Annotated in this window: 45 protein-coding genes, 2 tRNA genes and 1 pseudogene (1 of these 48 running past the window's edge); 35 read left to right on the top strand and 13 right to left on the bottom strand. The window is 61.9% G+C overall.

Features of this window, described 5'->3' with window-relative positions:
• Positions 1-1,115, bottom strand: partial view of a class II fumarate hydratase gene (gene fumC / locus CFR78_RS11130; protein ID WP_034931041.1) — the 5' portion only. Its footprint begins 340 nt before the window's first position; only the first 1,115 of its 1,455 coding nucleotides appear in the window; the start codon lies at positions 1,113-1,115; its stop codon lies beyond the left edge, outside the window.
• 119 nt (positions 1,116-1,234) lie between these two features.
• Positions 1,235-1,864, bottom strand: a complete 630-nt coding sequence (locus tag CFR78_RS11125) for a LysE family translocator (RefSeq protein ID WP_034931043.1) — start codon at positions 1,862-1,864, stop codon at positions 1,235-1,237.
• Positions 1,865-2,041: 177 nt separating this feature from the next.
• Here CFR78_RS11125 and CFR78_RS16295 point away from each other — a divergent pair, with 177 nt between their 5' ends.
• The 4 genes from CFR78_RS16295 to CFR78_RS11110 are packed head-to-tail and all read left to right on the top strand — an operon-like array spanning position 2,042 to position 4,694.
• Positions 2,042-2,182: a hypothetical protein gene (locus CFR78_RS16295; RefSeq protein WP_007397450.1), complete on the top strand. Its 141-nt coding sequence runs from the start codon at positions 2,042-2,044 to the stop codon at positions 2,180-2,182.
• A gap of 10 nt (positions 2,183-2,192) precedes the next feature.
• Positions 2,193-2,921, top strand: a complete 729-nt coding sequence (locus tag CFR78_RS11120; RefSeq protein ID WP_007397449.1) for a metal ABC transporter ATP-binding protein — start codon at positions 2,193-2,195, stop codon at positions 2,919-2,921.
• Positions 2,918-3,781 (top strand): metal ABC transporter permease, encoded by an 864-nt coding sequence (locus CFR78_RS11115; protein WP_007397448.1) that lies wholly within the window; start codon positions 2,918-2,920, stop codon positions 3,779-3,781. Before CFR78_RS11120 ends, CFR78_RS11115 begins: the two co-directional genes overlap by 4 nt.
• A 16-nt stretch (positions 3,782-3,797) precedes the next feature.
• Positions 3,798-4,694, top strand: coding sequence for a metal ABC transporter solute-binding protein, Zn/Mn family (locus CFR78_RS11110; RefSeq protein WP_034931081.1), 897 nt, complete (start codon positions 3,798-3,800; stop codon positions 4,692-4,694).
• On the opposite strand, the gene CFR78_RS11105 is transcribed toward CFR78_RS11110, so the two are convergent.
• The gene (locus tag CFR78_RS11105) at positions 4,666-6,513 is read right to left on the bottom strand and encodes an ABC transporter ATP-binding protein/permease (RefSeq protein WP_240471406.1); all 1,848 of its coding nucleotides are present in this window, start codon (positions 6,511-6,513) and stop codon (positions 4,666-4,668) included. The two genes, CFR78_RS11110 and CFR78_RS11105, sit on opposite strands and share 29 nt — an antisense overlap.
• A 309-nt stretch (positions 6,514-6,822) precedes the next feature.
• Here CFR78_RS11105 and CFR78_RS11100 point away from each other — a divergent pair, with 309 nt between their 5' ends.
• From CFR78_RS11100 to CFR78_RS11015, 18 genes are all read left to right on the top strand, one after another.
• Positions 6,823-7,272 carry a DUF2501 domain-containing protein gene (locus CFR78_RS11100; protein ID WP_034931049.1) on the top strand — a complete coding sequence of 150 codons (450 nt, stop codon included), beginning with the start codon at positions 6,823-6,825 and terminating at the stop codon, positions 7,270-7,272.
• Positions 7,273-7,764: 492 nt separating this feature from the next.
• Positions 7,765-8,247: a flavin reductase family protein gene (locus CFR78_RS11095; protein WP_051672070.1), complete on the top strand. Its 483-nt coding sequence runs from the start codon at positions 7,765-7,767 to the stop codon at positions 8,245-8,247.
• 31 nt (positions 8,248-8,278) lie between these two features.
• Positions 8,279-9,598, top strand: a complete 1,320-nt coding sequence (locus CFR78_RS11090) for an NtaA/DmoA family FMN-dependent monooxygenase (protein WP_034931052.1) — start codon at positions 8,279-8,281, stop codon at positions 9,596-9,598.
• An 84-nt stretch (positions 9,599-9,682) separates the two neighbouring features.
• On the top strand, positions 9,683-10,975 hold the full coding sequence (locus CFR78_RS11085) for an MFS transporter (protein ID WP_167331786.1): 1,293 nt from the start codon (positions 9,683-9,685) through the stop codon (positions 10,973-10,975).
• Positions 10,976-11,216: 241 nt separating this feature from the next.
• A complete protein-coding gene (locus tag CFR78_RS11080) occupies positions 11,217-11,654 on the top strand; it encodes a MarR family winged helix-turn-helix transcriptional regulator (protein WP_007397439.1) in 438 nt (145 codons plus the stop codon).
• 176 nt (positions 11,655-11,830) lie between these two features.
• On the top strand, positions 11,831-12,958 hold the full coding sequence (locus tag CFR78_RS11075) for an FAD-dependent monooxygenase (RefSeq protein ID WP_007397438.1): 1,128 nt from the start codon (positions 11,831-11,833) through the stop codon (positions 12,956-12,958).
• 19 nt (positions 12,959-12,977) lie between these two features.
• Positions 12,978-13,454, top strand: coding sequence for a (2Fe-2S)-binding protein (locus tag CFR78_RS11070; protein WP_034931089.1), 477 nt, complete (start codon positions 12,978-12,980; stop codon positions 13,452-13,454).
• Positions 13,451-17,047 carry a molybdopterin cofactor-binding domain-containing protein gene (locus CFR78_RS11065; RefSeq protein ID WP_240471407.1) on the top strand — a complete coding sequence of 1,199 codons (3,597 nt, stop codon included), beginning with the start codon at positions 13,451-13,453 and terminating at the stop codon, positions 17,045-17,047. Before CFR78_RS11070 ends, CFR78_RS11065 begins: the two co-directional genes overlap by 4 nt.
• A gap of 2 nt (positions 17,048-17,049) precedes the next feature.
• Positions 17,050-18,357, top strand: a complete 1,308-nt coding sequence (locus CFR78_RS11060) for a solute carrier family 23 protein (RefSeq protein WP_051672071.1) — start codon at positions 17,050-17,052, stop codon at positions 18,355-18,357.
• Complete coding sequence (locus CFR78_RS11055; RefSeq protein ID WP_034931060.1) at positions 18,348-19,385, top strand: hypothetical protein; 1,038 nt, start codon at positions 18,348-18,350, stop codon at positions 19,383-19,385. The genes CFR78_RS11060 and CFR78_RS11055 overlap by 10 nt, the downstream gene beginning before the upstream one ends.
• Positions 19,385-20,020 carry an isochorismatase family protein gene (locus CFR78_RS11050; protein WP_034931063.1) on the top strand — a complete coding sequence of 212 codons (636 nt, stop codon included), beginning with the start codon at positions 19,385-19,387 and terminating at the stop codon, positions 20,018-20,020. Before CFR78_RS11055 ends, CFR78_RS11050 begins: the two co-directional genes overlap by 1 nt.
• Before the next feature lie 3 nt (positions 20,021-20,023).
• Positions 20,024-20,794 (top strand): maleate cis-trans isomerase family protein, encoded by a 771-nt coding sequence (locus CFR78_RS11045; protein WP_456305884.1) that lies wholly within the window; start codon positions 20,024-20,026, stop codon positions 20,792-20,794.
• A gap of 18 nt (positions 20,795-20,812) precedes the next feature.
• Positions 20,813-21,607, top strand: coding sequence for an alpha/beta fold hydrolase (locus tag CFR78_RS11040; RefSeq protein ID WP_034931069.1), 795 nt, complete (start codon positions 20,813-20,815; stop codon positions 21,605-21,607).
• A 953-nt stretch (positions 21,608-22,560) separates the two neighbouring features.
• Entirely contained in the window at positions 22,561-24,780 is a 2,220-nt protein-coding gene (locus CFR78_RS11035; protein ID WP_167331787.1) for a TonB-dependent receptor, read from the top strand.
• Between the two features lie 79 nt (positions 24,781-24,859).
• On the top strand, positions 24,860-26,203 hold the full coding sequence (locus CFR78_RS11030; protein ID WP_146221280.1) for an MFS transporter: 1,344 nt from the start codon (positions 24,860-24,862) through the stop codon (positions 26,201-26,203).
• Positions 26,200-28,596, top strand: a complete 2,397-nt coding sequence (locus CFR78_RS11025) for a beta-glucosidase (protein WP_051672140.1) — start codon at positions 26,200-26,202, stop codon at positions 28,594-28,596. The genes CFR78_RS11030 and CFR78_RS11025 overlap by 4 nt, the downstream gene beginning before the upstream one ends.
• 21 nt (positions 28,597-28,617) lie before the next feature.
• The gene (locus CFR78_RS11020; RefSeq protein ID WP_110581126.1) at positions 28,618-30,837 is read left to right on the top strand and encodes an MGH1-like glycoside hydrolase domain-containing protein; all 2,220 of its coding nucleotides are present in this window, start codon (positions 28,618-28,620) and stop codon (positions 30,835-30,837) included.
• Between the two features lies 1 nt (position 30,838).
• Complete coding sequence (locus tag CFR78_RS11015; protein WP_034930049.1) at positions 30,839-33,529, top strand: hypothetical protein; 2,691 nt, start codon at positions 30,839-30,841, stop codon at positions 33,527-33,529.
• Positions 33,530-33,550: 21 nt separating this feature from the next.
• On the opposite strand, the gene CFR78_RS11010 is transcribed toward CFR78_RS11015, so the two are convergent.
• The 4 genes from CFR78_RS11010 to CFR78_RS10995 are packed head-to-tail and all read right to left on the bottom strand — an operon-like array spanning position 33,551 to position 38,875.
• Complete coding sequence (locus CFR78_RS11010) at positions 33,551-35,227, bottom strand: ABC transporter substrate-binding protein (RefSeq protein ID WP_034930046.1); 1,677 nt, start codon at positions 35,225-35,227, stop codon at positions 33,551-33,553.
• A 14-nt stretch (positions 35,228-35,241) separates the two neighbouring features.
• Positions 35,242-35,871 (bottom strand): SCO family protein, encoded by a 630-nt coding sequence (locus CFR78_RS11005; protein WP_034930043.1) that lies wholly within the window; start codon positions 35,869-35,871, stop codon positions 35,242-35,244.
• Positions 35,871-38,645 (bottom strand): DNA polymerase I, encoded by a 2,775-nt coding sequence (polA, locus tag CFR78_RS11000; protein ID WP_034930040.1) that lies wholly within the window; start codon positions 38,643-38,645, stop codon positions 35,871-35,873. Before polA ends, CFR78_RS11005 begins: the two co-directional genes overlap by 1 nt.
• 14 nt (positions 38,646-38,659) lie before the next feature.
• Positions 38,660-38,875, bottom strand: coding sequence for a zinc-finger domain-containing protein (locus CFR78_RS10995; protein WP_007397416.1), 216 nt, complete (start codon positions 38,873-38,875; stop codon positions 38,660-38,662).
• Positions 38,876-38,937: 62 nt separating this feature from the next.
• On the opposite strand from CFR78_RS10995, the gene CFR78_RS10990 reads away from it, so the two are divergent.
• Both CFR78_RS10990 and CFR78_RS10985 read left to right on the top strand, forming a co-directional pair.
• Positions 38,938-40,035, top strand: coding sequence for an alpha/beta fold hydrolase (locus CFR78_RS10990; protein WP_034930036.1), 1,098 nt, complete (start codon positions 38,938-38,940; stop codon positions 40,033-40,035).
• A 57-nt stretch (positions 40,036-40,092) separates the two neighbouring features.
• Positions 40,093-40,169: transfer RNA gene (locus tag CFR78_RS10985), tRNA-Arg, on the top strand.
• 134 nt (positions 40,170-40,303) lie between these two features.
• Here the strand turns inward: CFR78_RS10985 and CFR78_RS10980 are convergent.
• Positions 40,304-41,314 carry a hypothetical protein gene (locus tag CFR78_RS10980; RefSeq protein WP_146221279.1) on the bottom strand — a complete coding sequence of 337 codons (1,011 nt, stop codon included), beginning with the start codon at positions 41,312-41,314 and terminating at the stop codon, positions 40,304-40,306.
• Positions 41,315-42,097: 783 nt separating this feature from the next.
• Here CFR78_RS10980 and CFR78_RS10970 point away from each other — a divergent pair.
• The 4 genes from CFR78_RS10970 to CFR78_RS10955 all read left to right on the top strand — a co-directional run bounded on the left by CFR78_RS10970 (position 42,098) and on the right by CFR78_RS10955 (position 46,422).
• Positions 42,098-42,646, top strand: a complete 549-nt coding sequence (locus CFR78_RS10970; protein WP_034930068.1) for a hypothetical protein — start codon at positions 42,098-42,100, stop codon at positions 42,644-42,646.
• 152 nt (positions 42,647-42,798) lie between these two features.
• Positions 42,799-44,526, top strand: coding sequence for a SulP family inorganic anion transporter (locus CFR78_RS10965; RefSeq protein ID WP_051672052.1), 1,728 nt, complete (start codon positions 42,799-42,801; stop codon positions 44,524-44,526).
• Between the two features lie 91 nt (positions 44,527-44,617).
• Positions 44,618-46,063: a cardiolipin synthase gene (gene cls / locus CFR78_RS10960; RefSeq protein WP_034930061.1), complete on the top strand. Its 1,446-nt coding sequence runs from the start codon at positions 44,618-44,620 to the stop codon at positions 46,061-46,063.
• A 107-nt stretch (positions 46,064-46,170) separates the two neighbouring features.
• Positions 46,171-46,422 (top strand): hypothetical protein, encoded by a 252-nt coding sequence (locus CFR78_RS10955; RefSeq protein ID WP_034930030.1) that lies wholly within the window; start codon positions 46,171-46,173, stop codon positions 46,420-46,422.
• A gap of 120 nt (positions 46,423-46,542) precedes the next feature.
• On the opposite strand, the gene CFR78_RS10950 is transcribed toward CFR78_RS10955, so the two are convergent.
• Together CFR78_RS10950 and CFR78_RS16290 are read right to left on the bottom strand one after the other, a co-directional pair.
• Entirely contained in the window at positions 46,543-47,109 is a 567-nt protein-coding gene (locus tag CFR78_RS10950; RefSeq protein WP_223846554.1) for a hypothetical protein, read from the bottom strand.
• Positions 47,110-47,418: 309 nt separating this feature from the next.
• A complete protein-coding gene (locus CFR78_RS16290) occupies positions 47,419-47,583 on the bottom strand; it encodes a hypothetical protein (protein ID WP_166498161.1) in 165 nt (54 codons plus the stop codon).
• A gap of 567 nt (positions 47,584-48,150) precedes the next feature.
• Here CFR78_RS16290 and CFR78_RS10940 point away from each other — a divergent pair.
• The 4 genes from CFR78_RS10940 (at position 48,151) to CFR78_RS10925 (ending at position 51,605) form a co-directional block, all read left to right on the top strand.
• Complete coding sequence (locus CFR78_RS10940) at positions 48,151-48,954, top strand: hypothetical protein (RefSeq protein ID WP_034930023.1); 804 nt, start codon at positions 48,151-48,153, stop codon at positions 48,952-48,954.
• Positions 48,955-49,054: 100 nt separating this feature from the next.
• The gene (locus CFR78_RS10935) at positions 49,055-49,672 is read left to right on the top strand and encodes a hypothetical protein (RefSeq protein ID WP_034930020.1); all 618 of its coding nucleotides are present in this window, start codon (positions 49,055-49,057) and stop codon (positions 49,670-49,672) included.
• A gap of 215 nt (positions 49,673-49,887) precedes the next feature.
• The gene (locus CFR78_RS10930) at positions 49,888-50,139 is read left to right on the top strand and encodes a DUF3311 domain-containing protein (RefSeq protein ID WP_051672050.1); all 252 of its coding nucleotides are present in this window, start codon (positions 49,888-49,890) and stop codon (positions 50,137-50,139) included.
• Positions 50,136-51,605 (top strand): sodium:solute symporter family protein, encoded by a 1,470-nt coding sequence (locus CFR78_RS10925; protein WP_034930017.1) that lies wholly within the window; start codon positions 50,136-50,138, stop codon positions 51,603-51,605. Before CFR78_RS10930 ends, CFR78_RS10925 begins: the two co-directional genes overlap by 4 nt.
• 8 nt (positions 51,606-51,613) lie before the next feature.
• Here CFR78_RS10925 and CFR78_RS10920 read toward each other — a convergent pair whose 3' ends face one another.
• Positions 51,614-52,138: a MarR family winged helix-turn-helix transcriptional regulator gene (locus tag CFR78_RS10920; protein WP_240471378.1), complete on the bottom strand. Its 525-nt coding sequence runs from the start codon at positions 52,136-52,138 to the stop codon at positions 51,614-51,616.
• 170 nt (positions 52,139-52,308) lie between these two features.
• Here CFR78_RS10920 and CFR78_RS10915 point away from each other — a divergent pair, with 170 nt between their 5' ends.
• The 3 genes from CFR78_RS10915 to CFR78_RS10905 all read left to right on the top strand — a co-directional run bounded on the left by CFR78_RS10915 (position 52,309) and on the right by CFR78_RS10905 (position 56,741).
• On the top strand, positions 52,309-53,565 hold the full coding sequence (locus tag CFR78_RS10915; protein WP_034930055.1) for an amidohydrolase/deacetylase family metallohydrolase: 1,257 nt from the start codon (positions 52,309-52,311) through the stop codon (positions 53,563-53,565).
• A complete protein-coding gene (locus CFR78_RS10910; protein ID WP_110581125.1) occupies positions 53,562-54,407 on the top strand; it encodes an alpha/beta hydrolase in 846 nt (281 codons plus the stop codon). Before CFR78_RS10915 ends, CFR78_RS10910 begins: the two co-directional genes overlap by 4 nt.
• A 231-nt stretch (positions 54,408-54,638) precedes the next feature.
• Positions 54,639-56,741 carry a phospholipase D family protein gene (locus tag CFR78_RS10905; RefSeq protein WP_110581124.1) on the top strand — a complete coding sequence of 701 codons (2,103 nt, stop codon included), beginning with the start codon at positions 54,639-54,641 and terminating at the stop codon, positions 56,739-56,741.
• Positions 56,742-56,787: 46 nt separating this feature from the next.
• Here the strand turns inward: CFR78_RS10905 and CFR78_RS10900 are convergent.
• Positions 56,788-57,128 (bottom strand): annotated as a pseudogene (locus CFR78_RS10900) (IS5 family transposase); the annotation flags it as partial.
• A 444-nt stretch (positions 57,129-57,572) separates the two neighbouring features.
• A tRNA-Met gene (locus CFR78_RS10895) sits at positions 57,573-57,649 on the bottom strand.
• Positions 57,650-57,671 lie beyond the last annotated feature (22 nt).

The following is a 57,671-nucleotide window of genomic DNA, read 5'->3' as shown; positions in this document are numbered from 1 at the left end:
TGCCCCTGGCTGCCCGCAAACGCCACCGTCGTATCATTGCCCAGTACCTGCGTGCAGATCATCACCATGGCCTCGCACTGGGTCGGGTTGACCTTGCCGGGCATGATGGAGGAACCGGGTTCGTTTTCAGGCAGGTGCAACTCGCCCAGCCCGCAGCGGGGACCACAGCCAAGCAGGCGCATGTCATTGGCGATCTTGAGCAGGCTGACCGCCACCCCGCGCAGCCCGGCAGAAGCGCGGACCATGGCATCCAGCCCGCCAAGGGCCGCGAATTTGTTGGGTGCCGTCACGAATGGCCTGTCGGTCAGTTCGGCAATACGCCTTGCAATGGCACGGCTGAAACCCGGCGGCGCGTTCAGCCCGGTGCCCACCGCCGTGCCACCGGCGGCCAGTTGCAACAGGCCGGGGCGCGCGGCCTCCACCGCTTCCAGCGCATCTTCAAGCTGCTGCGCCCAGCCTGACCATTCCTGCCCCACGGTCAGCGGCACCGCATCCTGCAGGTGGGTACGGCCGATCTTGACCACCTGCATCCATTCCTCCGCCTTGCTGCGCAGGCTTTCGATCAGTTCGCGCACGCGCGGCAGCAGGCGACCATCAATTTCCAGTAATGTTGCGACATGCATGGCAGTAGGGAACGAGTCATTGCTGGACTGGCCCATGTTCACGTCATCATTGGGATGGACCGGGCTTTTGGACCCGATCACGCCACCCAGAAGCTGGATGGCACGGTTGGCGATCACCTCGTTCACGTTCATGTTCGTCTGGGTGCCTGATCCGGTCTGCCAGACAAAAAGCGGGAATTCGGAATCCAGCCTGCCCGCAATCACCTCGTCCGCCACGCGGCTTATCGCGTCGGCCTTCCATTGCGGCAGGCGGCCATCGGCCGCGTTGACCTGGGCCGCCGCCTTTTTCACGATACCGTAGGCATGGCAGACCTCGATGGGCATATGGTCGCGGCCAATGGAAAAATGCACAAGGCTGCGCTGCGTCTGGGCCCCCCAGTAATGACTGGCGGGGACATCGATCTCCCCCATCGAATCCTTCTCGCGCCGCGTACCCGTGGCATCAAGGCCGATGGGGCAGTCCTTCAGGGTGGGGGTGGCCGGTTCGGTCATGGTGGCGTTCCTTCCTTTTGTATCAAGGGGAATATGGGAACACCACCGGGCTTTCGCGCCCCCGGCCGCCATCACAAGCGGGTGCGCGGGGCGCGTGAAGCGGGGACCAGCGGCAGCCGCTATACACGCGCCATCAGCAGCATGCCGCCAAATCCCATGAACACGGCGCCGCTCACCAGTGCGAATATCTTCTGGACGCGCGGGGTGCGCAGCCAGGTGGACAGGACCCGGCCCCCGGTGGCGTAAAGCGCGTACCAGAACGCCTCCACCCCCGCAAAGGTACCGATCAGCAGCCCGTATTGCGGCATGCGCGCCGCCATGGGGTTGACGAACTGCGGGATGAAGGCCGCCGCGAACAGCAGCAGCTTGGGATTGCTGATCCCGGTCAGGAATCCGTCACGGAACAGATCGCGCGTGCTGGCACCCGGCAGTCCGGGCGTATTGTCCGTGCCCGCATGCCCGGCATTGCGCGCCATCCAGACCCGTACCCCCAGAAACACCAGATAGGCCGCCCCGACCACGCGCAGCATGGCAAACAGCCCGGGCGACGCAGCCAGCACCCCCGCCATGCCCCCCAGCGACGCGGCAACCACCAACACGATGGCCAGCATGCACCCGGCCATAACCGCCACGCTGCATGTCACCCCATGGCGCACGCTGACCGACATGACATGCATCATGTTCGGCCCCGGCATGGCCGAGAGCACGAACGCGGTTGCCGCGAACAAAAACCATGTATGAAACGCCACTGGCCTGCCGTGCCCCTGTTTTCCGTAATGCCTGCCGTCACCGCCATGCGTGGCTGGCCATGCCGTCCTCACTTGACGGTAGGCAGGCCGTTGGTATACACGAGTGTTATATTATAACATTTTGAGCAACCCATGCCCCCGCCCGCCCACGCCCCGGCCCATGGCCCACGGACAGACATGCACGCGCCGACATCCCATGCCACCGCGCCCCTGCCACTGACATGGATGGCGCGCGCGTGGTGGCAGCGGCTGGCGTGCATCGCCCTGCCCTGTGCCCTGATGTGGGGGCTGGTGGGCTGGGCGGTGGCACTGCCATGACCATCCGTTCGTGATACAGGGCACGATCGGGCTGGACAATGCCGGCGTGGTGCTGAATGGCGCACCCGTCTGGCAGCATGTAACGGGGCATTTTGCCGCAGGCAGCATGACAGCCATAGCGGGCGCCAACGGGGCGGGCAAGTCCACGCTGCTGCGCGCCATACTGGGTGAAGTGCCACTGGCCGCGGGCACGATCACGCTTGATGGCCTGCACCCGCGGGATTTTGGCTACCTGCCACAGGCACGCAAGATCGACCGCGCCTTCCCCATCAGCGTGGCGGACATGGTGCTGGGGGGCGCATGGCACCGCATGGGCGCCTTTGGCGGGGCGACGCGCGCGCTGCGCCAGCGCGCGGCCGACGCGCTGGACCGTGTCAAGCTGGGCCAGCAGGCCGGCCGCATGATCGATGCCCTTTCGGCGGGGCAGTTCCAGCGCCTGCTCTTCGCCCGCCTGCTCATGACCGATGCCCGCGTCATGATGCTGGATGAACCGTTTACCGCCCTTGATGCCCCCACCACCCAGGACCTGCTGGGGCTGGTATGCGAATGGCATGAACAGGGGCGCACCATCATTGCCGTACTGCATGACATGCACCAGATCCGCCGCTGCTTCCCCCATGTCGTCCTGCTCTCCGGCGGGCGGGCGGTCTGGGGCGAGACCGCCCGCATCCTGACCCCCGCCACCCTGCGGCAGGCCTATGACGGCATGCAGCCCCGCTGGCCGGATACGGATGCATGAGCGGCCTGTTTTCAGTCCTGTGGGGCCCGTTCGCCGATTTCGGCTTCATGCGCCGGGCCCTTGTGGCCTGCGTGACCCTGGGCATGGGGGCGGGGCCGGTTGGCGTGATGCTGCAGCTGCGCCGCATGAGCCTGATCGGCGATGCGATGAGCCATGCCATCCTGCCCGGCGCCGCGATCGGCTTCCTGCTGGCCGGTGGCCTGTCGCTGACCGCCATGGGGCTGGGTGGCATCGGGGCGGGGCTGGGGGTGGCGCTGCTGGCGGGACTGGTCAGCAGGCGCACCCATCTGGCGGAGGACGCCAGCTTTGCCAGCTTCTACCTGACCTCACTGGCGCTGGGGGTACTGATCGTCTCGGCACGGGGGTCGAACATCGACCTTTTGCATGTGCTGTTCGGCACCATCCTGGCCATTGATGGCCCGGCACTGTACCTGATGGGAGGCATCACCACGCTCAGCCTGGGCCTGCTGGCCGTGATCTGGCGGCCACTGGTGATGGAATGCGTCGATCCCGGCTTCATGCGCATGAGTGGCGCACGCGGCGGGCTGTACCACATGGTGTTCCTGTTTCTGGTGGTCATCAATCTGGTGGCGGGATTCGAGGCGCTGGGCACGCTCATGTCGGTTGGCATGATGATGGTGCCCGCCGCCACCGCGCGGCTGTGGACACGCCGCCTGCTGCCCATGATGGCACTGTCCGCGCTTGTGGGCATGGGGGCGGGACTGGTGGGGCTGCTGGTTTCCTACCATTGCCATCTGGCGGCGGGGCCGTCGATCATCCTGACATGCAGTGTGCTGTATATCCTCTCCCTGCTTGCCTCTCCCGCCGGTATCCGGGCCGGGAACAGCCTGTCCCTTTAAGGAAAATCCGACCATGCTGCGCCACCTGTCCTGTCTGCTGGGTGTTTGGGGTGTCCTGTCCATCCTGCCCGCGCACGCCGCCCCCCCGCCGCATGTGGTGCGCGCGGTGGCCAGCTTTACCGTCCTGGCCGATGTCGTGGCGCATGTGGGGGGGACGCATGTAAGCGTGACCTCGCTGGTGCCACCCGATGGCGACCCGCATGAATTCGAACCCGCCCCCAATGACGCGCGCGTGCTGCGGCAGGCGGATATCGTGTTCATGAGTGGCGAGGGGCTGGAAAGCTGGTTTGGCCGCCTGGCGCATGCGGCAGGCTACCGGGGCACGCCTGTCATCGTATCAGACGGGATCAGCCTCTATACCCCGCCGGGCAACCGGCAGGAAGAAGCGGACCCGCATGTATGGAACAACGTGACCAACGTGATCGTATGGGCCGACAACATCCGTGACGCCCTGATCGCCATCGACCCGGCGGACGCGGACAGCTTCCGCACGTCGGCTGCGGCCTATGTCAGCCAGCTTGAGGCACTTGACCGCGATATCCGCGCGCGCATCAGCGCCATCCCCGCCAGCCGGCGGCGCATCCTGACCAGCCATGACGCCTTTGGTTATTTTGGCCGCGCCTACGGGGTCACGTTCCTGGCCCCGCAGGGGCTTTCAACCGAGACGGAAGCCTCGGCCGGCGACATGGCCAGCCTGATCACACAGATCCGTGCCAATGGTGTCACCACCTATTTCATGGAAAACGCGACCGATCCCCGCATGGTCCGGCAGGTGGCGCATGCGACCGGGGCGGCACCGGGAGGCGAACTGTATGCCGAAGCGCTGTCCCCCCCCACCGGCCCCGCACCGGACTACATCACGATGATGCGCCACAACACCGATCTCATGCTTGCGGCAATGCGTCCGCACTGACCGCCGCCCCGTCCGGGGCGGCCACGGCAAAGGGGGTCAGGTCAATGCGCCCGGCATGCATGTCCACCACCGACTGCCGGTGCGTGATCGAGACCACCGTCATGCCCGGGCAGTCCTGCCGCAGCAGGGTGTAAAGGGCCGACTCCGACGCCGCATCGAGACTGGATGTGGATTCGTCCAGAAAGACCCAGCCCGGTCGCGCCAGCAGGATGCGTGCAAAGGCCAGGCGCTGGAGTTCACCCGGCGAGAGGATCTGCCCCCATGGTTCCTCGTTCTCCATGCGCGGCACCAGCGCCTCCAGCCCGACCTGCCGCAGCGCCCGGGCCACATCTGCCGCCGGGTAGGCGTCCACGCCCTCCGGGTAGGTTACGGCGCGATGCAGCGTACCGGTGGGCACGTAGGGGCGCTGGGGGATAAACATCATCGGCGCGTCGGGCATGGTGATGCTGCCCGTGGCAAAGGGCCAGATTCCCGCCAGCACGCGGAACAGGGTGGACTTGCCGGTGCCCGAAGGCCCGGTCACCACCGTCATCTGCCCATGCGGCAGGGTCAGGTTCACACCGCGCAGCAACGGCGTGCCATCGGGACGGAACACATCCAGCCCGTCTGCCACCATGTCGGCCCCGGCGGGGGCAGGCAGTACCTTCACTTCATCACGCATGGCGCGCGCACGGTCCATCACACGCTGGAAGGTGGCCAGACGCGCCACCTCCGCATGCCATGTGGTCAGCGACGCATAGGAAGTGGACAGCCAGCTCAGCGCCCCCTGCACGCGCGAGAACGCCATGACCAGCTGCATGAGGGTGCCGAAGCTCATCTTGCCCGCAAAATAGCGGATGGAGCCGATCAGCAGGGCAAAGTTGCCCGAAACCACCTCCAGCCCCGTGGTCAGCAGCCCCAGCCACTTGGTCCGCCGCATGATGGAGAGAAAATTGTGGTAGACAACCGAAAAAGAACGGTCCAGTCCGGCCTGCTCCTCACCCTCGCCACGGTACAGCGCGATGCCTTCGGCATTGTTGCGGACATGAACAAGGCTGTAGCGGAAATCGGCCTCGGCGCGCTGCTGGAAGAACTGCAGCCCCGCCAGCCTGCGCCCCGCAAGGTGCGTGACCCACGTCGCCACGACGGAATAGATCAGCGCCGCCCAGAAGAAATAGCCCGGTATCGAAATGCCCATCACCTCCAGCGGGCCGGACAGCGCCCACAGCAGCCCGATATAGCTGAACAGGGTCACGATGTTGGTAATGAGGTTGATGAACTGCGTCAGCGTATCGGTTACGAAACTGTTCAGGTCCTCCTGTATGCGCTGGTCGGGGTTGTCGGTCCCGGCTTCCATGCCCGACGTGGTGATGGCGATGCGGAAGAAGGTCTGGTTTTCCATCCACTGCCGGGTCATGCGCGCGGTCAGCCACCGCCGCCAGCGCAGGCCCAGCAGCTGCTGCAGGTAGGTTGCGTAGATGGAGCACATGACGGCCGGAATGGTAATGACAAAGAAGCCCAGCACGAACCCTTCGTCATTATGTACATACCAGAACAGCCCGCGCAGGAAGGTGGTCGCATCATGCTGCTGCAGGGCGGTATAATATACATTGCGCGAAAAGGACTGGAGCAGGTCCAGTCCCACCATGGAAAAGGTCAGGACCAGTACGGCGGCCAGCAGCCCCCAGGCCCATTTCCTGTCCTCGGACACGAAATAGGGGCGGGTAAGGTACCAGACGTCTTTCAGAAGAAGGCGCAGATGCTGCATGTCAATCCCGTGCAGTGGGTTGGGGGTGAAGTCCCAGCATTCCCACGAAGTGGGGCCGGACTCAATCATCATTGCGCACCATCGCCACACAGGCGGCCCGCAGCGGGGTGCCCGGTGCATCTCACGACTTCTTGACGTACCGGAACGCCCTGCCCGCCGTGCCGGGCCGGCTGGCCCGAAACCGGCGCTACCCGCTGATAACAGGGCCTCATGACCATCCGCACCCGACGAAAGCCGACGGGATATATCGAAAAGCCGAATGCCTGTCATATCAGACACAGGGGTACAGAGCCGGGGCATCGTGGCTATGTTTGACACATAGATTCACAAAAGGGGTGGGTACGGCCCGCCTCTGGATGAACAATGCAAGGAAGAATGAATATGGTGTCGTTCAGTCGCGTCCTGTCCGCCGGTGCCGTTGCAACCCTGCTGGCAACAGCACCGCTTGCGGCCCATGCCGCCGAGATTTCGCCGCCCACGGGTGCCGGCGTTGCCAATCAGGTCGAGCAGATCGCCCCCGGCTCCCTTTCGGCCGAGACGGTCTATTCCGCCGTGGCCTCTGCCAAGCCGGCCGATCTGGGCGGGATCATGAACTACTGCATCCAGTCCAACTACCTGACCGCATCCGAGGCATGGCCGATACTCGCGGCATTCAACAAGAAGACGAATGACGTGCCCTCCAACCAGAAGGGCAACATGTCCTATGCCGATGGCTCCACCGGCCTGCTGAAGGTGGGCGGCAAGCAGCCCATCTCGCTGGAAGATGCATCGACCGACATCCGCAGGCAGGCCTGTGCGAAGGTCGAGGCACGGGCGAAGTCCATGCTCTGACCGGCCTGCCATCCCATCGGCCTGAAAACGCCCCGCCAGTACTGCTGGCGGGGTTTTTTCATGTCCGGTCCCTGCCCCACGCGGGCCGCGCCATAGGCATCCCGACCCGTTCGTCACGTCGTGCGCCGCATGGTGCCATCATGGCCGTGGGCGCGTGGTCCGCAACTTCATGTGCCGAACTGCGCCCTGCCGGGTGCCAGACCCGCCCCGTGCATCGTCCCTTCCGGCTGCATGGCGGCATGCCTGCCCGTGGTCTGCGCGCCACACGATACTGTAAGCCGGCACCGGATGATTATTTTTGTTGCGATTTCGTAATTCAGTGCATACGCTACATATGATGTGGATATTCAGGAAAAACCGGCTCATCAACCCCTGAATCTTAAATCGATTCCGGACAAGAAACATAATTCAGCTATGAAACAAGGCTGGAATACACGTGAAACAGCAACCAGAAATAGTGCATACATTATAAATGACAGGGAACTGTCCATAATGGACAAATCATTCAGGGAAGCAATGTCACGGCTGGCCTCCGGCGTGTGCATTGTCGCGACAGATGGCGTGGCAGGCCGCGCAGGCGCCACCCTTACATCCGTTACGTCAGTCACGGATTCACCCGGGACGGTACTCCTCTGCCTGAACAGGAACAGCATGTCGCTGCCTGCCATCCTCGGCAACGGGGTCCTGTCCATAAACATACTGGCACAGACGCACAGGCCCATTTCGGACTGCTTTGCAAGCCCCATCAGGCATGAAGAAAAATTCCGCAACGGCATATGGACGTTCAGTACAGGGCGCTGCCCCGCACTGGAAGGGAGCCTTGCGACCCTTCAGTGTTCCATTGCCTCATCCGTTGAATCCGGCAGTCATACGGTCATGTTCTGCACCGTCAATGAAATTGACCTGCATGATGCCCCCGCACAGCCCCTGATATATTTCTCACGGGGTTATGTAAATAATCAGCCACAGACATGAAATATATACCGCACCGCAAGGATACATCGACATGAAAAAGAAGATGCACCTGTTTGCCTATCTCAAAACAGGCCCGACATCCCTGCATCCGGGCGGATGGCGGCATCCAGAAGCAACGGTACAGGATATCTTCTCGCCATCACGCTACCAGTCCATTGCCCAGACCCTGGAAGATGCCTGCTTTGACGGCTGCTTCTTTGCCGACCTTCAGGGTCTTTATGACGTTCATGGCGGAAGTTTCGAATCATATATCAAATATGGCGGTCAGATCAGCTATCTCGACCCGATGACCGTACTGCCGATCATGGCGGCCACGACGCGCCATCTCGGGCTGGGCGCCACGCTGTCCACCACACTCCTTCCCGCCTACCAGATTGCCCGCAGCCTGCTCTCCCTTGACCTGCTGAGCGGCGGGCGCGTGGCATGGAACATCGTGACATCGGCCACGACACTCGAGGCCCAGAATTTCGGGATTGATGTCCTCCCCGACAAGAACCAGCGCTACGACATGGCTGATGAGGTCGTGGAGGCCTGCATGGCGCTGTGGAACAGCTGGGACCGCGACCCGTTCGAGATGGACAAGGAAAACGGCATCTTTGCCGACCCTGACAAGGTGCATTACGCAAACTACAGGGGCCGGTTCATCAAGACACGCGGCCCACTCTCGATCCCGCGCAGCAGTCAGGACCATCCCGTACTGATGCAGGCGGGATCTTCCCCGCGCGGGGTTGAATTCGGGGCCAGATGGGCGGAGCTGATCTTCGCCATCCCGGCCGCCAAGGATATCGCCCGGAAGAATTACGACACACTGAAAGCCGCCATGGTAGCCCGGGGACGGGCACCAGAGGACTGCGCCGTGGCAATGCAGGCCACCTGCATAGTAGGCGAGACGGACAGTATCGCACGCGAAAAGGCCGCGTTCGTGAATCAGCTGGCACGCCATGAACTGACACGGGCAACCCTTTCAGCCAATTCGGGCATTGATGTCAGCAGGATTGGCAGCACGACCGGCCCGGTGGAAGGTCCGGCAGGAAACCAGGGCATGCATGCCGCCATCAATGAAGTCAGCCAGATGGCACGCAGCGGCATGCTTATGGACAATACAAAACAGCCCTCGGCCTACCTGCCAAAGCAGATTGTCGGCTCACCCACCACGGTTGCGGATGCCCTGGAGGATCTTTTTGTCAGTGGCTGCTGCGACGGCTTTGTCCTGACGCCTGTCACATTCCCCGGCAGCCACGAAGCCTTTGCGCGCAGCGTGGTGCCGGAACTGCAAAGGCGCGGCCTGTTCCGGACACGTTATGAAGGCACGACGTTGAGAGAAAATCTGGGAACCCGCCCGGGGTGGTGAATGACATGGGCGTTGGCAGGGACCTGTTCCGGCACCAACGCCTTTATTTCAGATTATCTGCGCGTACGGAACGGGAATGGCCGCATGATGGTTACCACACACAAGAACACCACGCCTACGCGCTCCGAATGTCTCATGTATGGTCTGGGGGATTTCCTGCCCAATACGGCATTTGGCCTGACAGGGTCCTATCTTATCCATTTTTATGAAAACATGGCCCGCTTTGATTCGGGCAGCATAGCAGTCATACTGATTACCGCCAGAATAACGCAGGCTTTTATTGACATACTGGTTGGTATTATTGTTGACCGTGCATTATCCAGGGCACAGCCGTTAAAGCGGTTCATGACCTGTGCCCTGGGTCCCTTTGTCGTCTGCCTGTTCCTGTGCTTCCTGCCTGGACCATCGGGCCATTTCATAGCCGTGCTCAGTGCCGGCCTGTTCTATATCGCGGTTTCAGTTACCTCGTCTTTTTTCATCATTCCGTACAGTCTTCTTGGCAATGCGATAACACATGACCGCGGCAGACGGCTTCTGCTTGTCTCGGCGCGAATGGCAGGCGCCATGTCGGCCACAATGGTTCTTGGCATCGTCATGTCGTTTGGCGGCCGCCTGAGCAATATGGCCGGTATGGGCAATTCCTATATCATAGGCGTATCGATCATGTGCATGCTGGGATTTGTCTTCTGCATGCTGACCATTCTGTCATGCAGGGAACGGGTTCCCTTTCAGGTTGCGCATACCGATATGAAGACCGTCGTCATGCAGGTCTGCAACAACAGGGAATGGATCGTGTCCACATCCATCATTTCCCTGTTCTACATCAATCTGGCTGTCTCCCTGGGACTGTGTATATATTATTGTACGGATGTAATTCACAAAACGCCTTATATTGCAGGAATCCTTCTTTCATTACTTGGATTTGGCAAGTTTCTTGGTGTCTGCCTTTCGCCGCTGCTCTCACGGCAGCTGGGATGGAAAAACACGCTATATTTCGGATATGTTACATTTGCCACGTTCAACTGTGTCTTCGGCATGGTCGGTTTCAGTGACTGGCTGCTCTATGGCACATTTTTCATATCCGCCCTTGCCCAGGGCCTGGTCCTGCCGGTCATGTACACAATCCTGGCCCAGTCCCTGGATGACAGTGCATGGACCCTGAGCTGTCCCGCCACGGCACTGGCCGTGAATTCTTTCTGTTCGCGCATTTCCTGGGCCCTGGGCGGCCTGCTGGTCACGGCCCTTCTGTCGTTGCATCATATGCAGTACAATAGGGAACTGCCCGTTACTTTCGGCTTTGTGCTCGTACCTGCGCTGGTTGCCCTGCTTTCCATAGTGTCCGTGCGCTCATTCCCATGGGAGAAAGTGCGGTATTGATCCGGATGACGTTAAGATAAGGGAAATGACTTTCTTCCCGCCCGGCGCATCACATGCCAGAAACGCCTTTACAGGGCCGCCCGACACGTCTTATTCCAACGGCGGTAACCTTCCACCCCGGTCGGCCCCTGCACAATGGCAGGGATACCACCCCGGCAGACCGGACCCGGCGTAAAACTGATATTACCGGATGCGCTCTATACGCTATGCAATATCGGATAACTTTATGAAGTGAAACACTATGGTCGATATTGTGGACTATGATCTGGACAGGCAGATTGGCTATCTTCTCCGGCGCGCCTATCAACGGCATACAACCATTTTCCAGCATGAAATTCCCGATGACCGGCTGACATCGGCCCAGTTCGCCACCATGATCACCATTCACCGCCTGGAAGCCGCACCACTTGTGCAGATCAGCGCCATGGCTGGAATCGATCATGCCACCTTGCGTGACATCGTGACCCGCCTGCGCAAACGGGGGCTGCTTGACGTCATTCAGGACCGTCAGGACCGGAGACAGCGTATCGTCTCGCTTACGGCAGAAGGACGCATGCTGGTTGAAAATACGATTCCCAGTGCAATCGAGGTCACGGAACGCACATTGGCCCCGCTGGATATGTGTGAACGGGTCGCCGCACTGCATATTCTAAGCAAGCTTGCATTCTCGGAAGAATAGGAAAAATCCGCCATGAAATGACCCGCGTGAGGCAGCGGGGCAAAACGTATCAGAATCATCATAATTCCCTTGACGTACCGATCTTATCCTTCAACACTACACAAATAGTGTATACGTCATTGTTGGCAGGCACATGAACCCGTCTTTGCAGTGACCCAGACTAAAAGGATAAGAAAATGTCACGTGGCGCACGTATCGGAATAATAGGCGCCGGCATGGGAGGCGTCGCCGCTGCGGGTCTTCTGCAGAGGCAGGGCTTCGATGTCGTGCTGTATGATCAGGCCCCCGGTTTCTCGCGGCTCGGGGCCGGGATCCAGTTTGGCCCGAATGTCCTTAAAATTCTCAGTCACCTTGACGGCCTGGACAAGAAACTTGAACGGATATCCTGCCTGCCAGACTACTGGGTCAGCCGGAAATGGGATGACGGCACCGTCCTGGCCAAAATTCCCCTGAATGCGGAACGGGCCCGCTATGGCGCCCCCTACATCACCATCCATCGCGGCGACCTGCATCAGGAAATGCTGAACTGCGTTGAGCCCCAGCGGGTGATGTGGGACCACAAGCTTGTCGACTTTACCGATAATGGCCAGACCGTCCGGCTTGAATTCGAAAATGGCAAGACCGATACGGTCGACATCCTTGTGGCTGCGGACGGCATAAATTCGCGTATACGCGAAAAGATGTTTGGCGCGGAAGAAGCCGTCTACACCGGCTGGATCGCACACCGGGCAATCATTCCCGGTGTGGCCGCCAAGGCGCTGGGGGCCGATGTCAACGCCAAATGGTGGTCCGATGACCGGCACATCGTGTGCTACTACCTCGATCGCAACGAGGATGAATTCTACCTTGTAACGGGCGAACCCGCGGAATGGACCAGCCGTGCGGGACAGCTTCCGTCTTCACGCGCGGAATTCAAGGCGGCGTTCAAAGGCTATCATCCCATGGTGCAGGGATATATCGACGCCACGGAAACGGTAACCAAATGGCCGCTCAAGACCCGCGCGCCGCTGCCTGCATGGTATGAAGGCCGGGTCGTGCTGCTGGGCGATTCCTGCCACCCCATGAAGCCGCATATGGCCCAGGGCGCCGCCATGGCGGTCGAGGATGCCGCCGTGCTGGCACGTTGCCTGGGCGAGCTGGGCACCAGCGATCTGGAAAAAACATTCGGGACCTATTTCCAGGCCCGCCGGGAACGCGCGACGAAGGTCCAGACCATCTCCAACGCCAATACATGGCTGCGCCAGCCGGAAGATCCCTACTGGTGCTATGGCGACGATATCTATGACCTGAAACTGACTTCCTGAAATGAAGGAGAAGGGCGCTATGGCAGACAGCGTCTTTCTGACGGTGAATGGCGAGCGGCATGAAATCCATGCCGCGCCGGATACGCCACTCCTGACGGTACTGCGCAACGACCTCAGGCTGAATGGACCGAAATTCGGCTGCGGGCTGGGGGAATGCGGCGCCTGCACGGTCCTGCTTGATGGCAGGGCCGCGCGGAGCTGTGTGATACGGCTCGACACGGCTGCGGCCTGCACGTCCATCGTTACGCTGGAAGGGCTGTCGCCCGATGGCTCGGACCCCGTACAACGGGCCTTTGTAAAGGCGCAGGCGGCACAGTGCGGTTACTGTCTCAATGGCATGGTCATGACACTCAGGGCATTCCTTGATGCGGTTGATCAGCCCGACAGGGCTGCCCTGAAAGAGGCCCTGCGGTACAACCTGTGCCGATGCGGGACGCATGTCGAGATCATGAAGGCTGCCTGTATCGCGGCCGGCCTGAGCGAAGGAGAACCATGATGGCGCAACCCGTGCCCCCTGCCGGCTCCCTGAGCATCTTCCGCCCCGCACAGCCGCCCAAGGGCTTGGCCGCACGGGGTGGCTTCATTCCCAGGGACGAGATTTTCCTCCGGATTACCAGTGATGACCAGGTCCGGGCCTTCTGCGGCCATGTGGATCTGGGCACGGGTATCGCCACCGCACTGGCGCAGATCGTGGCCGAGGAACTGGACGCCAGCCCTGCCCGGGTCCAGATGGTACTGGGCCATACCGAGACCACACCCGACCAGGGCGCGACGATTGCCAGCGAGACCATACAGGTCACCGCCATCCCGCTCCGCAGGGCCGCGGCACAGGCCCGCCGGATCCTGCTTGAACGCGCCAGCACGCTGACCGGCCGGCCGGTCGACACGCTGGCCATCCGTGATGGCGTGCTGGTGTGTGAACCGCCGCTTCCCAACCTGTCCTACCGTATTGGTGACCTGATCGGGGGCGTCACGCTCCATGTCCTGCTGGACGATACCGTTACGGTCAAGAAAACATCGGAATACCGGCTTGTCGGCCGCGACATGCCGCGCGTCGACATTCCGGCCAAGGTAACGGGACGGGCGGTGTACGTCCATGACGTACGCGTTGAGGGCATGCTGCACGCCCGCGTCGTACGCCCCCCCTATGACGGTTATGATCACGGCCCCTATGTGGGGCGCAGCCTGCGCGCGGTGGACCGGCAGTCGGTCCGGCATGTGCCGGGCCTGGTGGATGTGGTCGTGCTGGGCGATTTCGTGGGTGTGGTGGCCGAGCGTGAGGAGCAGGCGATCGAAGCCGCCAGGCTGCTGCAGGTCGAATGGGCCCCCGTGGCACTGCCAGACCTGTCCGACCCGGAAGCGGCAATCGGAAACAATCCCGCCACGCCACGGGTTGTCCTGGACCGTGGCCAGCTTGAAGAGGGCCTGGAGGCGGCCACGACCCGCCTGGACCGGGAATATCTGTGGCCTTACCAGATGCATGGCTCGATCGGCCCGTCCTGTTCGGTTGCCGACTGGCAGGGGGGCAAGCTGACGGTATGGTCCGGCACGCAGAACCCGCACATGCTACGTGCCGATCTGGCCCTGCTGATGGGGATCCCGACATCGGAAATCAAGGTGATCCGGCACGAGGCCGCAGGCTGCTACGGCCGCAACTGCGCGGATGACGTGGGGGGCGATGCCGCGCTGCTGAGCCGCGCGGTGGGCCGCCCGGTGCGTGTCCAGCTCTCGCGTGAGCAGGAACATGTATGGGAACCCAAGGGGGCAGCCCAGCTTGTCAGGATCAGGGGCGGCCTGAACGCGGCGGGGCAGCCGGTCGCCTATGACCTGGACACCAGCTATCCATCCAATGTCTCGCCCCTGCTGGCTCTTGTCCTGACAGGCGTGGTTCCTGCGGAAGTGCCCCCGGTGGCCCAGATGGGCGACCGGACATCCGTCCCGCCATACGACTATCCCAATGCCCGCATTACCGTGCAGGACATGCCCCCCATTGCCCGGGCCTCATGGTTCCGGGGGGTATCCGCCCTGCCCAACAGCTTTGCACATGACAGCTACATCGACGAACTGGCGACCGCGGCCGGGGCCGATCCGCTGGAATACCGCCTGGAACACCTCAAGGACCAGCGTGCGGCCGACCTGCTAAAGGCCACGGCCAGTCGCGCGGGCTGGACACGCCGCACCGGCCCGCCCAGCGTGGACCCTGCCGCCAGCGTGCTGAAGGGGCGTGGCCTGGCTTATGCCCAGTACGTCCATGGTACATTTCCCGGCACGGCGGCCGCGTGGTCGGCCTGGGTCGCGGATGTGGAGGTGAACCGCCATTCCGGCGTGGTCAGCGTCACCCGTGCCGTGGTGGGGCAGGATGCGGGCATGATGGTCAACCCGGCCGGCGTACGCCACCAGTTGCATGGCAATGTCATCCAGTCCACAAGCCGCATCCTGCACGAACAGGTGCAGTTTGATGAAAAAGGCGTGGAAAGCCGGGACTGGGGGACCTATCCCATCCTGACCTTTCCCGAACTGCCGGTTATCGAACCGCTGTTGATGGAACGGCAGGACCAGCCGCCGCTGGGCGCGGGGGAATCCGCATCCGTGCCCAGTGCCGCGGCCATCGCCAACGCCCTTTATGCCGCGACAGGCGTGCGGTTCCGTGAAGTTCCCTTCACGCCGGAAAAAGTCAAGGCGCAGCTTGACGCGGCGCTGGGTCCCCTGCAGCCCTCCCCCCCACAGCCCCTGCCCGCACTGGCCATAACGGGCAAGGCCGCGCACCCGGCCATGGCGGCGGCCACACTGGGCGCGAAATTGCGTAAGGGAGCATTTGCCGCGGGCTTTGCCGCCATTGGCGGGATGATGGCCACACTGATCCCCTGGCGTCCGGCCATTGCACCGGCAAGCCCCCCCACCCCCGGCCTGTTTTCAGAAGCCGCGATTGCACGCGGCGCAAAGGTGGCGGCGGCCGGCGACTGCGCGGTCTGCCACACCGCGCCGGGCGGGGTAACCAATGCGGGCGGGTTCGCGCTCGAAACACCGTTTGGCGTCGTCCATACCACCAACCTGACACCCGACCCGCAGACCGGCCTTGGCGCATGGTCTTACGAGGCATTCGCGCGCGCCATGCGTCATGGCATCAGCCGCGACGGACATAACCTCTATCCCGCCTTTCCCTACACGGCATTCGCCAAAACGAGCGAAGAGGACATGCGGGACCTGTACGCCTACCTGATGTCCCAGACACCGGTCAGCAACCAGGTACCGAAGACCGCACTCAGATTTCCCTACAGCCTGCGGTTTTCGATGGCGGGGTGGAACATGCTGTTTCATGACCCCGCCCCATTCAGGCCCGATCCGGCGCAGTCGGCACAGTGGAACCGTGGTGCATATCTGGCGGAAGGGCTGGGGCACTGTTCGGCCTGTCATACACCGCGTAACGCGATGGGGGCAGAACGGTGGAAAACGGCCTATCTGACGGGTGGCGAGGCGGAAGGCTGGACGGCACCGGCGCTGGGCAGCCTGTCCCATGCGCCACTGCCATGGAGCGAGGACGACCTGTACGCCTACCTGCGCACGGGGTTCAGCCCCAACCATGGCCCGGCAGGCGGCCCGATGGCGCCGGTTGTCCACTCCATGGCAGCCCTGCCCGATACGGATGTGAGGGCCATTGCCCACTACATTGCCTCCTTTGACCGGCGTAACGCCCCCGAAGGCGCGGATGGGCGCCGGGCGGACATTCTGGAAAAGACCCGCGACCGCCAGTCCCTCAGCCGCGGCGAGGGATCGCGGATCTATAACGGCAGCTGCGCCAGCTGCCATGAGGGCGAAGGTGCCCATCTGTTTGGCGCCCGCCCGCAGCTTTCCCTGAACAGCAATATCTGGGCCGATACACCCGATAACCTGATCACCGTCATTCTGAACGGCGTGCCTGCCCCGGCCTTCCGGCATGAAAGCACCATGCCGGCCTTCGGCAAGGTGATGTCTGACCGCCAGATTGCGGAGCTGGTCGGCTACCTGCGCCACACAATGGCACCGGGCCGGGCGGCATGGACGGACCTGCCCGCGCATGTTGCCCGGATCCGCGCACAGGGAGGGCACTGAACATGGCGGCACGCTGGCTACCGGTATGGCGCCGCGCGCGCCAGACGGACCTTATCGCCCCCGATGAGCACTGCGGCGTGGCGCAGACCCTGCTGCTCGGGGTCCAGCATGTCCTGGCCATGACGGGGTCGACAATCATCGGGCCACTGCTGATGGGCTTTGACCCCAATATTGCAATCCTGTGCTCGGGGCTGGGCACGATCGTCTTCTTCTGCATCACCGGCGGCCGTATTCCCAGCTATCTTGGTTCCAGCTTTTCGTTCATTGCACTGGTCGTGACGCTGACGGGATATTCCGGGCATGGTCCCAACCCCGACATCCCGCTGGCCTGTGGTGGCATATTCATGGCGGGCCTGCTCTATGCCCTGATCGGGCTTGTGGTCAGCGTGACCGGATCGGGCTGGATCGAACGGCTCATGCCGCCTTCCGTCACGGGGGCGATCGGGGCGGCGATCGGCCTCAACCTCGCACCTGTCGCCGCGCGGGGACTGGGCCATGGGGGAGCCGGGACCGCATGCGGCATTTTCGCCCTTGTCTGTACCGCCCTGCTGGCCGTTTATGGCAGTACGCTTGTCCGTCGGCTGTCGATCCTGCTTTCCCTTGTGGCATCGACACTTGTGTATGTTGTGGTGGCCAACGGTCTGCATCTGGCCACGCCGGTTGATTTCACCACCCTGATGCGCGCGCCCCTGGTCGGCCTGCCCACTTTCACCGCCCCGCATTTTACCAGCCACGCCGCCATGCTGCTGGCCCCGGTCGGGCTGGTACTGGTGGCGGAAAACATGGGGCATCTCAAGGCCATCGGCGCCGTGACCGGACACCCGCTGGACAGCCTTGCGGGGCGGGCCTTCATGGGTGATGGCGTGGCGAGCATGCTGGCGGCAAGCCTGGGCGGTACGGGGGTGACCACCTATGTCGAGAATATTGGCGTCATGGTGCTCTCGCGCGTCTATTCCACCCTTACCTTCGCCGCGGCGGGCTGTTTTGCCATCCTGCTTGGCTGTTCCCCGTTTTTCGGTGCCCTTCTGCGCGCCATTCCCGAACCTGTCCTGAGCGGACTGGCAATTGGCCTGTTCGGGCTGATCGCCGCAACAATGGTACGGGTATGGATGGACAACAACGTCGATTTTTCCCGTGCCGCCACGCTGTTCCCCGTAGGGGTCGCCCTGGTGGCGGGCGCGGGTGACCTGACCCTTACCATTGGTGGCGTCACGCTGGGCGGCATTACGACCGCCACGATCGCCGCCGTTCTCCTTAACCAGATCCTTACCCCACGATCCAATTCCAGGGAGCCCCCTTCATGCCCGTGAGCGATTTTGAACTGTTACAGGCCTGGCGGCAGGTACTGACGCTGTGCAGGCTCCAGGCAGGCCAGAGCGTAACGATCCTGACTTCAGCAGGCAGCAACGAGCAGACATTGCGCTGCGCGATCCTGGCGGTGCAGGAAAAGGGCGCCGTGGCCAACCGCCTGGACCTGCAACCGACCAATGGCAGCCTGTCCCTTTCGCGCGATCCGCTGGCATTCGTGGGCACGACACCCCTTACGAACAACCGCGCCGCGGTGGAAATGCTCAAGGCCAGTGACCTCGTGCTTGATCTCATGACATTGCTGTTCTCTGCCGAGCAGCACGAGATCCTTCAGGCGGGCGGGCGTATCCTGCTGGCGGTCGAGCCACCGGAGATCCTGGTGCGCATGACACCGACACCGGAAGACCGCACGCGCGTGCTGGCCGCATCCGCCAGGCTGCGCGCGGCAAGGGAAATGCGCGTGACATCCGCCATGGGAACCGATGCCACCTTCGCATTGGGAGACTACCCGATGCTGGAGGAATATGGCTTTGTGGACGCGCCGGGCCGCTGGGACCACTGGCCCAGTGGCTTCCTGGCCACATGGTCCAACGAGGGATCGGCAGAGGGGAAGATCGTGCTCGCGCCCGGCGATATTCTTCTGCCACAGAAATCGTACCTGACGGCACCCGTGACCTGCCATCTGGAAAAAGGCTTCGTCCGGGCCATAGAAGGCGGTTACGAAGCCGATCACCTGCGGGATTACATGGAAAGCTTCAACGACCCCGAAGTCTTCGCGGTGTCGCATATCGGGTGGGGGCTGCAGGATCGCGCGCACTGGTCGGTCATGGGCTTTTATGACCGCGAGGCCAGCATCGGCATGGACCCCCGTGCGTGCGCGGGCAATTTCCTGTGGTCCACCGGGCCGAACAACGAGGCTGGTGGCACACGGGATACGGCCTGCCATATCGATATCCCGATGCGCGGCTGCACGGTCATGCTTGATGGTGAACCTGTGGTGAAAGACGGCCAGCTTGTAGGAGAGGCATAATGGACGTGACGAACAACCGCGACGAGGCACGTTACCACAAGCAGGGCTTTGGTAACGAAATGGGCATGACCGGGCGGATCGCGCTGCTGATTGTCGATTTTGTCAACGGTTTTGCGGACCCCGAAGCATTTGGCGGCGGTAATATTCCCCAGGCGATCGAACGCACGAAAACGCTGCTTGCAATCGCCCGACAGCGTGGGTGGAAAGTGGCGCACACACGCATCGTCTTTGCCGATGACGGGGCGGATGCCAATATTTTCTCGCTGAAGGTACCCACCATGCTCGGCCTGACGGAGACCAACCCCGCCTCCGCCATCGTGGAAGAACTGACACCTGAACCCGGCGAATACATTGTGCGCAAGACGGTGCCTTCGGCTTTCGCGGGGACACCGCTGGCGGCCTGGCTGGTCATGCATGGAATCCAGACGGTTGTTGTGGCGGGCTGTGTCACGTCAGGCTGCGTGCGCGCCAGTGTACTGGATGCCATGCAGTATGGCTTCCGCCCCGTTGTCGTATCGGACTGCGTGGGAGACCGCGCCATCGGGCCGCACGAGGCCAATCTGTTCGACATGGCGCAGAAATGCGGCGACGTCCTGACGCTCGATACCCTGCTCTCCCGCCTGCCCAATTCATGATTTGTGGGAAATAGTGACGTGAAGACAAAGATCTACAGAATTGGGCAGATCGTACCCAGTTCAAACGTGACGATGGAAACCGAAATCCCCGCCATGCTGCAGGCACGCCAGTTGCTGCGGCCCGAGCGCTTCTGTTTTCATTCCAGCCGGATGCGTATGAAAACCGTCAGCAAGGACGAACTGGCATCCATGGATGAACAGTCGGACCGTTGCGCGCTGGAACTGAGCGATGCGCGGGTGGATGTCATCGGTTACGCCTGTCTGGTTGCGATCATGGCCATGGGGCGGGGTTATCACCGGCGTTCCCAGGAACGGCTGCATCGGTGCACGGCCGCCAATGACGCGGCCGCCCCCGTCATTACCAGCGCGGGCGCGCTGGTGGATGGGCTGAAGGTAATGGGGGCTAAACGCATTGTCCTGATTGCGCCATACGTACGCGCCCTGACCGATCTGGTCGTGGATTATATCGCCGCCGAGGGGATCGAGGTCATGGATCACGTCGCGCTGGAAATCCCGAACAACCTTGATGTGGCCGCCCATGATCCGGCGCGCCTGCCCGCCATCGCGGCGGGTCTCAACTATGAGGATGCGGATGCGATTGTCCTGTCCGCCTGTGTGCAGATGCCTTCACTGCCGGTTGTGCCGCAGGTCGAGGCGATGACAGGCAAGCCGGTCCTAACGGCGGCCATTGCAACCACCTACGCCATGCTGCGCGCGATGGATCTTGAAGCGATCGCACCGGGCGCGGGCGCGCTGCTTTCCGGGGCATATTAGGATCAGAAAGGGAAACTGATGACCGAAACCCACTTTATCGAGGGTGCCAATATTCACGCCAATGGCATCCGCCAGCACTACCTGCGCTATGGCGGCAAGGGAACACCGCTTGTTCTGGTACCCGGCATTACCAGCCCTGCCATTACATGGGGCTTTGTTGCCGAACGGCTTTCAAAAGACCACGACGTCTATGTTCTGGACATACGTGGCCGCGGCCTTTCGGAAACGGGACCGGATCTGGATTACGACCTTGATACCTATGCCGCCGATATCCGCGGGTTCATTGACGGCCTCAGGTTGAAGGACGTCGTTGTTCTGGGCCATTCCATGGGGGCACGCATTGCCATACGCCTGGCCCGGCGGGATGACCGTGGCCTGGCCTCCCTTCTTCTGATCGACCCGCCGGTAAGCGGGCCGGGACGGCGGCCGTATCCATCCAAGCTGGAATGGTACACCAGATCCATACGCCAGGCCCGCAAGGGTATGACGGCGGAAGACATGCGCGCGTTCTGCCCGACATGGACGGATGAACAGCTCGGCCTGCGTGCCGAATGGCTTCACACCTGTGATGAACTGGCAACCCGCATCACGTTTGAGAAATTCCACACGGAAGACATCCATCAGGACCTGCCGCACCTGAAAGTCCCGACAAAACTGGTGGTGGCAACACGCGGTGGCGTGATCCAGGACCCGGATATCAAGGAAATCCGTGAACTGAACCCGGCCATCAAGATCGTATCCGTGCCGGACGCAGGTCACATGATTCCGTGGGACAACCTGCCCGGCTTTCTTGAAGCTGTCGCAACCGACTGAAGATTCACCCGTTATAGCTTTCTTACACATGCCCGCCTGCCCGGGCATGTTACTGCACGATGGTCCAGTGCTGGACCCATGTGAATACCATCCGTCCAGCCCCTTTTCCTGCGGCGTTCCGGTTCATGCTGGCAGGCCAGCGGAACCGGATGCATGAACTGTGGCGGTAACAGCCGGCACTGGCTGTCACCGCCACCACACGCGGCATGATAACGGACTGGTCCCGCCCGATGGGCGGCACGGTTCCACCAGTATGGAACTGCCATGCAATGCAGCCCGACAGACGGCTGCATGCACGGAAGACGGATACCGGCTTTCAGCCTGTTATCATGGTGTCATCTACAGGCAGGCTTCTCCCAGTAATCCGCCGTGTATCTTATGGTGCATTTCCTGTCATCATGCCCGGTATTGACGGCACGGGGACAACGTGGATGGAATATTATCAATATGTAACGACAAAGACGGCATCAATGCTGGAAAAGTTACAGGAAAAACAGAATACAACCATTTTATACGTCCCCCACCCCGATCATGGGGCATGCCGCGGGCCGATGTTCCGGACAGCCACATCCAACGCATACGCGACTTCTTGATCAGAGGAAGAGTGATAATATTATCAATGCCCGGTATAAATCGCAAAAAACACGCCTTTATCGAATATTTTTAATGTTGCAGAATCAGATCGATATCCATAATGTCATTTATACGCTACATGTCGACATCGTAACATTGTCCATGCTGGATGACATCCGATCGTCACAATCCGCCTTGCTCGAAGGACTGACAGAATGCGCAGTGCCGAAACAAAAAAGATTGCCCGGCGCCGGCTGGCGCTTCTTTCCACAATTCTTGTCGCGACACCCGGTTATGGATGGGCCAAAAGCAATCAGCCTTCTCCTTCGCCCGTACGGTCGCCGCCCCCCGCATCGCATACGGTCGCACACCAGAAGCCAGTGGCCGGCAAACCACCCGTCGCGCGTGCGCAGAGCGTAGAAACACTGGGGGTGGTGGGCAGGCGTACATCGCATGGCGCCCAGACATTCATCTCCAACCATGTATTCGCCACGGCCGTTGCAGGCACTTCGGTCCTGAAGGTTCTGCAGAACGTACCTGGCGTTCTTTTTCAATCGGATGACGCACAGGGTGTCGATACCGGTGGCGTCAGGCTGTACGTGCATGGTTTTTCCCAGAACCAGATCGGCTTTTCGCTGGATGGCATCCCGCTGGGTGAATCGGTCTATCGCAATTATAACGGCCTGAACGCGGTCGCGGCCCTGTCATCGGAAAATGTGGGTCATATGGATATGTCACAGGGCGCCGGTGCCGTGGACATGCCCAGCACCAACGTGCTTGGCGGCGCGATCCGCATCACCTCATCCGACCCCAAGGACAAGTTTGGCGGCACGGTGGCCGGCACGGGCGGCAGCAATTCCACGACCCATGCCTATATCCGCCTTGATAGCGGAAAGCTGAATTCGACCGGCACAAAATTCTATGTCTCGTATATGAGAAATGACACCAAACTCTGGAAAGGGTACGGCAACCAGTTTTTCCAGCAGGTCAACCTGAAACTGGTCCAGCCCATCCGGGAAGAAAGCAGTGTCTCGCTGCTGTTTGACTGGGCTGATGTGCAGCAGTTCAACTACCAGGCTGAATCCCTGGAAATGGTTCAGAAACTGGGCTACAATGTTTCCAACTACTACCCCAATTACCGTCAGGCCTATCTTGCGGCGCAGGGTATATATTCCAATGGTGAAAACCGGACCAGTGACCCGAAAGATGTCGCGTATTACGCGGGCACAACGGAATCACGCGACCTGCTGGGCGGCCTGAACTTCCATTTCAAGCTTGCCCGCAACCTGGAATGGGATTCCGTTGTCTATGGCCACAACCAGGTGGCCCATACGCAGTGGTCCGACCCGTGGCTTGCCTCGGCCAACGGCGCCCCGCTGTCGGAAATCGTCAAGCAGCCGACCATCCAGCGCTTCGGTCTTACTTCGGGCCTGAAATACCGTATCGGCAAGCATGAAATTCATGGGGGCATCTGGTACGAGAACAACAAATACGTCTCGAACATGTATGCCTACAATGATCCGCTGCTTTCGGGCAGCGAGAACCTGTCTCCCAGCCCGTTCCGGAAATGGAGCGACCCGTTTGCCCAGCTCTGGGGCCAGACCTATAATACCAATACAATGCAGACCTATATCGAGGATACTTACCGCCCGATAAAGAACCTGCTGCTGCACGCCGGCTTCAAGTCCATGCTAAGCACGACACATGTGGGCGCGACCGCGAATTACGAACCCTATACCGGAACGGATGCCATTGCCGGTGGCGTGGGGCTGACCACTTTCGGTGCGTTCCTGCCGCATTTCAGTGGCGACTGGCACTTCCTGAAGCAGCATGAATTCTATTTTGACATTGCCAAGAACATGCGCGCCTATCCGGAGAGTGGCTATCACCTGTCTTCCTCTCCCTTCGCGGTGTCACAGACGGCCTTTGACCTGTCCCGTTCAAGCATCAAGCCGGAAACCAGCTGGTCATATTCCGTTGGTTACCGCTTCAACCAGAAATATGTATCCTTTTCTGTCAGTGCTTACCGGGTCAACTTCTCCAACCGCCTGGGCGCCATTACCGCCGGCAGCCAGACCAACCCGCAGACGACCGTGCTCAATCTGGGCAGCGTGAGCATGAACGGCGTGGATGCGGGCCTGACACTCCGTCCGGTACGCGGGCTGAGCATTTTCAACTCGGTCAGCTACAACCATTCGACCTATGATAACAATGTTACCGAACAGGGAACCACGTATTACACAAAAGGCAAGCATGTTGTGAACTATCCGCGGTTCATGTACAAGGCAACCGCAGAATACAACTACCGCAAAGCCAGCTTTAATGTTGACGCGACATACACAAGCAGCCGGCCCTTCAGCTATACGAACGATACCTCCCTGCCCGGATACTGGCTGGTCAACCTTGGCGCACGGTACAATTTTGGCAGTGTCTCGCGCCTGACGGATCTTACCCTGTCCTTCAACATCACCAACCTGACCGGGTCGCATTACCTGATGATGATGGGTGATGACGGCGGCAACCCCATGTCCGGCGATTACCAGTCGCTGGTTGTCGGTGCGCCCCGCCAGTTTTTTGGAGGCGTGAAAGCCAATTTCTAATATGATTTCTGCTGAAAGAATACTGTCCAGAATAACAGGCGCCTTGTGAGGAACAGTTTTGACCAAACCGGATGACGGCATGAACGGAATGACGGACAACCAGCGTCCCGGCTTATGGGAAAAAATGAGCTTCGGATTCGGAGATCTGGCAGGAAACGCCCTCTTCGGTATCACAGGCGCCTATCTGATTTACTATTATATAAACGTCTATGGTCTCTCTCCCGCCTCCGTGGCCATTCTCATGCTGATGGCACGGGTGGTGGATAGCGGGGTCGATCCGGTTATCGGCTACCTGATCGACCACCGACTGCTCTTTAACGGGAAGATCCGGCCCTATCTCGGATGGTTTTCCCTGCCGCTGGGTTTTCTGACCTTCTGCTGTTTCCTTCCCCTGCCCCTGGGCAGTACCGGGCGGCTGGCCTGGGCCTATGCCACCTATCTTGCGATGGGTATTCTCTTTTCCCTCGTCATTGTGCCGTACGGGCTGCTACCCAATACCATGACGCGGAACCGGGAAGACCGCCTGATGCTTTCCACCTTCCGCATGATGGGGGCCACGCTTGCGACCCTGCTGGTGGGAACATGCATCCTGCCGATGGTGCATCTGTTCGGAAAAAATAACGAACAGGTCGGCTACCCCATGGCGATGGCGGTCGCGGGCCTTGTGGGTGGCCTGCTGGCCCTTATTCCCGCCCGGACCTGTCATGAGCGTTTTGCCCTGGAGACCGATCCCCATCCCCTGCGCCTGCTTGTCGGTTCCCTGCTGCGCAACCGCGCGTGGATCGTCGTCACGATCACGCTCAGCCTGTTCTATATCAATCTGACGGCGTTTTACGGGCTATCCGTCTATTATTCCGTCGAGATACTGCACAGGCCGGAATTTTTTGGTGGCCTGCTTATTTCGGTCATGGGGGGCTGCAAGGTGGTCGGCGTCATATGCTCGCCCCGTCTGGTCCGGACCATCGGCCCCCGATACACGATCGTATTCCCCTACATCCTTTCGGTCACAAGCCTGGCACTTTTCACGTTTGGCCCCAACAACACCTACTGCCTGCTTGGCTTTTTTGGCCTGACCTGCTTCTTTCAGGGGCTGACGCTGCCGGTCTTCTATACGATGCTGGCGGAATCCATTGATTTCGGTGCGGCCACCACCGGCATCCGCGCCGCGGGGATTGCCTATTCAGTCAACAGCTTTGCGGGAAAGGTGGCCTGGGCGGTCGGGGGTTCCCTCTCGGCTGCCATGCTGGAGTGGGGGGGCTACATTCCCCATGCCCTGGCCCAGACGGAACGGGCCCGGGCATTCATCACCTTTGGCTTTGTCGGACTGCCTGCCATCATCGCCATCGTCTCGTCGCTGTGCATCCTCCTCTACCCTTCTGATGAGCAGATCCATTCCGTCCTGCAGCCAGGAGAACCGGCTTGACCTTCCCCAATACGGTCACGTCCCATACCGCCAGGGCACGCGCCCTTGTACGGCAGATGACCATCGAGGAAAAAATCAGCCTCGTCTGCGGGCAGGGACTGTGGCGCACCGCCGGTGTCCCCCGCCTCGGCCTGCCATGCCTGCTTATGGTCGACGGTTCGAATGGCATCCGCTTCGTACCCGACCAGGTGCCGGACAACGGACAGGACGGAGATCTGGGTGCCTTCCTGAACGTGGTTGCCGCAACGGATGAAGGCGAGCGGGCTGAACCGAACGCCCTGCTGGGCAAAAGCGTGCCCAGTACATGCTTTCCGGCACTTTCCGTGCTGGCAAACAGTTGGGACGTCACACTGGCCCATACCATAGGCAAGGCCCTGGCCATCGAGTGCCGGGGCGTGGGCGCGCAGATTCTTCTGGGGCCGGGCATCAACCTCCGGCGCTGCCCGCTTGCGGGCAGGAGTTTCGAGTATTTCAGCGAAGACCCCGTTCTGACGGGTGACATGGCGGCAGGCTTCATACAGGGGCTGCAGGACCATGGCGTTGCCGCCTCGCTCAAGCATCTGGCATGCAACAATTCGGAAGTCGAACGGATCAGCATGGACTCCATCGTGGAACCACGCGCCCTGCATGAACTGTACCTGCTGGGTTTCGAGCGTGCCATCGCGCAGGCCAATCCATGGACGGTCATGACTTCCTACAACCTGCTCAATGGTGTTCATCCCGACCAGGATCCCTGGCTTCTCCAGACCGTGCTGCGTGGCCAGTGGTCCTATGAAGGGGCGGTGATGTCAGACTGGCACGGCATACAGGACCGTCCCGCCGCCCTGAACGCGGGCACCGATCTGGACATGCCTTTCAACAGCCTGCGCCACCGCAGACTGTCACAGGCCATAAAAACCGGGGCGGTATCCACCGATGTCCTTGATGAATCATGCGTGCGGATCGCGGCACTGACATTACAGGTCACCACGGCGCAGCAGACCATCAGGACATCCGCGCCTGATTTTACCGCCCATCATGCGCTGGCGCGGCAGGCGGCCGAGCGCTCATGCGTGCTGCTGCTCAATAAGGACGCCATCCTGCCACTGCGGCCCCAACCGGGCGACAGCCTGCTGGTGGTTGGCACGGGTGCCCGAACGCCTGAAATCCAGGGCGCGGGCAGTGCCGCCGTAAGGCCGCGCTGCTGCGACATTCCGCTTGAGGCCCTGACACAGGCCATGGGCAGGAATACCCTGCTGGAATGGCAGCCGGGCTGGGCTGAAGATGGCAGCCATTGCGCCACACGACACGCAGCCGCACTGGAGGCGGCACGTCATGCCGATACGGTTGTGGTTTTTGCCGGCACGCCCCCGGCTATCAGTGGTGAAAACGCGGACAGGCCCGACCTGGGCCTCTGCCCCGCCCATGATGCGTTCATTACCGCCCTGTCCACGTTCCATAAGCGTATTGTCGTGGTCCTGACCCATCCCGACGCGGTGCTGCTGCCATGGGTGGACAGGGTATCGGCCATCCTTTCCGCGGGCTATGCCGGCGAGGGATTCGGGCAGGCAGCAGCCAACCTTCTGTCCGGTAAGGCCGTTCCTTCAGGCAAGACATCCGTTACCTGGCCCGAACGGCTGGAAGACTGCCCGGCCTTTCTGGGCTATCCGGGTGAGCAGAGCAGACATATCTACCGTGAAGGCATATTTGCCGGTTACCGTTATTTTGACATCCGCGGGATTACGCCACTCTTCCCGTTCGGGCACGGGCTGTCCTACACGACCTTTGCCTATGCGGACCTGTCCATGCAGGAAACGGACAGCCGTTTCACCGCCTCTTTCACCCTGGCCAATACAGGGACGCGGGATGCTTACGAAACCTGCCAGCTGTACATAGGCCGCCCTTCCCCACCCCTTAACCGGACGGGGCTGCACCACCCGGTGCGCATGCTGCGTGGTTTCAGATCCATCTTCCTCCGGTCCGGGGAAAGCAAAGCCGTAACACTGTCCTTCACCCGGCGTGACCTGTCCTGTTTTGACCCGACGCGCGGGATCTGGACCCTGCCCGGCGGGCCGGTTACCGTGGAAATCGGGGCATCATCGCGTGATATCAGGCTTTCCTTGACCATGGAGGTTTCAGGTGATGCGCCGCCGCCGCGTTACCTGGACCTGTATACGCCCCCCGGTCAGGCACTGGAGGCGGCAGGGCTGGCTGATACCCTGGCCTCGTGGCTTGTCGAAACCGTGCACCTGCCCCGCCCGGAAGTGATGACCCGGCTTGAAAACAGCAGGCAGTCCTTTCTGGGCATTTACGATACGCTGTGCTGGGTGTTTGAGCGGGAACTGGATGAAAATACCCTGATGAACATCCTGCAGGCCATCAATCACCGCACTGGCGCCAGAAAGCCCGCCTAACCGCTACGGAACCAGATTTTCATGATCATCGCCAACACCCTTCCGCCAGCGCGCGCCTGGAACACCTGGTCCGACCGGCCGGCGGCCATGACATTCCTGCCCCTGGGCGTTCATGTCACGCCGCTGCTCTATTCCACACGCCACAAGGAGGCGACCCTGCTGCCGCCGGGTGAAGGCATGCGCTTCGGGCACCATGGCATGGACGGGCGGCTTGTGGAATTCGAAACCCGCCACGGCGGGACGCATATTGCCTTTCGCTATGAAAAGCATGATCCCTTTGTCCTGCAGGGAAAATGGCGCGCCACCTCCCTGGCCGAATGGGGGCTGCGCTACTGGCTGACCCTCTGCCTGTCCGCTGAGACTGGTGTAACGGTGTCCCATCATGATGGCGCCTGTATTGTCCGTATCGGCTACCGTTACGTAGCGCTTGTCTCCCAGATGGCGGCGGTACAGGTCACCGCGCATGACAGCCTGGAAGCCGTGCTGGATGACTTCAATGCAAACGGCTATTTCCATACCGCAAGCCGGGGCGACAATGCCCCCGTCATCGCACTGCGCTTCAATCTGGAAATGATGCGCTCCGGCCGCTTTGCCGCGGCGGTGGCCGACAGCCGGGACCTTGCCATCAGGAAGGCGCGGGCCGCGCTTGCGCCGCCCCCCGCCGCCATCACGCTGCCCGCCCAGACCGGCCGCCATGCCGGCGCACTGGATGCCGTCAGGGACATCATGGCGTGGAACACGATGTATGATGGCATCAACCATCGCCCCTATACATCGGTCAGCCGGATCTGGAATCTGGGAAAGTTTGCCGTATGGTACAATGACCAGACATATGCCGCCATGATGACCGGCCTGTTTGACGCACAGATCGCGCGCGAGAACATGGCCGTGGCACAGGCCAGCGCCACGCCACAGGGCAATTTTGCCTGTATTGTCACATCCAATGATGCCTGGGTGGACCGGACGCAGGCTCCGAACGGCTCTTTCATGGTGTGGATGATCTATCTGCGCCACCGGGAACTGTCTTTCCTGCACGAACATTACGAGACCCTGGCGCGCAACCACATGTGGTGGCGCCGCGAGCGCGATCCGGATGGCATGGGCCTTGTTTCATGTGGCACCTCGGATGTGGGGGAGGCGCTGTACAAGGGCACGCATTTCGGCGCACGCAACGAAACCGGAATGGATAACTCCCCCACCCATGACGAAGCCATATATGACCCGCTGACACGCACGCTTTCCACACTGGATGTCGGACTGAACTGCTGTCTGGCCCTGGATGCGGAAATGCTCTCCCGCATTGCCAAGGCCCTGGGCAGGACTGCCGAAAGCCGGTCCTTTGCCGCGCTGGCGGAGGATACGCGACAGAAAATCCGTACATGCCTGTGGGATGCGGAACGCAGCATCTATGCAAACCGGCACAGGCAGGGCGGTTTTGTCCGCAGTGTCGGCCCGACCAGCTTCTATCCCCTGATCTGCGGGGCCGCCACACCGGAGCAGGCCGGGGCACTGGTCAGGGAGCTTTTCAACCCCGAACGCTTTGGCGGGACATACATGGTGCCCAATGTCAGCCGTGACGACCCGGCATTCGCCGATAATGTGTACTGGCGCGGGCGCATCTGGCCAAACGTGAACTATTTCCTGTGGCACGGGCTGCGCCGCTATGGCTTCATACGGGAAGCATCCCGTCTGGCCACGGCCAGCATGCTGCTGTTCAACCAGTCCTGGACCAGGCACCGTATTGCGGGAGAAAACTATTCCGCAGTAACGGGGGAAGCCGATGACCAGCCCGATACGGACCTGTTCCTCTCATGGGGGGCGATGCTTCCCATGCTTGGTGTTGCGGATGTCATGGACATCAACCCATGGGACGGGTGGGAAATCCACAATACGGGCAAACCGGTCAGTATCGGGCCGCTCCAGTCCCCTGTCGGCCCGGTCAGCCTGACAGTGGAAGATGGCATCGCCACCCTCAGCCATCAGGACACGCCCCTTCTGTCATGGAACGGTGTGGGCCGGATGACGGACCTTGAACTGACGGATGGGCAGATCAGCTTCCGGCTGCATGCGGACAATCCGGCACAGCGTGGCAGGCTGCATATCGGCGCGCATTTTCTGCCGCGTGTGTGCGGGGTGTACCTGAACGGCATGGACGGACCCGCCCTGCAGGACGCGACCGTAGACCTGTCAGGCGTTGAAAATGGCCAGCGTGTGGACATCCGCCTTGCACCCGGGACATGATATGACCAGTCCCCACGCCCCTTCCTGGTTCACCGCCCCGGACAGCCGGTTCAGGACAGCGGCCTTCTGGTTCTGGCATTTCCTCCCGACCGAAGAACAGTGCCTCCAGACCATTCGTGACATGAAGGCGGCCGGACTGGGCTGCGTGCTGGTACAGGCCCGGCTTCCCCTTCCGCTTGAAACCTATCTTTCGGACGCCTATCTCGCCCGGTGCCGGTTTGTTGCACGGCAGGTGCACAAGGCAGGCATGCGGCTTGAAATCTATGATGAATATGGCTGGATGTCGGGCCATGGCGGGGGCCGGACCATTGCCGGTGCCGACCACCTGCGCGAACGGCATCTGTTCTGGGTGTCTGGTACGATCCGCAAGGGGCAGGCAACGCTGGAACTGACGGGCATCCATTCCACCTTCCTTTCCTTCCTGGGGACAGCGGGCAGGAACTGGTGCTACGAAGGCGGGCAGCCCCTATGGGGTGACTGGTCCGTAATCGGCGGGGGAACATGGCATGCAGGGCGGCCTGCCTGCACCGTGCCCGCCACACAGGTCACGATTGGCGAAACCCGGCCCGATGGGTGCGTGCTACATGTCCATGCCCCCACCCTTGCCGATGGAACGGACATTACCATTCTGGTCGCCGGCCGCTGCAAGACGTCACGGCTGATCAACTACCTGCTGCCCCAGGCCGGCCAGCATTTCATAAAACAGGCATACGAACCGCTTCTTGACGCATTTCCCACGGCAGAGGCCTTCTTCTTTGACCATCCCTATGCCGGCTTTTACCAATGGGACGGACAGTCCGGCACCATTGGCAACAGTATCCTGTGGGATGAAAGCCTGCTGGACGCCAATTTCACGCTGACCGGTTTCCTGACCTGCCTTTATGGAGAAGGCGCGGAAGCCGGGCGCCTGCGGGGCGCTTTCTTCAATCGGTACATCCGGAAAATGCACGAGGCATTTTTCGGGGTGCTGCGCAAATGGTGTGACACACACGCGATTGGCCTGACCGGCCATGAACTGCTGCCCCATGTCGGGGGCTGGGCCCTGCGTGGCGGCCTGAACGGGTTTGACCCCCGTGTCATGCCCGGTAATGACCCCTTCGGGATTGATGCCTACAAAACCCGGACCGTCATGGATGCGGCCGATTACAGGCCCCAGCTTTCCGCCATACTGGGTGATTCCGTGGCCCGGAGCCATGGCCGCAGCCGCTGTACAGTGGAACAGTATTCGACAGGAAGGGAAGTCGGCCGCCCCTCCCTGCAGGGGCAATGGGACCTTACCCTTGACCGGTTGCGCGCGCAGATGCTGCGCCACACGCTGCAGGGGGCACGGCGCGTACTCCTGCACGCCGTGTTCCAGCCCGAAATCCTTGCCTTGGCCAGTGACGCCTGCCCTGATCCCCGCTTTGATTTTCCGCCGGGTTTCAACCTGCAGCCCTGGTGGCGCATGGCGCCGGGCGTCATGGATGAAGTGGCACGGCTTTCCGCCTTCCTTGAAGAGGGGACACCCGTCCGGTCCGTCGCGCTACTCTATCCGCTGGAATCCCTTTTGGAAGGAACGGACGGGACAACACCCGCCTGCGCGCTGCATTTTGGCGCCTGGGCCGAGGCACTGTTCGATAACGGAACAGGCTATACCATTATTGATGAAAACCAGATCCATACGGACAATATTGAAAACGGCCTTCTTAACGCAAGATCCGGAACGTTCAGCTGCATCATCATTCCGGCCATAACCACATTCCGCAATACGGAAACACTGCGGGCACTGGATGTGTTTGCCAGATCCGGTGGCCGGCTGTTCTTTTCACATGACAGGAAGCCCGACGCCATTCCGTCAGGCGGCATGGAAAAAACCCTGTGCGGCACAGGCCATGTATCGGGCATTGACGAGATCGGCCATCATGTCAAAAAACATTTCCAGAAAGATATTTTCCATATCGAAAATATGCCGCAACGTCTGGCATTGCAGGAAATGGATGAGGCAACACGCCGGATTGCCGCATTCAATGATTCAGGCCAGATGCAGCATGCGGTCCTGCACCCCGCCCCTTACCACCGGAAGATCACGCAATGGTTTTGTGAAAGCGGAAAGACCCGGACACTCGCCCATCTTCCCGCAGGCTGCGCACTGCGCATGATATTGCGGCCCCTGGCACTCACTACCCTGGAAACACGCCGTGTGCCGCCCGCGGCGGCATGGCTGGCGCCAGACAGCCACCCTGTCCCCGCGCCTGGCGCACGCCCGGTCATCCTTGGCAGTGGCTGGTCTTTCCAGGCCGGTGAGAAGGCCCAACCCCACCCCATCCATGTTGACCGGGGCTGGGAGGCACAGGGCTACCCCGCATTCTCGGGTGAAGGCCTTTACACCCTGTGCACCACGCTGCCCGCACACAGGGACGACCAGACATGGTACCTTGTCCTTCCCGAAGTGGGGGGCGCGGCGGAATGCTTTGTGAATGGCCAGCCCTGCGGCGGAAGCATCGGACAGGAAGCCGCATTCCCGCTGACGGACCATGCCGGTGCAATATCCATCCATCTCAGCCTGTACAATACCCTGTTCAACAGCCTCTACGCCAACCGGCCAGACCGTGACCCGCGCGGATCGACCCGATCGGGGATACTGGCACCGCCCCGGCTTGAACTGCGGGAAAAGACCGCCTGCCTGCGGATCGTACCGCCTGCCGCCCTGTAATGTCCCGACCGTACCGGCCCCCTAACGAACCCACACGCGTGAAAACGCCATGTGGTACAGGCTGGTGGAGAAATAATGACCCAGCCGGGGCGAGACCAGATCCACATAGCTTATGCTGATCATGGGGGCGGCAGGGGCAAGACGGGTGATGCGATCGTCCACCTGCTGCCACAGTACCTGCGCCGCCTGCGCGTCGGGCGCCTGCCGGATGCGTGCCACCAGCGCCTGGACCACCGGGTCGCACAGGCCCGATATGTTGATCGAACTGTCGGAGCCGGGATGGAAGTTCTCGCAACCGAACACGGTATCTAGGAAATTGGAGGGGGAGGCATAATCCGCATACCACCCCATCAGGCTGATCTGGACGTGGTTGGCCGTGTTCTGCGCATAGGACAGTTCCATGGCGGGTGAGAGCGGATGCAGTCGCGCATGGTAGCCAATGGCCTGCAGCATGTCGCGCAGATAGGTGCCCATGCTGGTGTCCATGGCCGTGGCCTCGACAATCAGGGTCACGTCCTGCCCCTCCGTCCCGCTTTCATGCACAAGCTGGCGCGCGCGGGCCAGATCGGGGTGGGCCCAGACAGGGGCCGGATGATCGGGATCGGCCCCCTGTGTCCACGCACAGGCGCCATCACCGGGCAGCAGGCCCGGCGGCACCATGCGGCACAGCGGGGCGGCGATGCCCGACCCGCCATACAGGATGGTCATGGCGCGGCGGTCCAGCGCGTAATTGACCGCCTGCCTGGCCTTGATGCTGCTGAAGGGCGGGATGTTCACATTCATTGGCAGGAACAGAAGGCCGTAAAGCGGATAGACGTGTACCTGCGCGGTGTACTGTCCGCCGATCTCACCCAGTCGGTCCAGTGGCTTGAGACCGGCCATCCAGTCATACTGCCCGCGCTCCACCGCGGTCAGCGCGTCTTCCTCCGACAGGCCGAAATCATAGTTGATGCCGTCCACATAGCCATCGGGCTGGGCCGTCTCGCTCCATTCATGAAAGTAGGGATTGCGCTCCAGCCGCATGCCCTGGTCGGGACTGGATGAGACGATGCGGTACGGCCCAGTGCCGGGTGCGATATCATTGCCCAGATCATGGGCGGGAGTACTGGCGGGCAGGATAACCGCGTGGCCGAAGGCGATCTTGTACGGGAATTCGGAATCCGGTGCGTTCAGGCGGATGGTAATGCGCCGGGTGGCTGCATCCGTTTCCACCCCGCCCTGCAGCGTACAGGCCGCTGGCGCGCGCAGGCAGGCATCCGCGCCGATGATGCCGCCGTAAAATGACCCGGCCGTAGGCGAACCCACCATGAAGATCCGCCGCAGCGAAGCCGCCACATCCGCCACCGTAACCGGCGCGCCATTGGAAAAGCGGATACCCTCCCGCAGCGTGAAAACCCATGTCCGCCCCCCATCCAGCCGCTCGGGCATGGCCTGCGCCAGATCGGGCACGACCTGACTGCCTGCCGGTCCCTCCAGCTTGGGATAGGTCAGCAGCCCGTCATAGACGACGCTTTCCAGCTGCATGTACTGGCTGGTGTAGTTGATCTGCGGGTCCAGCGTTCCGGCGGAACTGGCTGCGGTCAGCCGTAACGTGCCGCCCCGGTGGGGGCTGGCCTGCGTATCTGCCCGCGCGGGCAGGCCAAGCAGCGCAAGCCCGCCCGCAAGGACCAGGCCCGCATGCCGCCACGCGGGTTTCATGCGCGGCCCCTTTTTCAGTGCCCGCCCTGCGCGTTCATGAGTTCGCTCATCCGCGCGGTGATCTCGGCCGCCGTGGCGGTGGCGGGCAGGCTGCCTTCATACCGACCAGTCGGAGACATGATCACGATCTGGGTGGCGGGTTCCATGGTGTAGTCGCCATTCTCCCCCTCATGGCGGACATAGGGGGCGTGGTATTCCTTTGCCACCGCCTCGATCATCTTGGGCGATGCGGTCATGACCGTGACATGCGAGCCATAGCGCAGCGCATAGGTACGCAGCACGTCAGACGTATCGCGCATGGGGTCAAGGGTAATGAAAATGGGCACCGCCAGCCGCGCGCGGTCGTGGCCCAGTGCTTCCACCCCTTCCGCCATGGCCTTGACCGTGGCGCCACAGACCGTATCGGGGCAGTGGGTGGAACCGAAATAGACCAGCATCCACCGGCCCCGGAAATCGGTATCCAGCACCGACCCATCCGCCCCATTGACCAGACGGAACGACCCGCCCACCGGGTTGCCATAGCTGGTCAGCGGCACGGGCGCGCTGTCCGACCAGCGGTAACCCACATAGCCAAAGATTGAAGAAACCACCACAATGGCCAGCCCGACCAGCAGGAAAAACCGGTCCCGTTCATTTCGCATCATCAGTGTGCATCCGCCCAGTTCGTTCCGGTCCCGGTTTCCACGACCAGCGGCACCGAAAGGGTGGCTGCGGATTCCATGACCTGCCTGACGAGGGCTGCCAGACGATCGGCATCATCCTTGCGCACCTCGAACACAAGTTCGTCATGGACCTGAAGGAGCATGCGTCCGTCAAGCCCCGCATCCGAAAGGGCTGCAGGAATTCGCACCATGGCGCGTTTTATGATGTCCGCCGCCCCGCCCTGCAGCGGGGCGTTGATGGCCTGACGCTCGGCATAGTTGCGGCGCACGGCGCTTTTGTCGGCAATGCCGGGCACCCAGCAGCGGCGGCCGAAGGGCGTGGTCACGTATCCCTTCGCCCGGGCTTCGGCCTTTACCCGTTCCATGTAATCGCGGATACCGGGATAGCGGGCGAAATAGGCATCGATATAGCCCCGCGCCTCCCCTGGCGGGATGCCAAGCTGGCGGCCCAGGCCAAAGGCGCTGATACCGTAGATGATGCCGAAATTGATGGCCTTGGCGCGCCTGCGCGTCAGCGGGTCCATGCCTTCGAGCGGTATGCCGAACACTTCGGACGCCGTGCGGGCATGGATGTCCTGCCCCAGCGCAAAGGCTTCACGCAATGCGGGGATGTTCGCAACATCGGCCAGCAGCCGCAGCTCGATCTGGGAATAGTCGGCCGAGACGAGGAGATGCCCCGGTGCCGCGACAAAGGCACGGCGGATGCGCCCGCCTTCTTCCGTGCGGATGGGGATGTTCTGCAGGTTCGGATCATTCGATGACAGCCGCCCCGTTGTCGTCACCGCCATCTGGAAGGAGGTATGTACCCGCCCCGTTGCCGGATTGATCTGGTTGAGCAGCGCGTCGGCATAGGTGCTTTTCAGCTTGGCGAGCTGCCGCCAGGCCAGGATGCGCGCAGGCAGGTCGTGCCCCTGATCCGCCAGATCCTGCAACACCGATGAGTCCGTGCCCCACGCCCCCGCCTTGGTGCGCTTGCCACCGGGCAGGCCCATTTCATCAAACAGGATCTCACCCAGCTGCTTGGGGGAACCGACATTGAACTCACGCCCCGCCAGCTTGTGGATCTCGGCCTCGATCACACCCATGCGCTGCGCGAACTCGATGGACATGGCGCGCAGGTCATCCGCATCCACCGCAATGCCCGCACGCTCCATATCCGCCAGGATCGGGATCAGCGGGCGTTCCATTTCCTCATACAGCGCCAGCGCGCGACTGGTGCGCAGCCGGGGCCTGAGCACCTGCCACAGGCGCAGGGTCACATCGGCGTCTTCCGCGGCATACGGCGTGGCACGCGCGATATCGACCTGCGAGAACACTACCCGGTTGCGGCCCGTACCCGTGACTTCATCATACGGAATGGGGCTGTGGTCCAGGGTCAGGCGCGAGAGTTCATCCATCCCCTGCCCGTGCTGTCCCGCCGACTGGGCATAGGAAATCAGCATCGTGTCATCAATCGGCGCGGGCTGGACGCTGCCTGCCTGTGTCAGCACCAGCAGGTCGAATTTGGCATTCTGGAACACCTTGAGCACCGACGGGTCGGCAAACAGGGGTTCGAGAATTTCCAGCGCCGTCCCGACCGGCATCTGGGGCGTGCCAAGGCTGTCCATCAGGTCAACCTGATGGCCCAGCGGGATATAGCACGCCCGCCCGCATTGCGGGGCGAGCGAGATGCCGACCAGCGGGGCGGTCAGCGGGTCCAGCCCGTCGGTTTCCGTATCCACCGCGCAGACGCCGCTGGTGCGGGCCTGCTCCACCCACTGGCGCAGGATTTCAGGGTCGGTTACCGTCTCGTACGGGCCATACCCCTCGGACGGGACTGGCGGCAGTGCGCCTTCCGGCTCCGCCACGGCGGCGGGGTGCGCATGGGCGGATATGCGCGGGCGCGGCTTCGCCTTCAGCCCCATGCGCTGCAGCAGAGAGGAGAACCCCATCTCCGCCAGCCATGCGCCCAGCCGCTCCATGTCCACATCGCAGCAGACGAGGGCGGACAGGGGTTCAGGGCACGGTGCGTCCTCACGCAATGTCACCAGTTCCAGCGACAGGCGCGCCATGTCGGCATGGGCCAGCAGGTTGTCACGCCGCCTGGACGCCTTCATGCCCTCGGCCCCGGCCAGTATGCCATCCAGCGACCCGTATTCCGCCATCAGCGCCGATGCGGTCTTGGGTCCGATGCCGGGCACGCCGGGCACGTTGTCCACCGGGTCGCCAATCAGGGCCTGCACCTGCGCCACCCTGTCCGGGGTCACGCCAAACTTGGCCTCGACTTCCTTTTCCCCGATCGGCCGGTTCTTGATCGGGTCCATCATCATCACGCCGGGGCGGATGAGCTGCATGAGATCCTTGTCCGACGAATAGATGGTGCACTGCCCGCCCGCGTCAGTCACCTTGCGGGCATAGGCCGCGATCAGGTCATCGGCTTCCCATCCCGCTTCCTCCAGCGCGGGCACGCCAAAGGCTGCGGTCGCGTCGCGCACAAGGCTGAACTGCGGGCGCAGTTCCTCTGGCGGTTCGGGGCGGTGGGCCTTGTATTCACTATACAGGTCATTGCGGAACGTATGCCGCCCGGCATCGAATATGACCGCCAGATGGGTGCCCGCATGCTCGCGCAGCAGGCGCGAAAGCATGTTGGAAAAGCCATAGACCGCGTTGACGGGCGTGCCGTCGGGGCTGGTCATGGGGGGCAGGGCGTGAAAGGCGCGGAAAATGAAGCCCGAACCATCCACCAGGATCAGGTGAACCTGCTTGTCGCTGGACATGTCTCAGTATGCGATCAGTGCTCGCTGCCCGCCGGTGCATCGGGGTTCAGCACGAACAGCCGCGAGCAGTAGGGACAGAATGTCTGGTGGTGGCCAATGCGCAGGAAAACGCGCGGATGCCCCAGGGCACCCAGACCGCCATCGCAGGATAGGGTGCGCGAATCGACAACGATGGTTTCAATCGTACCCAGGCGCGGGTGTGGAACGGGATCGGGGGACAGGGCTTGCATGGTATACGGGCCTCGGGCTGTTATCCGGCTTGGATTTGCATTGATCCCGCCGGTAAGGGATCATGCGCTGGGTCATGATGATACGCAGGATTGCCGTGCTTTCAAACATTCGCCTGTCACGCCTGCTTTATCCAGCGCTTTTTCTCATGCTGGCGGCATGCGCCACGCGGGAATCCCCCGCCCCCGTCCCCCCGGCGCGGCACCCTGAACTGGCCCGCCTGGTCCCGGCTGACCGGGTAGTGAACCTTACGGGCGTGGGCCGTGTGCCGCTGCGGATCTGGAATGCGCACGGGCGTGAGCAGGCTGTCATCTTGGCCCTGCATGGCTTCAATGACAGCCGGGATGCGTGGGAACGCCCGGCCCCGGCGCTGAATGCGGCGGGGCTGACCCTGATTGCCCCCGACCTGCCCGGTTTTGGCCAGACCGCGCAGCGCGGTAGCTGGGCAGGCACCGACAGCCTGCTGCATACGGCCACCAGCCTTCTTGCCACCATCGGGCGTGAACATCCCGGCGTGCCGCTTTATGTAATGGGCGAAAGCATGGGTGGCGCGCTGGCTGCCCTTATGGCGGCCCGTCCTGACGGACCGCCGGTGGCGGGGTATATCCTGCTGGCCCCGGCTTTATGGGATCTGGACGGGGGCACACGCATCACCACGCACCTGATGGCCGCCATGGCACCGGACTGGCGGCTGAGCGGGCGTGAACTGCCCGTGCATGTCACCGCCGCCGATGACAGGCTGGCGCTGGCACGCCTGTATTACGACCCGCTGACCCTGCGGGATACCCGCACTACGGCGCTTGCGGGGCTGACCGACCTCATGCATCAGGCGGCCTCGGCCTGCGCGCGGGTACGTGGCCGGGTACTCGTTGTGTATGGCGGCCATGACCAGATCATTCCCCCCGCTGCCATGGCACGGGCCTGGCGGCGGCTGCCCGCCACAACGCGGCATGACTACAGCCCGGGTGGCTACCATCTGCTCCTGCGCAGCCGGGAGGGGGAACGGATCACAGCGGATATCGTGGCATGGATCGAGCGGCCGGACAGCTTTCTGCCTTCGGGCGGGGATGCGGCGGCGGCGGCCTGGATGGCGGACCAGAAAGGGCGCGACGCCCCGCTGCCCATTGCACCGGGATGGATGGACTGGATCGCGCCGCAATGATTTTTCCTGATTTGAGGGGTGGCGTTCAGCCCGGTCCCGATGTATGCAGGCGGAAGTGGACTCGTAGCTCAGCTGGATAGAGCGTCGCCCTCCGAAGGCGAAGGTCGAAGGTTCGAATCCTTTCGAGTCCGCCATCAATCTCCACACAGCATCCTCAAATACCCCTTGGGGGGCAACAGTCCATGATCAGGCATGACTGCCAGTTTTCGGACATCCATGGGCTTGGGTGGCGTTCAGGGGCCGTGCCCAGGCGGGGCCGGCGCCACGGTCAGAAACCCAGCAGGACGCGCAGCCTGTTGGGTATCCCCATCAGGGGCATGGAATCCTTGGGATAGACCCGCCCGTGATAGGCGATGCACATGTCCATCGGGTATCCGAAGATATGGACATTCTCCCCCCCTTCCGACACGGCCATGACGGGTTGCAGATGCAGGGTCTCCAGCACGCCAGGGCCGGATAATGGCATGAAATAGCCATTGGCGCCATGATAGAAGGAGACCGACTGTACGGTTTCCTCTTCCCCTTGATGGGGTTTCAGGAAGCGCAGGATGTTATGGACCGTCAGCTGCGTGCGAAACGTAGGCGGGTACTGGCCGCCACCCGCGGCCGCCTGCACAACCGCGATGACCTGGTTACGGTCATTGAGGAGTGCCGCCCCCGATACCCCCGGCATCAGGGCGGAGGGATCGGAAAACCACCCCGTCAGGATGCCCCGGTACACCGGCACGATCTCCAGCCCCCTGATCGAATCATACCAGTTCCTGACATCCACCATATCAAGCAGTACCGCACCATCCCCGTTCATGCCGGCGACGGCGGAATCCACCTCCTGCGCAAGGCGGCTTCCGGACAGGATGGTGGCCGGGTCCTGTCTGGCCTCCCCCAGGTATTTGCCATACCGGTCGATGACACGGATCCTGCCATGCGTCTCCAGCGCATGCTGTACTACATGCCGCACCGTCAGGATGCGGTTATGTCCCCCGGCCGTGCGGCTGTTGCGGATGATGGTCCCCGTACCACTCCTGTCGCCCCTGCCATCGGGGCCTTCAACATAAAGGAACACGACGGCATCCAGCGCCGCGCGCTCGGCCCCCGGTACGCGCTGCCCGTCGAAACACGATTCATCCGCCACGATATCCGGACCGCTTTGATGGGCCATGTCCCTGTGGGCAATGACAAAAGGCCCCAGACAGTGCCCCGTGGTCACGACCGCCACATACGTCCCCACCGCCATCAGGCACACCAGAAACGGTCGTTGCGACAGGTAGCGAAGGATCACGCCGGGGGTCAACGCATCCCCGGCATGACGGAATGGTACAAGGAGGAAGCAGGCTGGCTGGCTGGCAACATGTCGCCCACATATCACGTGAACGTGATATATTCCACAGTATAGTTGGCCTATCCCCTGGGACAGAATCACCAAACAGGACATTCGGACGCCTGCTGGACGCCGTGTACCAGAAAAATCCGGTCATCATGGGAAATTTTCTGGAAAACAAACCTGTTACTGGCCGCCTTACCATGCCACTTCTCTTTATAAAACAAGGTTCCTTCCGGAAATTTCCATTATTTTCTACCAGTGCACTGCTTTCCTGCGCCGAATATCCGGCAGATACCACCTGCCGGCCCATGCCCGGCCTGTCCCATGAACAGGGCGCTCCCAGCCGCAATGCGCGCTGCACTGCCATTGCCCGCATCATGGCCCCACCCGCCATGGGGCCCGCCCCGCAGCGACGCGCATCCCGTCAGCGCGATATCCGCCCCCGGATCACAGGCCGCGCCACGCAGCCGGTCGATCGCGGCATTACACGGGTAGAAACTGACCTGGGTCAGTCCGGTACAGGCGGAGACAGGAATCGGCCCCGAGAAGGTCCGTCACTTCATGCCCGCTCGCGGTCATCCTCATCACCCTGTGGCGGAGATGCACCCCGGGCCTGAACACGCGGCGGACCGGTACCTTCCATATTGACTGGGCTGGCCCATCCCGCACTATCGTCACGAAAGCCATCAGCACTACGCCATGGCTATGACTGACCAGACAGGACAGATGGAATCACCTGCCATGCCGCCTACCCGCCTGCATGCCCTGATCGGGGCGATGGCCTGCGTTCTCGCCCTTGGTATCCTGCATCCTGCCACCGCCCAGCAGGCTGACCAGCAGGCCCCCCGGCACGGTCCCACGGCGGAACAGAAAGCCGAACTTGAACGCGCGGTGCATGAAGCGGTCCAGCAGGACATACGTGCCGTGGCGCAGTACAGACTCCCCAGGGATTTCTTTGCCCGCATGCTGCCCCTGACCCGGCAGATCAGGATGGCCAATATCATTCCCCCCACCCAGACCAGAAACATGACGCTGGCCACCACGATACGACGCACGGAAGCCATGCCGCAGCTCCAGCCACTGCTGCAGCAGTATGGCCTGTCGGCACGGGACTTTGTGATGGGCATCACCGCGTTCCAGATGACGGCCGAAAGACTGGACGACACCGGGGCACGGGGGAAGGACATTCCCGCCCTCAATCCCGACAATGTCAGGCTGATCCGCAAGCATCAGGGGCTGACGCAGGCCCTGCTGAACAATATGGATGGCGAGAGCGCACACCTTCAGTAACACCCGCCTGAACGGGTACGCGGCGGCCGGGCATGGCCGGCATCCTGTGCGCACCCTTGCCATGGCCCGCGCGTTTGCGGATATGTCCGGCGTTGCGGGCCAGATGCCCGATGGCCCGACGGCAGGAAACAGGAAGGGTGGCGGCAGGCGCGATGCAGACAAAAGCGGACGGCACGGGATCGGGCACACGGGTCGGACAGACCCTGCCGGGGGGAATGCGCGCACGGCTGCGTGATGTCGTAGCGGGCCTCTCGCTGGCTTCCATGAACATTCCGCAGGTGCTGGGTTATACCCGCATCGCCGCCATGCCCACCGTAACGGGACTGTATACCGTGCTGCTGCCGCTGCTGGCGTTTGCAGGGTTCGGGGCATCGCGGCATCTGGTGGTGGCGGCGGATTCCGCCACCGCCGCCATCTTTTCCAGCGCGCTGGAAAAGATGGCCACACCGGGCAGCGCCTATTACATGGCGCTGGTCAGCATGGTTGCCCTGCTCAGCGCCGCCTTCCTGCTGGTGGCACGCCTGTTCCGCCTCGGGTTCCTGGCGGATTTCCTCTCCCGCACGGTACTGGTCGGCTTTCTGGCGGGTGTGGGGGTACAGGTGGCGCTGGCCATGCTGCGTGACATGCTGGGGGTATCGGCCAGCGCGCATAATACCCTGGTGCAGCTGGCGCAGATCCTGGCCCATCTGCCACAGGCCAGCCTGCCCACCCTGTTCCTTTCCGTAATCGTGGTGGGGGCAGTCATGGCGGGCGAACGGCTGGCACCGCGTGCGCCGCTGCCGCTTGCGATGGTGGTGGGCGCCATCGTGGCCAGTGCCGCGCTGGGCCTGTCACGCCACGGGATTGCAACCATCGGCCCGATCGAAAGCGGCCTGCCGCACCTGCGCGTGCCCTATGTGGCGTGGAACGACATGCTGGCGCTGCTGCCGGTCGCCACATCGTGCGTGTTCGTCATCATCGCGCAGAGCGCGGCCACCTCCCGCGCCTTTGCCCTGCGCTTCCATGACCCCATCAATGACAATGCCGACATACTGGGCCTGTGTGCCGCCAATGCTGTGGCGGGGCTGAGTGGCACCTTTACCGTCAATGGCAGCCCGACCCAGACCGCCATGGCGGTGCGCGCGGGCGCGCGCAGCCAGCTGGCGCAGGTAACCTTTGCCGGGGTGACGATGCTGGTACTGCTGTTCCTGACCGGGCCCCTGCAGTACCTGCCACGCTGCGTGCTGGCCTCCATCGTCTTTACCGTGGCGCTGGGCATGATCGACCTGCGGGCACTGCGCGCCATATGGCGTGAAAGCCCCGGTGAATACGGCCTGGCGCTGATAACGGCCGCCGCCGTGGTGGGCATCGGGGTGGAACAGGGCATTTTCCTGGCCATTGCGCTTTCGCTGTTCCGGCATGTGCGCCACAGTTACGAACCCCATACCATGATCCTGCGCCATGACCCGCATTCCGGCCTGCTGGAACCCTTTGATGTGCAGGCCGGGCAGGAAACGGCACCGGGGCTGGTGGTCTACCGTTTCTGCGCGGACCTGTTCTATGCCAACTCCGCCCGTTTCAGGCGCGATGTACGGCTGCTGGTGGATCACGCCCCCACGCCGGTGGCCTGCCTGGTGATTGACGCCAGCGCCATTACCGATATCGATTTTTCCGCCGCCAGTGACCTGCGCGACCTGTTCACCACGCTGCGGCAGGACGGCACGCATGTCATTTTCGGGCGCGTCAGCCCCTATCTGCGCGCCGACATGGACCGCCACCGCATTACCCCCGTGGTGGGGACGCATAACATCCATGCCCAGCTTCACACCGCCATCGCGGCGGTGCATGCGGTCATGACGGCGGACCCCGCCCATGTGGCCCCAGGCAGGCCCGCACCGTAAGCGGGCAGTCCTGGGGCGGCAGCGGTTGTCGCCCCCGCCCCAAGGCGATACGCTGCCCGCTTTCCAGGCAATCGGGATGCGGGAGCGGGCTATGCAATGGGGTTGGGTGGATGCAACCGCCATCATCGGTCTTCAGGTCATGTTCATCATACGGGTCCTGCTGCGGCCGCACCGGCAGCCTGCTTCCCGCGTGGCGTGGGTGGCCATTATCGGCTCGCTGCCCATCGTGGGCATGCTGGCCTACCTGCTACTGGGCGAAACCCATCTCGACCGCCATATCATGGTGCGCATACGCCGTGCGATCCGGCAGCTGCCCATTCCCGGCAAGACCGGCGATGCCCTGATCGATGCCGAACGGGACTTTGGCCTGCACCCGCGCCTTGCCCCGCTGTTCCGGGTGGGGCAGTCGATCAGTGGCTATCCGCCCATGGGCAGCAACCGCGCCAGCCTGATGGCGGATTCCGATGCCGCCATTGACGCAATGGTGGCCGACATCGATACGGCACGGGCGCATGTGCATATCAGTTTCTATATCTGGCTGGCCGACAATAATGGCATGAAGGTCATCGCGGCGCTGAAACGCGCGGCGGCACGCGGTGTCACCTGCCGCGTCATGGCCGATGACCTGGGTTCACGCCGGCTGGTCCACAGCCATCACTGGGCCGACATGGCGGCCGCGGGCGTCCGGCTGGTACGCGCGCTGCCCATTGGCAACCCGCTGCAACGCCCCTTTCGCGGGCGGTTCGACATGCGCAATCACCGCAAGATCGTGGTGATTGACAGCCGCGTCACCTATTGTGGCAGCCAGAACTGTGCCGATGCCGCCTTCCGCGTCAAGGCCCGCTTCGCGCCGTGGGTTGACCTGGTCGCCCGCTTCGAAGGCCCGGTCGTACTGCAGAACCAGCATCTTTTCGCCACCGACTGGACCGCCCATACCGACGAGGACCTGACCACCCTGCTGACCAACGCCCCCATGCCAAAGGGCGCCGGATTCGTGGCCCAGGTCATCGGCACAAGTGCCGCCGTGCGCTATGCGGCCATGCCGGAGGTATTCGTATCCCTCATGAACGCGGCAGCGCGGGAACTGACCATCACCACCCCCTATTACGTGCCGGACGAACCCATACAGGCCGCCCTGTGCGCCGCCGCCCGGCGGGGCGTGAAAACGACACTGACCGTGCCCCTGCGCAATGATTCATGGATCGTGGCGGGAGCCAGCCGCAGCTACTACCGTGAACTGCTGGAGGCCGGGGTCACCCTGTACGAATACCCGCACGGCCTGCTGCATACCAAGGCGCTGACGGTGGACGGGCACATGACCATGATCGGCTCGGCCAATCTGGACAGGCGCAGTTTCGACCTGAATTTCGAAAACAACATCCTGCTTGTGGACGAAGCCTTTACCGCCACCATCCATACCCGCCAGCAGGACTATATCAAGGCCGCCCGCCCGGTCACGCTGGAGGATGTCCTGCGCTGGCCCGCCTACCGGGTATTGTGGAACAACGTGCTGGCGATGGTGGGGCCGGTATTATAGGGGCATCCCATCCCTTGAAAACGGTCCGGCCTGTACCGACCTTAAAGAGACAAAGCCCGGCCGGCAGAGCGGGCGGGCACCACAACCGTACAGGATGAAACCGGATCATGAGCGCAGCCGAGAACCTTCGCAAACTCAGCCCTGAAGACATTCAGGAAATTGCCAGGAGCGTGGAAAAATCCCTGCATAGCCACAAGGCGGACCTGCACAAGCAGATTGCTGAACATCTGGCTGGGCTGAAGGGTGAAGTCCGCCTGCATGAAAAGAAGATTCCGACCTACTGCAAGGTATTCGGCTTTGCCATTCTGGCTGCCTTCTCGATCGGAAGCTACATATTCGGGCGCAAGTCAGCCGAATAAGGCATCCCTGCCCCTCCGGTCCCGTTGCCCCGTCAGGCGACGGGAGCAAAGGGGCCGCCAGTCCACCACACAAACGCAGGCGGGAGACGGACCTGTGCCCTCCGACCTGTGGTGCACTGCCTACTTCGCCGCAGGCGTAGCAGGGGTTGTGGTGACGGCAGGGACGACAGGCGCCGTCGGGGTCAGGACGGGTTCCGTTGCCGGGCGCGGGGTGGCTTTAGGCGAATAGAAGCCGGAGACAGGGCCGAAGGGGCCTTTCCTGACATGTTTCATGGACGCCAGTGGCTGACGCACGCAGCCGCGCGTGACGATGGAACACACGCCATCCGTCCCGATGATTTCATCATCATCGCCGCTGTAATGAACATCCGTCACCCTGTCATTTTCAAAGCGGATATCGGTAATGCAGGTCTTGCCCGCGCCCCCCAGGGCGGTTTCCGTCAGGTTCACCAGAGACTGGAGCGGAAAGAGGGCGGAATCGTTGGTGGACGGGATATTGAGCGTGCGCGAATACTCGAATATCTGAACATTATCGCTTATTTTCTTGATCTTGTCAGGAATGCCGACACATGTCTGCACGTCCTGGCTGTCAATGCCGATCATGGTCATCTGGGCACGGTGGGCTGCACGCGAATCCGTGTAACCACAGCCCGACAGCCCCATAAGTGGCGCCAGTACCGCCATCATCCATCCAGTCCCCCGACAGGGTTTCCATACCCTTGATGCAGAAATATGTTCGGAACTGAATCGATCAATGGCCATGTCTGTCCTGTTACTCCACGCTGGGGGCTACCCCATTCCCACCGGAAGGATGGGGCGTGATCCATGCTACACGATCCGGCATGCCATCTGTCCGCTTTTTACAAACGGTAACCATGCGGCACCAATCCCATGACTGGCGTTTCCATGCCTTGCCGGAAACGCCTTGGTGGGAAAAACGTTGCATAAACATGGATATGCCGGTTACGCACCGGGCGTGGGAACAGCCGTGACGCCCTAGCGGAAGATCAGGAAGGCCACAAGCGCCCAGAATGGCGCACTGAGCGCAAGCCCGAACACGATGCCCCTGACCGGACTGCGCAGCGGGGGCGTGCCGGACCGTACGGGGCGGTCATCGTGCTGATGGACCGTATCTGACAGAACGATGCTCTCAAACGCCATGACCTGCGCTTTCAATGGATGGCATGAAAAATTCCTGGACCCGGAACATGAACCGGGGAGGTTGCCTTAAAAAAAACACGATATGCTGTCAACAGCCTTGCATGATGGGGGTACTGCTTCCTGCGCCTGACAATCTAGCACAGGCCGCACCTGAAGACACATGGTATTGATATGGACCGTGTGAAATAAAATTCATGCCCCGTGGCTTTCCTCCCCGCGCGCGCCATCCCGTCATGGCGCTCCCGGACCATGTGGGATAGCGCCGTCCCGCCTGCCCCGGCCCGCGCGCCGCCACATGGGCTGGATCATGGCCCCGACGGTCCCGTTTCCTTTGCCGCCTGCATGGGGGGCCGGTATCCTGCCCCTGTTAACGCCTGAATGCAGTCAAACCGGCCCGGCAGGCCGGTCCTGCGTGCAGGCAAAACCGTTCATGAACCCATGGCTGCGGGAGCCTGCGCACGACCTGGCCTCATCCACGGATGCCGCACCCGTACCGTCCGGCCCGGCTGCATGAGTCCCGCCGTCCGACGGCTCCCGGCTTCGCCCCCATCGCGGATATCAGGAACCATGACCCTGCGTAAACTTGGCTGCCGCCCGGCCCGTACCCGGACCGGCCAGCCACGTCTTTCATCAACCATGCGGGCCTTCATGGACCGCCGTGCCCCCACCCGGCTGGTGCGCAGCCAGATCGATCCCGCCCCGCGCATGCTGGGCAATGACATGGCAGGCGACTGTACGGCCGCCGGTATTGGCAACCATATCCGCGCCACAGCGGCCCTGGGTGGCTACCAGATCGCGGTTACGGCTACCGATGCACTGGGGTTCTATGCCCGTTCGACAGGCTACGTGCCCGGCAACCCCGCCACCGATCATGGCGGGATCGAGGTGGATATACTGACCACCGCCCTGCGCAGCGGCTACGCCCTGGCGGACCAGACCCTGTTTCCATTATGGGGCAGTGCAGAGGCGGACGACCTGAACGGCATCCGCAACATCACTGCCGGCCTGTCCGCCGCCTATCTTGGCGTACGGCTTGCCACGGCGGATATGTGGACGGACACCGCCAATGCCCTTGCCCCCGTATGGGATACCCATACCCCCGCATGGCGGGGTGACCCCACACCCGGCAGCGCGGGGGGGCACTGCCTGCTGCTGTGGGACTATACCGGCACGGATGATACCGATCTGGTAACCCTGCTGACATGGGGCACCAGGCAGAAAGCAACATGGCGCTGGCTGCGCAGCCGCCTGATGGAAGCCCATGGGCTTGCATGGCGGCAGCTGCTGCCCCCGGGGGCCCTGACCCCCGCGGGGCAGGACTGGGAAGCCCTGACCGCCGCCAACACCGCCTATCTGGCCGGACCGGACTGAACCGCCGCACGGCCCGCCCCCATAAGTAACCATATGGTGCATTATTGCGCCCGGCGGCTTCATGCCGGCCGGACCGTGAATGCATCCTGACAGGCAGAGCATGAAATACGCAAGCTTCCCCCTGCTGGCATGCATCGCATGCCTGAGCGCCTGCACGCATGCCGGACGCGTACAGACCACAATCCCGGCCGCCATGGCGGCCATCCAGTCCGCGCTGGCGCAAGCCGGCGCGGTATCCGTCTCCCATGCCGAGAACTGGACAGCGGGACAGGCCATGTCTTTTGCCCGCGCCGTACGCGCCGTCCAGTGCAGCCAGCAGCTGGCCGATCCTGTGGTCGGGACGATCAGCGGAACGGTTACGCTGCAACTGTCTGGCAATATGACCACGGGGGGACAGTTTACGCTTGATGCCCCTGCCGCCGTACCCACCTTCAGCCTGGGCGCAACCGCCAGCCATACCAGCAGCCAGCAGGTCAGCCTGCCGGTTTCCTATGCGTCCCTGTCCTCGCTGCCCGATGTCGAGATGGCGCGGCAGATGGGGTACGGAACCGCGCTGCTGGGCCAGAACGATGCCATCCGTCAGGACGAGGCCAGACGGCTGACCCGGACCCGCGAGGCCCTGCGACGGATCATCACCCGGTTGATCCGGTCGTGGCAGGCCGGTGACTGTGCGCACGCCGTGCCGGTCAGGCCATTCGTGGGGGGACGCGCCCGATAAGGGGCTGGCAGGAAAAATGCGGGCGGATTTCAATTGGATGGATCGGCCTATCATGCCACAGTAACGTCAGCATACGAACGATATGCAATGCGCGCATCCCCCTGCCACCCGATTAGCGGGGACTAATTCCTTTACATACATGTTTTTATTCGTAACGATAACGGAATAAATCAATAGCATTCCCTTCTCAGGGCCGGAATCCGGCAGTGGTACGCATGACCCCAGAACATGACAGCAGCACGGCACATTCCCTGAACCGCATGGCGCGCCTGTTCCTGGCGCCCGTCCCCCTGCTGATGACCCTGGCGGGCAGCCTAGTGGCCAACCGTTATCAGCCGGTTGTACTGGGCCTGCCCTTCTTCATGTTCTGGATCGTATTTTCCGTCTGCCTGTGTTCGGTCGTGACCGGACTTGTCTTCCTGCTTGATCCGGCCAGTCACGGCCCCGCTGGGGACGATGCGCCGTGAACGCCGCGCTATTCATCATCATCGCCACCATTGCCGGGGCACTGGTGCTGGGGCTGCTGGCACGCCGTGGCATCCGCATGGATATTGAACAGTGGAGCGTGGGAGGCCGCAGTTTTGGTCCCGTTTTCATGTTTGTACTGATGGCGGGAGAAGTCTTTACAACCTTTACTTTCCTGGGGGGTGGCGGTTACGCCTATGCGCATGGCGTCGCCGCCCTGTACATGGTGGCCTATACCGCCCTGGGCTTCATGCTGTCGTACTGGCTGCTGCCGCCCATATGGCGGATCGGGCGTGCGCACGGTCTGCTGACGCAGGCCGATTTCTTCCGCGTCCGCTACGACAGTACGCCGCTGGCACTGCTGGTGGCAGCCGTGGGGCTGGTCTCGATGGTTCCCTATCTTGTGCTGCAGTTCAAGGGACTGGGCATCATTGTACAGGCCACGTCATACGGTTTGCTGTCCCCCGCGCTTTCGGTCTGGATCGGGGCCGGTGTGATGTGCGTCTATGTTGTTGTATCGGGCATGCATGGGTCCGCCTGGACGGCAACCGTCAAGGATGTGATGGTACTGGCGGTCGTGGCATTTCTGGGCCTGTACATGCCATGGCATTATTATGGTGGCATCGGCCCCATGTTCGCGCGGCTTGCACGCGAACGGCCGGAAATGCTGGTCCTGTCCCCTACGGGCTACAGCCCTGCGTGGTTCTGTTCGACCATCCTTGTATCCGGGCTGGGTCTTTACATGTGGCCCCATACATTCGGCTCCGCCCTATCCGCGCATGCGGCGCGCAGTTTCCGTGTCAATGCGGCGCTGATGCCGCTTTATACACTGGTGATGATCCTGGCCATGATGGTGGGATTTGCCGCCATCGATCAGGTACCGGGCCTGACGGGCGGCCAGATCGACATGGCGTTGCTGCGGCTGTCGATCCAGACCTTTCCATCATGGTTCGTGGGCCTGATTGGCGCTGCGGGGCTGCTTGCCGCCATCGTGCCCGGCTCCATGATGCTGATCGCCACGGCAACACTGGTGGCCAACAACATATTTGGCGTACTCTGCGCCCGCAATGACCCGGCACGCGTGGGATGGATCGCCCGTGCCATGGTGCCGGTCATAACGCTTGTTGCCGTCTGGTTCACGCTGGACGGGTCCATCAGCATCGTGAACCTGCTGATCATGGGATACAGTTTTGTCACCCAGCTTTTTCCAGCCCTGCTCGCCTCCCTGTCCCCCAGACGGATTGCCACGACGGCGGGGGCCGCAGGGGGCATATGCGCGGGGGTGGGGGTGGTCATGGCGACGGTCATCACCCATTCCAGCATGGCCACGCTGTTTCCTGCCCTGCCCGCATGGGCGCGCGACATCAATACCGGCTGCCTGGCGCTTGGGCTGAATGTGCTGATCATGCTGGCTGTCAGCCAAGTTTCCCTCCTGCGGCGGCCTGCCCTCCGGTCCTCCGGACAATAGGCGGACCGTCAGCCTATGCGCATGGGTGCGCGGCCATAGCCGTTCCCCGCAACGACCAGACGGGTCAGGCCATCCAGAAAGGCCTCGCGGTCCGCCCCGGTCAGGGCGGCAATAGTGCGGGCATGGGCCCTGCGGGCGGGTTCCGCCATTTCCGCAAGCAGGGTGACGCCATCCGGCGTCAAGTGAACCTGCTTGAGCCGTCGGTCATGCACCGTACGTTCACGGCGCACCAGTCCCCGTTTTTCCAGCCGCGCCAGCACATTGGCCAGTGTTGCCCGGTCCACGCCCACTTCCTGCGTCAGTTCACTCTGATCCAGCCCCGGACGCATCTGCGCCACACTCATGATACTGTACTGGACGGGCGTTATATTGAATCCGCCACATTCCTCGGCAAAAAGGGCAACGTGAATCTGGTGAAGGCGCCGGATCAGGAATCCCGGACGTGCCTCAAGCCGTGCCACACCTGTCTGTTCGTGCCTGTCAGGCCGCACGGGCATGGGCGGCTGGGGGGCCGCGGTCGGTTCCTGTGTCATGGGCGTGACGATACCAGTCCACGCGGGGCAGGCCAAACACTCATTCCGCCGCCCGGTTTGCGTATACGCGCAGCGGACCAGACAGGAAGAATCCCTGTGCCCGGACGCGGGTCAGGCTTGCATGCGTCCACATCGTCAGTATGCTGATTGTTTATGGGATGGAGGCCTGCATGGATTCGACATTTGATACGCTTTTACGCGGTGGAACCCTTATTGACCCGATGACAGGCCGCCATGGCGTTGCGGATATCGGCGTGCGGGACGGACGGATCATGGCGATCGAACCCATGATCGACAGAGCGGCCACGGCGCGCGAAACCCATGACATATCGGGCAAGATCGTGACGGCCGGCATGATCGACACGCACGGGCATGTCTATGAACATGTCACGGGGCGTTTCGGGCTCAATGCCGATATGGTGGGCGTACGCTCGGGTGTCACGACCCTGGTGGACCAGGGCGGCCCGAGCTGCATGACCATTGGCGGGTTCCGCCATTTCATTGCCGAACCGGCCGCCAGCCGTGTCCTGTGCTTCCTGTCCGCCTATCTGGTGGGTGGGCTGGAGGGGCATCTCTATCCGGAGCTTTACGGCCCCGGCCAGACGGATGTCGCCCATTCCGTGCGCGCCGCGCAGGAAAACCGGGATATTGTGCGCGGGATCAAGGCCCATTGTGAACTGGGTGGCGTTTCGCGCTGGGGGCTGGATGTCATCCGTATCGGCAAACGCATCGCGCGCGACGCGGGCATTCCGCTTTACATCCATCTGGGCCAGCTCTGGCCGACCATGGAAGACGCGCCCGACATCAATCCCGACGAGATCGTGCGGGAACTGATGCCCCTGATGGAACCGGGGGATATCCTTGCGCATCCCTTCACCCGTCATCCCGGTGGCTTCATTTCCATGGAAACGGGTGAAGTCCATCCTGTTGTCTGGGCGGCACTGGAGCGGGGTGTTACGGTGGATGTCGGCCATGGATCACATTTTTCCTTCGAGATGGCCCGGACGGTCATGGCGGCAGGCATCCGCCCCTATACGCTGGGGGCCGACATGCACGGCTATAACGTAAAGGTTCCCGCGGCAACGGATCTGGAGGACAGAGGCAAAAACCCGTTTGCTGGGGTTTCCCCCTTCAACCTGACCCATGCCATGTCCAAACTGCTGTATCTTGGCATGCCGATGGATGAGGTCATCGCAACCGTCACCAGCAATCCGGCACGCATGCTGGGCATGGCGGATACGCTGGGATCGCTTCAGGTCGGGCGGGAAGCGGACATTTCGGTGCTTGACCATGTCCAGGGCCGTTTTACCCTGTCTGACAACAGTGGCGCGCGTGTCATGGTAGATGAAATGCTGGCCCCTGCCTTCTGCCTGCGCGCAGGCCGGATGTACAGGGCGGACAGCCCGCTGGTCCCCCCCCTGGCATGACCGCTCCCCTTGCCAGATGGGGCGAACTGGACCGCGCGGCGCGCCATGCCGCCTATGACAATGCGGCCGCGGTTGTGGACAGCAGCGCCTATATGGCCCGGCTGCGCGCGCGATCGGCCGAACTGCGCAGGCGGGGCCTGCCGGGGCAGTGTGACGTGGCCTATGCGCCCGGTGCGCGTACGCTGTGGCATCTTTATCCCGCAGGGCATGCCGATGCGCCATGCCTGATTTTTATCCATGGTGGCTACTGGCAGATGAACGCCCCCGAGGGCTTTGCCTGTCTGGTCGAAGAGGTGCGTGCCCATGGCTGGTCGGTGGCCATGGTGGGCCATACCCTGGCGCCCGAGGCATCGCTGACGCGTATTGCGGCGGAAATCGACATGGCGCTGACATGGCTTGACACACATGGGCCTGCCCATGGTTTCAGCGGCGCGCGCCTGCTGGCGGGCTGGTCGGCTGGTGGCACGCTGACCGGGCTTTGCCTCGCGCATCGGGCGGTCACGGCCGGGCTGGCCATATCGGGCGTGTACGAACTGGGGCCCCTGCGTGATACCAGGTTCAATACGGCATTGCAGTTGACGGATCAGGAAGTTGCCACACTCTCCCCCCTTCGCCTGCCGCCATGTGGAAAGCCCATGGCCATTGCCTATGGCAGCCGGGAATTACCCACGTTCTGCCATGACAGCATAACCCTGCATCACCTCCGCGCTCACCAGCACTGCCCCGGCCCGCTGGTGCCCCTGGCCGGGGCCGACCATTTTACCGTGCTGGACAGTCTGGCACATGCGGATGGCGAACTGGTCCGGGTTGCGCGCATGATGCTGGATCAGGCATCGGCCTGAAAACATTGCCCTGACAGAAAATGAAAGTTTCGGGTGACGTTTCCCCCGGCCCACGTCAGGGAACGCCGTCTTCGTGAAAAAGAGGATATCAGGAAACTTTTATATTATTTATCATAAGGTTGACCTTATCCCCGGCTCAGTATTGGCAAACAGGAATTTTTTGACAAAATCTTCTTTTTTCTGTTTATATTATAAAAATTACTTATAAATAGAGAAATGGATGACTGAAAAATGTCTGATCTATTCTCACACATGCATCATCCAGAACCAGCACGGCTTACGGCATTCCAGGCCGAACTGACAGAGTGCAGGCAATGCAACTGGCAGGACATATTTGCGGGATTCTCCAGATTACGCGCGATTACTTTCTCCAGTTCCCTGGAATTCCTGCTTGGCCTGACAGGGCGGCTGGAGGACATGGAAATAGTTTTTGGGTCGGAACACATCCTGACCAAAACCCATCTTGCCCTGGTTCAGGCCAGCCAGGTTTTTGAAGAATATGGCTTCAGGGACTGTCTGGCCGACCAGAAATCCCTTGTCGAGGGATTGCGGCGGATACTGGGGCAACGTCATCATCTTTTCCTGCCACGCCTGCAGGATGGCACCTTACGTTTCCGGCTGCTGACCGGCCGGCCAAGCCATGAAAAGCTCTATCTGCTGTCCGGCCCCGATGGCCACCGGGTGGTTACAGGGTCCGCCAATCTCAGCCAGGCCGCCTTCCATGGCCGCCAGCACGAAATCATCATCACCTTTGACGATCCGGCGGCATGGCGCGTGTTCGAAGACTATTACCAGCGCGATTACAGGCAGAGCGTGCCGGTTGAAGACGAAATCCTGATCGGTGTCTCCCCGACTTCGAAAACGGGGCAGATGGATATCCGGGCGGACCCGCTCCCCTATGAGGACGTGCCCATTGTCCGCGCCATCCGCGCCGGGCTTGCGTATGTCGAACAGGGTGGCATCCCCGTGCCGGACGGCTTTTCCGCCACCGCCCTGCGTACGGCCCGGCGCCTGCGGCAGGAACTTGAAGCCGTTCCCCTGCCCATGAACCGCAAGGGCATAGCCCTTGTCACACCCGGAACGGTCTCGACCTTCCTCCATGCCCGCAACAGCCTGCCCGCGCCGGATCGGGTGGCGGATGGCATTCCGCGCGCGACCCTGTCGGTCCGGACGGGCGAAATCCATCTGAATGACCGCTTGTGGCTGTCGGAAAAGGAGACGGTCCCCTCGGCACAGGTCGCACGGGATGCCCGCCTGCTGGTAAACTATATTGGCAGTTTCGCGGCGTTTTATGGCAACAGCCGCAGTGCCATGGCATCCTACTGGGCCTTTCTGGTCTGGCTTTACATGGCGCCCTTTGCCGCCTTCCTGCGGCAGGGGGCGGTCATCAACCATATCGACCCGTGGCTCTATCCCCCCTATGCCGTGCTGTACGGCCGCTCCAGCGGGGGCAAGACCCTGTTCACGCGGATCATCGCCCAGTCCATGTTCGGGATTGTCAAAAGCATCCGTTCATCGGACTTCACCGCGCAGCGCGCACTGGCCCTGCGCCATGAACTGGGGGCCATTCCCCTGCTGATCGACGATGTTACGCCCGACCGGATGGGCAAATACGTGCCGGACATGGTCCGTACCGACCATGACATGGCCGATATCTATGCCCCGATCGTCCTGACCACCAACAAGGATGTCACCAGCATTCCAGCCGACCTGACCAAGCGGATGGTGACCTGCCATATCGATGCCTCCCTGCCCGACAGCCGCGCGCTCCAGACGGAAAGCCCCCGGCGCCTGCAAAAGGAAATCGGCACCGCCCTGTATCGCCAGTACCTGACCCTCATGCTGCCCCATGCACGCGCGATGCGGGGCGAGATGGATCACGGGGGTGGCAAGACCATTCCGGATGTATTTGTCCTTTCCTCACGCATCCTGCTTGCCCTGCTGGACCAGCATGTCTCTGCCCGTCCCGACTGGGCCTGCCCGCTTTCGTACCGGACCTATCAGGCAATGCGGGCCATCCAGTTCCAGCGCATCCTGATCGAGATGATCGGAAGCCACCCGGAAAACATTACCCTGTCGCGGGACAGGCGCTTCATGCGCGTGCGCTTTGCAGGTGACATCCGCCAGGCCGTGGCATTCGAAAAATCAGTGCCGGAATTCGTATTCAAGGGCCGTATCGCCGATACGGTCAAACTGGACCTGATGGCCATGGAGAACGAACTGGGCTTTGCCCCCATCCGTCAGACCTCCGTGCTGGGACGCATCATGAAGGCATGGAAAAAACCCGGAAGCCCGAAAGGGAGCCATTTCGTAAAAAATGACAACGGTCCCTGAGCGTCCGTTCCTTCAGGACAGGTATTCAAACAGGCTCCGGCCCATGCCCGGCTGCAACAATGAAGCGCAGCGGGCGGCCCAGCGCCTGATCCCTGCTCACCTTTTTCCGTTCGCAGCCTGCTGACGGGCGCGAACGATCATGGAATCGAACATCAGATACTCGTTGTCCGGATCGGCCATCAGAATCTCGAAAATCCTGTCTCATATCCCGGCATGACACCATTTGCTGAAGCGACGATGCACCGTCTGCCATTTGCCATACCGCTCCGGCAGGTCCTCCCAATGCGCGCCAGAGCGTAGAATCCAGAGGCAGCCGTTCACGAACAGGCGATTATCCGTTCCACTGCGGCCCGCATCTCCAACTTTGCCCGGGAGCAGAGGCGCAATCCGTTGTCATTGTGCTTTACTCAACTCGTACCGCTTGATTCCCATTCTATACTCCATGCCCTGAGACGATACTCAGTGAAACGTCCATTCCACAAAAAGAAAATCCTGAATATCGATCGGTCCTGATGAGTGGGATGCCAAGCGGATTACCGTTCTGGTTCTGGACAGCCGTAACGTCGATGACCCTGGACTTCGCCGGTCGCTCGGGAGTAGGCATTGATCGATTGATCGTACCAGACTGCCCTGACTTGATAAGCCTGGAATGATACCCCGAAACAGGCGACAGGGTGCCTCGCTCTTAAATCACGCATTTGTGAAAGTAGACAAAACTGCGCCCGATTACCTTTTCGTCTGTTTCCTATGTGTTTCCTGCGTGGGATTTTGGGCAACAAAAAACCCGCCTTTGTGGGGGCGAGTTTTTGTGTCTTTTCGGACGCTTACGTATGGTTGCGGGGGCAGGATTTGAACCTGCGGCCTTCAGGTTATGAGCCTGACGAGCTACCGGGCTGCTCCACCCCGCGGTGGTAAGGGGAGACTGGAAGA

This window comes from Komagataeibacter rhaeticus, assembly GCF_003207855.1.
In the GTDB taxonomy this organism is placed as follows: Bacteria; Pseudomonadota; Alphaproteobacteria; order Acetobacterales; family Acetobacteraceae; genus Komagataeibacter; species Komagataeibacter rhaeticus.
This window is presented reverse-complemented; position numbering and strand designations above follow the sequence as displayed.

What these genes read in the sequence shown, in the direction of transcription:
- CFR78_RS16295 (WP_007397450.1), top strand. Translation starts at nt 2,042, where the DNA reads ATGCACGCGCCGACATCCCATGCCACCGCGCCCCTGCCACTGACATGG.
- CFR78_RS11115 (WP_007397448.1), top strand. Translation starts at nt 2,918, where the DNA reads ATGAGCGGCCTGTTTTCAGTCCTGTGGGGCCCGTTCGCCGATTTCGGC.
- CFR78_RS11105 (WP_240471406.1), bottom strand. Translation starts at nt 6,513, where the DNA reads ATGATGATTGAGTCCGGCCCCACTTCGTGGGAATGCTGGGACTTCACC.
- CFR78_RS11100 (WP_034931049.1), top strand. Translation starts at nt 6,823, where the DNA reads ATGGTGTCGTTCAGTCGCGTCCTGTCCGCCGGTGCCGTTGCAACCCTG.
- CFR78_RS11095 (WP_051672070.1), top strand. Translation starts at nt 7,765, where the DNA reads ATGGACAAATCATTCAGGGAAGCAATGTCACGGCTGGCCTCCGGCGTG.
- CFR78_RS11090 (WP_034931052.1), top strand. Translation starts at nt 8,279, where the DNA reads ATGAAAAAGAAGATGCACCTGTTTGCCTATCTCAAAACAGGCCCGACA.
- CFR78_RS11085 (WP_167331786.1), top strand. Translation starts at nt 9,683, where the DNA reads ATGATGGTTACCACACACAAGAACACCACGCCTACGCGCTCCGAATGT.
- CFR78_RS11080 (WP_007397439.1), top strand. Translation starts at nt 11,217, where the DNA reads ATGGTCGATATTGTGGACTATGATCTGGACAGGCAGATTGGCTATCTT.
- CFR78_RS11075 (WP_007397438.1), top strand. Translation starts at nt 11,831, where the DNA reads ATGTCACGTGGCGCACGTATCGGAATAATAGGCGCCGGCATGGGAGGC.
- CFR78_RS11070 (WP_034931089.1), top strand. Translation starts at nt 12,978, where the DNA reads ATGGCAGACAGCGTCTTTCTGACGGTGAATGGCGAGCGGCATGAAATC.
- CFR78_RS11065 (WP_240471407.1), top strand. Translation starts at nt 13,451, where the DNA reads ATGATGGCGCAACCCGTGCCCCCTGCCGGCTCCCTGAGCATCTTCCGC.
- CFR78_RS11060 (WP_051672071.1), top strand. Translation starts at nt 17,050, where the DNA reads ATGGCGGCACGCTGGCTACCGGTATGGCGCCGCGCGCGCCAGACGGAC.
- CFR78_RS11055 (WP_034931060.1), top strand. Translation starts at nt 18,348, where the DNA reads ATGCCCGTGAGCGATTTTGAACTGTTACAGGCCTGGCGGCAGGTACTG.
- CFR78_RS11050 (WP_034931063.1), top strand. Translation starts at nt 19,385, where the DNA reads ATGGACGTGACGAACAACCGCGACGAGGCACGTTACCACAAGCAGGGC.
- CFR78_RS11040 (WP_034931069.1), top strand. Translation starts at nt 20,813, where the DNA reads ATGACCGAAACCCACTTTATCGAGGGTGCCAATATTCACGCCAATGGC.
- CFR78_RS11030 (WP_146221280.1), top strand. Translation starts at nt 24,860, where the DNA reads ATGAACGGAATGACGGACAACCAGCGTCCCGGCTTATGGGAAAAAATG.
- CFR78_RS11020 (WP_110581126.1), top strand. Translation starts at nt 28,618, where the DNA reads ATGATCATCGCCAACACCCTTCCGCCAGCGCGCGCCTGGAACACCTGG.
- CFR78_RS11015 (WP_034930049.1), top strand. Translation starts at nt 30,839, where the DNA reads ATGACCAGTCCCCACGCCCCTTCCTGGTTCACCGCCCCGGACAGCCGG.
- CFR78_RS11010 (WP_034930046.1), bottom strand. Translation starts at nt 35,227, where the DNA reads ATGAAACCCGCGTGGCGGCATGCGGGCCTGGTCCTTGCGGGCGGGCTT.
- CFR78_RS11005 (WP_034930043.1), bottom strand. Translation starts at nt 35,871, where the DNA reads ATGATGCGAAATGAACGGGACCGGTTTTTCCTGCTGGTCGGGCTGGCC.
- polA (WP_034930040.1), bottom strand. Translation starts at nt 38,645, where the DNA reads ATGTCCAGCGACAAGCAGGTTCACCTGATCCTGGTGGATGGTTCGGGC.
- CFR78_RS10995 (WP_007397416.1), bottom strand. Translation starts at nt 38,875, where the DNA reads ATGCAAGCCCTGTCCCCCGATCCCGTTCCACACCCGCGCCTGGGTACG.
- CFR78_RS10990 (WP_034930036.1), top strand. Translation starts at nt 38,938, where the DNA reads ATGCGCTGGGTCATGATGATACGCAGGATTGCCGTGCTTTCAAACATT.
- CFR78_RS10970 (WP_034930068.1), top strand. Translation starts at nt 42,098, where the DNA reads ATGCCGCCTACCCGCCTGCATGCCCTGATCGGGGCGATGGCCTGCGTT.
- CFR78_RS10965 (WP_051672052.1), top strand. Translation starts at nt 42,799, where the DNA reads ATGCAGACAAAAGCGGACGGCACGGGATCGGGCACACGGGTCGGACAG.
- cls (WP_034930061.1), top strand. Translation starts at nt 44,618, where the DNA reads ATGCAATGGGGTTGGGTGGATGCAACCGCCATCATCGGTCTTCAGGTC.
- CFR78_RS10955 (WP_034930030.1), top strand. Translation starts at nt 46,171, where the DNA reads ATGAGCGCAGCCGAGAACCTTCGCAAACTCAGCCCTGAAGACATTCAG.
- CFR78_RS10950 (WP_223846554.1), bottom strand. Translation starts at nt 47,109, where the DNA reads ATGATGGCGGTACTGGCGCCACTTATGGGGCTGTCGGGCTGTGGTTAC.
- CFR78_RS16290 (WP_166498161.1), bottom strand. Translation starts at nt 47,583, where the DNA reads ATGGCGTTTGAGAGCATCGTTCTGTCAGATACGGTCCATCAGCACGAT.
- CFR78_RS10940 (WP_034930023.1), top strand. Translation starts at nt 48,151, where the DNA reads ATGACCCTGCGTAAACTTGGCTGCCGCCCGGCCCGTACCCGGACCGGC.
- CFR78_RS10935 (WP_034930020.1), top strand. Translation starts at nt 49,055, where the DNA reads ATGAAATACGCAAGCTTCCCCCTGCTGGCATGCATCGCATGCCTGAGC.
- CFR78_RS10930 (WP_051672050.1), top strand. Translation starts at nt 49,888, where the DNA reads ATGACCCCAGAACATGACAGCAGCACGGCACATTCCCTGAACCGCATG.
- CFR78_RS10920 (WP_240471378.1), bottom strand. Translation starts at nt 52,138, where the DNA reads ATGACACAGGAACCGACCGCGGCCCCCCAGCCGCCCATGCCCGTGCGG.
- CFR78_RS10915 (WP_034930055.1), top strand. Translation starts at nt 52,309, where the DNA reads ATGGATTCGACATTTGATACGCTTTTACGCGGTGGAACCCTTATTGAC.
- CFR78_RS10910 (WP_110581125.1), top strand. Translation starts at nt 53,562, where the DNA reads ATGACCGCTCCCCTTGCCAGATGGGGCGAACTGGACCGCGCGGCGCGC.
- CFR78_RS10905 (WP_110581124.1), top strand. Translation starts at nt 54,639, where the DNA reads ATGTCTGATCTATTCTCACACATGCATCATCCAGAACCAGCACGGCTT.